The 47,775-nt window shown below is 63.7% G+C and carries 41 protein-coding genes and 2 pseudogenes; 27 read left to right on the top strand and 16 right to left on the bottom strand.

Annotation, left to right across the window (positions count from 1 at the left end):
- From SO139_RS29355 to SO139_RS29315, 9 genes and pseudogenes are all read left to right on the top strand, one after another.
- Window positions 1-242: pseudogene (locus tag SO139_RS29355) on the top strand (NAD(P)/FAD-dependent oxidoreductase); the annotation flags it as partial.
- A 97-nt stretch (window positions 243-339) separates the two neighbouring features.
- The gene (msrB, locus tag SO139_RS29350) at window positions 340-852 is read left to right on the top strand and encodes a peptide-methionine (R)-S-oxide reductase MsrB (protein WP_498541061.1); all 513 of its coding nucleotides are present in this window, start codon (window positions 340-342) and stop codon (window positions 850-852) included.
- A gap of 179 nt (window positions 853-1,031) precedes the next feature.
- Window positions 1,032-2,810, top strand: a complete 1,779-nt coding sequence (locus SO139_RS29345; protein ID WP_449377050.1) for a flagellar hook-basal body complex protein — start codon at window positions 1,032-1,034, stop codon at window positions 2,808-2,810.
- Window positions 2,811-2,848: 38 nt separating this feature from the next.
- Window positions 2,849-4,717: a flagellar hook-associated protein FlgK gene (gene flgK, locus SO139_RS29340; protein ID WP_449377051.1), complete on the top strand. Its 1,869-nt coding sequence runs from the start codon at window positions 2,849-2,851 to the stop codon at window positions 4,715-4,717.
- 20 nt (window positions 4,718-4,737) lie between these two features.
- Window positions 4,738-6,621 carry a flagellin gene (locus SO139_RS29335; protein WP_449377052.1) on the top strand — a complete coding sequence of 628 codons (1,884 nt, stop codon included), beginning with the start codon at window positions 4,738-4,740 and terminating at the stop codon, window positions 6,619-6,621.
- A 71-nt stretch (window positions 6,622-6,692) separates the two neighbouring features.
- Window positions 6,693-7,472 (top strand): hypothetical protein, encoded by a 780-nt coding sequence (locus SO139_RS29330; RefSeq protein ID WP_449377053.1) that lies wholly within the window; start codon window positions 6,693-6,695, stop codon window positions 7,470-7,472.
- A gap of 9 nt (window positions 7,473-7,481) precedes the next feature.
- Window positions 7,482-9,062: a hypothetical protein gene (locus SO139_RS29325; protein WP_449377054.1), complete on the top strand. Its 1,581-nt coding sequence runs from the start codon at window positions 7,482-7,484 to the stop codon at window positions 9,060-9,062.
- Between the two features lies 1 nt (window position 9,063).
- The gene (locus tag SO139_RS29320) at window positions 9,064-10,314 is read left to right on the top strand and encodes an ATP-grasp domain-containing protein (RefSeq protein ID WP_449377055.1); all 1,251 of its coding nucleotides are present in this window, start codon (window positions 9,064-9,066) and stop codon (window positions 10,312-10,314) included.
- Window positions 10,311-11,813, top strand: a complete 1,503-nt coding sequence (locus SO139_RS29315; protein ID WP_498541060.1) for a pyridoxal phosphate-dependent decarboxylase family protein — start codon at window positions 10,311-10,313, stop codon at window positions 11,811-11,813. The genes SO139_RS29320 and SO139_RS29315 overlap by 4 nt, the downstream gene beginning before the upstream one ends.
- 75 nt (window positions 11,814-11,888) lie before the next feature.
- Here the strand turns inward: SO139_RS29315 and flbT are convergent, their stop codons facing one another.
- Window positions 11,889-12,314, bottom strand: a complete 426-nt coding sequence (gene flbT, locus SO139_RS29310; RefSeq protein WP_449377057.1) for a flagellar biosynthesis repressor FlbT — start codon at window positions 12,312-12,314, stop codon at window positions 11,889-11,891.
- Window positions 12,315-12,641: 327 nt separating this feature from the next.
- Here flbT and SO139_RS29305 point away from each other — a divergent pair, with 327 nt between their 5' ends.
- The 4 genes from SO139_RS29305 (at window position 12,642) to SO139_RS29290 (ending at window position 17,140) form a co-directional block, all read left to right on the top strand.
- Window positions 12,642-14,249 carry a DUF1522 domain-containing protein gene (locus SO139_RS29305; protein ID WP_449377058.1) on the top strand — a complete coding sequence of 536 codons (1,608 nt, stop codon included), beginning with the start codon at window positions 12,642-12,644 and terminating at the stop codon, window positions 14,247-14,249.
- A gap of 246 nt (window positions 14,250-14,495) precedes the next feature.
- A complete protein-coding gene (locus SO139_RS29300) occupies window positions 14,496-16,106 on the top strand; it encodes a flagellin N-terminal helical domain-containing protein (RefSeq protein ID WP_449377059.1) in 1,611 nt (536 codons plus the stop codon).
- A 290-nt stretch (window positions 16,107-16,396) separates the two neighbouring features.
- The gene (gene flaF, locus SO139_RS29295; protein WP_449377060.1) at window positions 16,397-16,765 is read left to right on the top strand and encodes a flagellar biosynthesis regulator FlaF; all 369 of its coding nucleotides are present in this window, start codon (window positions 16,397-16,399) and stop codon (window positions 16,763-16,765) included.
- Between the two features lie 9 nt (window positions 16,766-16,774).
- Window positions 16,775-17,140 carry a hypothetical protein gene (locus tag SO139_RS29290; RefSeq protein WP_449377061.1) on the top strand — a complete coding sequence of 122 codons (366 nt, stop codon included), beginning with the start codon at window positions 16,775-16,777 and terminating at the stop codon, window positions 17,138-17,140.
- Here the strand turns inward: SO139_RS29290 and SO139_RS29285 are convergent.
- From SO139_RS29285 to SO139_RS29270, 4 genes are all read right to left on the bottom strand, one after another.
- Window positions 17,137-17,499, bottom strand: coding sequence for a hypothetical protein (locus SO139_RS29285; RefSeq protein WP_449377062.1), 363 nt, complete (start codon window positions 17,497-17,499; stop codon window positions 17,137-17,139). The two genes, SO139_RS29290 and SO139_RS29285, sit on opposite strands and share 4 nt — an antisense overlap.
- 157 nt (window positions 17,500-17,656) lie before the next feature.
- Window positions 17,657-18,172: a hypothetical protein gene (locus SO139_RS29280; protein WP_498541059.1), complete on the bottom strand. Its 516-nt coding sequence runs from the start codon at window positions 18,170-18,172 to the stop codon at window positions 17,657-17,659.
- Between the two features lie 12 nt (window positions 18,173-18,184).
- Window positions 18,185-18,550, bottom strand: coding sequence for a flagellar assembly peptidoglycan hydrolase FlgJ (gene flgJ / locus SO139_RS29275; RefSeq protein ID WP_449377064.1), 366 nt, complete (start codon window positions 18,548-18,550; stop codon window positions 18,185-18,187).
- Window positions 18,550-19,674: a flagellar basal body P-ring protein FlgI gene (locus SO139_RS29270; RefSeq protein ID WP_449377065.1), complete on the bottom strand. Its 1,125-nt coding sequence runs from the start codon at window positions 19,672-19,674 to the stop codon at window positions 18,550-18,552. The genes flgJ and SO139_RS29270 overlap by 1 nt, the downstream gene beginning before the upstream one ends.
- 270 nt (window positions 19,675-19,944) lie before the next feature.
- On the opposite strand from SO139_RS29270, the gene SO139_RS29265 reads away from it, so the two are divergent.
- Window positions 19,945-20,358 (top strand): flagellar assembly protein FliX, encoded by a 414-nt coding sequence (locus SO139_RS29265; protein WP_449377066.1) that lies wholly within the window; start codon window positions 19,945-19,947, stop codon window positions 20,356-20,358.
- A gap of 185 nt (window positions 20,359-20,543) precedes the next feature.
- Here SO139_RS29265 and SO139_RS29260 read toward each other — a convergent pair whose 3' ends face one another.
- Window positions 20,544-20,915, bottom strand: coding sequence for a winged helix-turn-helix transcriptional regulator (locus tag SO139_RS29260; protein WP_027526331.1), 372 nt, complete (start codon window positions 20,913-20,915; stop codon window positions 20,544-20,546).
- A gap of 130 nt (window positions 20,916-21,045) precedes the next feature.
- Between SO139_RS29260 and SO139_RS29255 the strand changes: the two genes are divergently transcribed.
- Together SO139_RS29255 and dksA are read left to right on the top strand one after the other, a co-directional pair.
- Complete coding sequence (locus tag SO139_RS29255; protein ID WP_498541058.1) at window positions 21,046-21,657, top strand: NAD(P)-dependent oxidoreductase; 612 nt, start codon at window positions 21,046-21,048, stop codon at window positions 21,655-21,657.
- Window positions 21,658-21,871: 214 nt separating this feature from the next.
- Window positions 21,872-22,237 (top strand): RNA polymerase-binding protein DksA, encoded by a 366-nt coding sequence (dksA, locus tag SO139_RS29250; RefSeq protein ID WP_085966600.1) that lies wholly within the window; start codon window positions 21,872-21,874, stop codon window positions 22,235-22,237.
- A 280-nt stretch (window positions 22,238-22,517) separates the two neighbouring features.
- Here dksA and SO139_RS29245 read toward each other — a convergent pair whose 3' ends face one another.
- Window positions 22,518-22,919 carry a winged helix-turn-helix transcriptional regulator gene (locus SO139_RS29245; RefSeq protein ID WP_449377068.1) on the bottom strand — a complete coding sequence of 134 codons (402 nt, stop codon included), beginning with the start codon at window positions 22,917-22,919 and terminating at the stop codon, window positions 22,518-22,520.
- 94 nt (window positions 22,920-23,013) lie between these two features.
- On the opposite strand from SO139_RS29245, the gene SO139_RS29240 reads away from it, so the two are divergent.
- Window positions 23,014-24,042 (top strand): SDR family oxidoreductase, encoded by a 1,029-nt coding sequence (locus SO139_RS29240; RefSeq protein ID WP_498541057.1) that lies wholly within the window; start codon window positions 23,014-23,016, stop codon window positions 24,040-24,042.
- 88 nt (window positions 24,043-24,130) lie between these two features.
- Window positions 24,131-24,910: a 2-keto-4-pentenoate hydratase gene (locus SO139_RS29235; protein WP_449377070.1), complete on the top strand. Its 780-nt coding sequence runs from the start codon at window positions 24,131-24,133 to the stop codon at window positions 24,908-24,910.
- 250 nt (window positions 24,911-25,160) lie between these two features.
- Here the strand turns inward: SO139_RS29235 and flgH are convergent, their stop codons facing one another.
- The 4 genes from flgH to flgF are packed head-to-tail and all read right to left on the bottom strand — an operon-like array spanning window position 25,161 to window position 28,613.
- The gene (gene flgH, locus SO139_RS29230) at window positions 25,161-25,928 is read right to left on the bottom strand and encodes a flagellar basal body L-ring protein FlgH (RefSeq protein WP_449377071.1); all 768 of its coding nucleotides are present in this window, start codon (window positions 25,926-25,928) and stop codon (window positions 25,161-25,163) included.
- A 3-nt stretch (window positions 25,929-25,931) separates the two neighbouring features.
- Window positions 25,932-27,032, bottom strand: a complete 1,101-nt coding sequence (gene flgA, locus SO139_RS29225; protein ID WP_449377072.1) for a flagellar basal body P-ring formation chaperone FlgA — start codon at window positions 27,030-27,032, stop codon at window positions 25,932-25,934.
- Window positions 27,033-27,041: 9 nt separating this feature from the next.
- Entirely contained in the window at window positions 27,042-27,830 is a 789-nt protein-coding gene (gene flgG / locus SO139_RS29220; protein WP_449377073.1) for a flagellar basal-body rod protein FlgG, read from the bottom strand.
- A 21-nt stretch (window positions 27,831-27,851) separates the two neighbouring features.
- Complete coding sequence (gene flgF / locus SO139_RS29215) at window positions 27,852-28,613, bottom strand: flagellar basal-body rod protein FlgF (protein ID WP_449377074.1); 762 nt, start codon at window positions 28,611-28,613, stop codon at window positions 27,852-27,854.
- Between the two features lie 387 nt (window positions 28,614-29,000).
- Here flgF and fliL point away from each other — a divergent pair, with 387 nt between their 5' ends.
- Genes fliL through SO139_RS29195 form a run of 4 tightly spaced genes read left to right on the top strand, consistent with a single transcriptional unit; the run spans window position 29,001 to window position 31,962 of the window.
- Complete coding sequence (gene fliL / locus SO139_RS29210) at window positions 29,001-29,501, top strand: flagellar basal body-associated protein FliL (RefSeq protein WP_449377075.1); 501 nt, start codon at window positions 29,001-29,003, stop codon at window positions 29,499-29,501.
- Between the two features lie 29 nt (window positions 29,502-29,530).
- The gene (gene fliM / locus SO139_RS29205; RefSeq protein ID WP_449377076.1) at window positions 29,531-30,733 is read left to right on the top strand and encodes a flagellar motor switch protein FliM; all 1,203 of its coding nucleotides are present in this window, start codon (window positions 29,531-29,533) and stop codon (window positions 30,731-30,733) included.
- Window positions 30,730-31,176: a DUF6468 domain-containing protein gene (locus tag SO139_RS29200; protein ID WP_449377077.1), complete on the top strand. Its 447-nt coding sequence runs from the start codon at window positions 30,730-30,732 to the stop codon at window positions 31,174-31,176. Before fliM ends, SO139_RS29200 begins: the two co-directional genes overlap by 4 nt.
- Window positions 31,177-31,185: 9 nt before the next feature.
- Entirely contained in the window at window positions 31,186-31,962 is a 777-nt protein-coding gene (locus tag SO139_RS29195) for a MotE family protein (protein ID WP_498541056.1), read from the top strand.
- Window positions 31,963-33,608: 1,646 nt separating this feature from the next.
- Here the strand turns inward: SO139_RS29195 and SO139_RS29190 are convergent.
- Both SO139_RS29190 and SO139_RS29185 read right to left on the bottom strand, forming a co-directional pair.
- Window positions 33,609-33,797 carry a hypothetical protein gene (locus SO139_RS29190; protein WP_449377080.1) on the bottom strand — a complete coding sequence of 63 codons (189 nt, stop codon included), beginning with the start codon at window positions 33,795-33,797 and terminating at the stop codon, window positions 33,609-33,611.
- 148 nt (window positions 33,798-33,945) lie between these two features.
- On the bottom strand, window positions 33,946-36,561 hold the full coding sequence (locus tag SO139_RS29185; RefSeq protein WP_498541055.1) for a VCBS domain-containing protein: 2,616 nt from the start codon (window positions 36,559-36,561) through the stop codon (window positions 33,946-33,948).
- Window positions 36,562-36,633: 72 nt separating this feature from the next.
- Here SO139_RS29185 and SO139_RS29180 point away from each other — a divergent pair, with 72 nt between their 5' ends.
- From SO139_RS29180 to SO139_RS29170, 3 genes are all read left to right on the top strand, one after another.
- The gene (locus tag SO139_RS29180; RefSeq protein WP_498541054.1) at window positions 36,634-37,158 is read left to right on the top strand and encodes a hypothetical protein; all 525 of its coding nucleotides are present in this window, start codon (window positions 36,634-36,636) and stop codon (window positions 37,156-37,158) included.
- Between the two features lie 372 nt (window positions 37,159-37,530).
- Window positions 37,531-38,199, top strand: a complete 669-nt coding sequence (locus SO139_RS29175; protein ID WP_449377082.1) for a FecR family protein — start codon at window positions 37,531-37,533, stop codon at window positions 38,197-38,199.
- A gap of 131 nt (window positions 38,200-38,330) precedes the next feature.
- Window positions 38,331-39,116, top strand: a complete 786-nt coding sequence (locus SO139_RS29170) for a tetratricopeptide repeat protein (RefSeq protein WP_474800374.1) — start codon at window positions 38,331-38,333, stop codon at window positions 39,114-39,116.
- A 575-nt stretch (window positions 39,117-39,691) separates the two neighbouring features.
- Here the strand turns inward: SO139_RS29170 and SO139_RS29165 are convergent.
- Complete coding sequence (locus SO139_RS29165; RefSeq protein WP_498541053.1) at window positions 39,692-42,487, bottom strand: UPF0182 family membrane protein; 2,796 nt, start codon at window positions 42,485-42,487, stop codon at window positions 39,692-39,694.
- A 244-nt stretch (window positions 42,488-42,731) separates the two neighbouring features.
- Between SO139_RS29165 and SO139_RS29160 the strand changes: the two genes are divergently transcribed.
- Together SO139_RS29160 and SO139_RS29155 are read left to right on the top strand one after the other, a co-directional pair.
- Window positions 42,732-46,454: a tetratricopeptide repeat protein gene (locus tag SO139_RS29160; RefSeq protein WP_449377085.1), complete on the top strand. Its 3,723-nt coding sequence runs from the start codon at window positions 42,732-42,734 to the stop codon at window positions 46,452-46,454.
- Between the two features lie 81 nt (window positions 46,455-46,535).
- A complete protein-coding gene (locus SO139_RS29155) occupies window positions 46,536-46,772 on the top strand; it encodes a hypothetical protein (RefSeq protein WP_449377086.1) in 237 nt (78 codons plus the stop codon).
- Between the two features lie 19 nt (window positions 46,773-46,791).
- Here SO139_RS29155 and fliP read toward each other — a convergent pair whose 3' ends face one another.
- Window positions 46,792-47,547, bottom strand: coding sequence for a flagellar type III secretion system pore protein FliP (fliP, locus tag SO139_RS29150; protein WP_449377087.1), 756 nt, complete (start codon window positions 47,545-47,547; stop codon window positions 46,792-46,794).
- Window positions 47,544-47,775 (bottom strand): annotated as a pseudogene (locus SO139_RS29145) (flagellar biosynthetic protein FliO); the annotation flags it as partial. The pseudogene SO139_RS29145 and the gene fliP, both read right to left, overlap by 4 nt.

Here is a 47,775-nt window from a genome sequence, read left to right as displayed (position 1 = left end):
TGATCGGGCTCTGGGGCAGGGCGAGCTCGGCCGCGGCCGGCTCGCTCGCCCGTTACCGCGAGCGAGGGCGGGTCAAGGAGCGGGAACGCGAGGCGAAGCTGGCTCGGGCCAACCGGGCCGCCGGCACGGGCCCGCGGCGCCCGCCGCCCGGCGCGGTGCGCCCGGTTCGGCCCTCGCCACGGCCGGAACCGGTGCCGCATGCCGAGGAAGCCGAGCCGCAGGAGCAGGGCGTCTCGCAATAATTTGAGAAAAAACTCCGCCTGACGGTGTAACGTCGCGCGTTCAAGCCCGTATCTCAGCGCGTGGACAGATGAACAGTTCCCTCGCACGGAGAAAGAGATGTTTGACCGCCGCATCCTGTTGACGTTCGTCGCCGGCCTGTTCGGCCTGACGGCGTTCCGCCGGCTGAGAGCGACCCCGGCCAAGGCTGGAGAGAAGGCCGCGGAGAAATTCGAGATCGAGAAGACGGAGGCCGAGTGGCGTGCCCAGCTCACGCCGCAGCAATATGAGATTCTGCGTAACCAGGGCACCGAACGGCCCGGTTCCAGCCCGCTGCTGAAGGAACATCGCAAGGGCGTCTTCGCCTGCGCCGGCTGCGACCTGCCGTTGTTCGCCTCCGACACCAAGTTCGAGAGCGGCACCGGCTGGCCAAGCTTCTACCAGCCGATCGAGGGCAATGTCGGCAAGACCGAGGACCGGACCTTCGGCATGGTTCGCACCGAGGTGCATTGCCGTCGCTGCGGCGGCCATCTCGGCCACGTCTTCGACGATGGCCCAAAGCCGACCGGATTGCGCTACTGCATCGACGGTTTTGGGCTCGTTTTCCACCCCGCGGCAGCGTCCGCGACGTAAGGGTAAGGCCGGCAATTGTTGCCGCCCCGGCAATTGTGCCCCGGTCTCACGGCCGGGGCATGTGTATTTAAGGCATTGATTTTATTCAGATACCCGCATTGGCATAGGCCTTGCGACGTCTCCATTCGATTGCGGCCAAGGGTCGGCCGGCCGCCGAGATCGATTTTGGAGACAAAGTTATGGGTATCTTCGATGCAATGAACACCTCGGTGGGTGGCCTGCAGGCGCAGTCCTACGCGCTTCAGAACATTTCCGGCAACATCGCGAACTCATCCACCACTGGCTACAAGGGCATCGGAACCAGCTTCGAGGATCTCATTCCCGACGCCGAGGTGCCCAGCAAGCAGGTCGCGGGCGGCGTCACCGCGCACGCGCAGGCGACCATCACGACGCAGGGCACGATCTCCTCGTCCAGCGTCGCCACCAACATGGCGATCACCGGCGACGGTTTCTTCTCGGTGCAGAAGGCGAGCGGCGTCGTCGACAACGTGCCGGTGTTCGACGGCGTCAACTACTATACTCGCCGCGGTGACTTCCAGGTCAATGCCAACGGCAATCTCGTCAACGGTGCCGGCTATTACCTGATGGGCGTCGCGGTCGACCCGAAGACCGGCAACGCGCTCGGCAACGTGCCGACGGTGCTGCAATTCCAGAACAACTTCGTCCCGGCGCAGGCAACCACCTCAATCCAATATGCAGCGAACCTGCCAACCCAGCCGAACACCTTGGCGAGCTCGACGGCGACGAGCGGCTCCCTCGTGGCCTATGGTGGCCTCAATCCGTCCGACTTCGTGTCGAGCCCGTTGCCCTATGTCGATGCGACGATCTCCGGCACGGCCGTCAACAACAAGGCTGCTGCTCCCATCACCTCCGCAACGAAGCTGTCGGGCGCCGCGGGTAGCGACTCCTTGACGACGGACTTCGCCGCTGGCGACACTATCGTGGTCGACGGCACCACGATCACCATTACCGCGGCCGGCACTGGCCTGCAGGATTCGACCCACGTCCGCGCGGACGATACCGTCGGTGATCTGCTCTCGGCGATCGGCGGGATCACCGGCGTGGCACCGACGATCAGCGGCGGCGCCATCACGCTTCACACCGGCGCCATGCTGGACCTCACCGTCACGAGCACGCCGTCGGCCGACCTTTCCGCGCTCGGTTTCAGCTCGGTATCGCAGGCCCGCGGCACCGGCAACAGCGTCGTGACTAGCAACGACGTTGCGACCTTCACCAAGGAGTCCATCAGCGGCGGCGCGGTGACCGCGTACAATGCTTCCGGCACGCCGGTGAACCTGCAATTGCGATGGGGCAAGGTCGACAGCGCCTCACTCGGCGCCGGGCACACCGACACTTGGAACCTGTTCTATCAGTCGGACGCCAATGCGACCGGCACGCAGACGGCATGGATCAACACCGGCACCAATTTCACCTTTGCCAGCGACGGCTCGCTCACCTCCCCGAGCGGTTCGGGCATCACCATCCCCAACGTCACCGTCGGCGGCCAGTCGCTGGGCTCGGTCGCCTTCAACATCTCCTCCGGCGGACTGACGCAATATGCCAGCACCAGCGGCGCCGTCACCATCAACACCATCACGCAGAACGGCTACGCCGCCGGCCAGCTCCGCTCAGTCGCCGTCAACAACAACGGCATCGTGGTCGGCACCTTCTCCAACGGCCAGAACCTCGATCTCGCCGCGGTGACGTTGTCGCACTTCAACGGCACCAACTACCTGAAGGCGATGGACGGCGGCGCCTACGCCGTCACCGACCAGTCGGGCCCGGCGATCGATGGCGCTTCCGGCAGCATCAGCGGCTCGTCGCTCGAGGGATCGAACACCGACATCGCCGACGAATTCACCAAGCTGATCGTGACCCAGCAGGCCTATTCGGCCAACACCAAGGTCATCACGACGGCGAACTCGATGGTGCAGGATCTCCTGAACGTGTTGCGCTGATCAGCGCTGACGCAGCGTAACCAGAGGCGGGCAGTAACATGGGTTTGAGTTCATCCCTCGCCAGCGCAATGAGCGGCCTGCGTGCCAACCAGGCCGCGCTTTCGATCGTCTCCTCGAACGTCGCCAATTCGCAGACGCCGGGTTACGTCGCCCAGTCTCCGAATCAGATCGAGGTCACCACCGGCAATTTCGGCTCGACGGTGACGACCACCGGCGTCAGCCGCGACCTCGATGCCTACGTGCAGGGCCAGCTCCGCACCGAGACCGGCGGCGGCGGCTATGCCGACCAGATGGCCAACATCCTGAAGCAGCTTCAGAATGTCTACGGCAACCCCGGCGGCAGCGGCACGCTCGAGACCGCGCTGAACGATTTCACGAGCTCGCTGCAGGCGTTGTCGACGAGCGCAGGCGCGTCGTCGGCGCAGACCGTCGCGGTTGCCGCCGCGCAGTCGCTGGCGCAGCAGCTCAATCTCACGACCAAGGGCATCCAGTCGCTGCGCAGCAATGCCGAGCAGGATCTCGGCACCTCGGCGCAGCAGGCCAACGCGGCGATGCAGCAGATCGCCGACATCAATACCAAGCTGCAAGGCCTGAGCTCGAGCGATCCGTCGGCCGCGACGCTGATGGATCAGCGCGACCAGGCGATCAACACCCTGTCGAAATATGTCGACGTCCGCGTCGTCACCGACGGATCGAACCAGGCCAACGTCTACACCAACACCGGTATCCAGCTCGTCGGCGCGGGGCTGGCCTCGAAGTTCACCTTCTCGTCCGCGGGCGCGCTGACGGCGAACTCGCTCTATGACAGCAATCCGGCCAAATCCGGCGTCGGCGCGTTCAACATCTCGCTGCCGAATGGCTCGTCGATCGACGTCGTCGCCAACAACGTGGTGTCGTCGGGACAGATCGCCGCCGATCTCAAGCTGCGCGACCAGACGCTGGTGCAGGCGCAGACCCAGGTCGACCAGCTCGCTGCGACGATGGCGAGCGCCATGTCCGACAAGACCACGGCCGGCACGGCCGTCGCCGGCCCGCCGTCCGGCTTCACGGTCGACATTTCCAATACGGCGCCTGGCAATTCGGTCAACCTGACCTACACCGACACCGCGACCAACACCCAGCGCCAGATCACGATCGTCAACGTGACCGATCCGGCGGCGCTGCCGTTGCAAAATGCCACCAATGCCAATCCGCTCAAAGTCGGCGTCGACTTCTCCGCGCCGATGGCCACGATCCTGTCCACGCTCAACACCGCGCTCGCCGGCAGCGCACATCTGTCGTTTGCAGGCTCCGGCACGACGCTCCAGATCACGGACGACGGTACCGGTTCGAGCACGGTCAAGTCGGCCTCGGTGACCAAGACGATCTCCGCGCTCCAGTCGGGCAATGCGCAATTGCCGTTATTCACCGACGGCAGCGCGCTATACACCGGCGCGATCACCTCATCGGGATCGCAGATGACCGGACTTGCGGGACGCATCGGCGTGAACGCGGCGGTAGTGACCGACCCGAGCAAGCTCTCGGTCTACAACACCACGCCGGTGACGCCCGCCGGCGATACCACGCGCTCGGACTTCCTCTACACGCAGCTCACCAGCTCGGTGTTCTCGTACTCGCCGACGACGGGGCTGGGCTCGTCGAGCCAACCGTTCAGCGGCACGGTCTCGAGTTATCTGCAGCAGTTCCTGAGCATCCAGAGCAATGCCTCGACCCAGGCGACAGCGTTGCAGCAGGGCCAGAGCGTCGTGGTCTCGACGCTCCAGGCAAAGTTCAACTCGACATCCAGCGTCAACATCGACTCGGAGATGTCGAATTTGATCCAGCTCCAGAATGCGTATGCCGCCAACGCTCACGTGATGTCGGTGGTGCAGAGCATGATGAACACGTTGCTCCAGGCTCAGACGTAACTAGTACAGGGCTCTGAAACATGTCGATCAGCAGCATCAACTATTCCTCGTCGGTCCTCGGCGCGCAGATCCGCAACATCAATCAGCAGCTCACCGACCTGTCGACGCAGCTCTCTACCGGCAAGCTCTCGCAGAATTATTCCGGCATGGGGACCAACGAAGGCTTTGCGATCGCCTCGCGCGCGCAGCTTTCGAACATCGCCGCCTATACCGACACGATCACCAACGTCAACGTCAACATCAACCTCGCCAACACCGCGCTCCAGTCGCTGACGACGATCCGCAACACGGTGCAGACGGGCTCCGCCAGCACCGCCCAGGATCTCAACGTCAACGGACAGACCATTGCGCAGAACACCGCCGCTGCCCAGTTCGCCTCGATGGTCGGCGTCCTCAACACGCAGTCGGGCAACCGCTATCTGTTCTCCGGGACCGCCTTCAACACGCAGTCGGTCGCGGACGCTGGCACCATCATCAACGGCACCACGACACAGGCGGGCCTGAAGACCATCATGGCAGAACGCCAGGCGGCCGACCTCGGCGCCAACGGCATGGGTCGGCTGGTGCAGACGCAGCCGACGCCGAGCTCTGTGCAGGTGTCCGAGGACGTCGCGGGATCGCCGTTCGGGTTGAAGATCGCTGCCGTCTCCTCGACGCTGACAGGCGCGACAGTCACGGGTCCGAGCGGCTCGCCGGTGTCGTTTTCGGTGGACCTCAACGGCACCAATCCGAACAATGGCGACAAGCTTAGCGTCCAGTTCACGCTACCGGACGGCTCGACCGAGCAGATCGACCTGACCGCCTCGACCGCCACGCCGACGCCGGCCGGCAGCTTTGCGATCGATACGACAACCCCGGGCAACACCGCCACGAATCTCAACACCGCGCTGAACACCGCGATCCAGAAGCTCGCCAACACCTCGCTGGTGGCGGCATCCGCCGTGGCCGCCGGCGACAACTTCTTCAACACCGCGAGCTCGGCGATCGGCGCTGCCAAGACCAACCAGGCGGCGCCACCCGCACCGATCAGCGGGACGACGGCATTGTCCGGCACGGCTCCCTCGGACTCGATCTCGCCGGGCTTCACCGCCGGCGACACCATGACCGTCAACGGGACCACGCTCAGCTTTGTTGCATCGGGCGCGACCGGCAACCAGCTCAACGTCACCGACAGCATCCAGACCTTGCTTACCAAGATCGACCAGATCACGGGGACCTCGAAGCCGTCGACCGTCCATGGTGGCGCGATCACGATCAACACCGACGATGCGGCGAGCCTGAGCATATCGGGCTCGACTCCGGGCGCGGTGGCGGCACTGGGCGCGCTGGGTTTCAGCTCGTCGCCGATCACAGCCACGCAGCCGCCGCTGCGCGTCGGCTCCTCGCCCGCGAGCTCGGCCACCACGCTGGTGAACGGCTCCGCCAACACCGTGAAATGGTACCAGGGCAATGACGGGCCCGGTTCGCCGCGCTCGACCGCGGTGGCGCGGGTCGACGATTCCGTCACGGTGCAATACGGCGCGCAGGCCGACGAGGATGCGATCCGCAGTCAGTTGCAGGCGATTGCCGTGTTCGGCACGTTCTCGACTTCGCCGACCGGCCAATATTCCGGGGCGCAGGTCGCGGCCCTGAGCCTGCGCACAACGCAGGCGCTGACGCCGCAACCTGGGCAACAGAAGATCGAGGATATCCAGACCGATATCGCGATGGCCCAGAACACGATGAAGGACGCGACCACGCGTCAGACCCAGGCCAAGGCGCAGCTTCAGACCATCATCGACCAGGCAGAGTCGGCGTCTCCCGACCAGGTTGCGAGCGAGATCCTGGCGCTCCAGAACGCGCTCCAGGCGTCCTACCAGACCACGGCAAACCTGGCGCAGCTCTCACTCGTCAAGTTCCTGTAAGGGAGCGTTAAGGCTCCATTAACCATGCCTGTTTACCTCTTGGTGAGGACTTGGGGCACGCGGGGCCATCGATGTCGGATCGGATGCAGCTTGTGGTGGCAACGCCGTGTTTCGGCGGGCAGGTGTCGAGCATCTATGCGAGCTCGGTCTTCGCGCTCCAGCGCGCCGTGCACGGCATGTCCAATCTCGAGCTCAAGGTGCTCTTGCGCGACGGCGACGCGCTGATCACCCGCGCGCGGGCCAATCTGGTCGCAATGTTCCTCGACGATCCCAAGGCGACGCATTTCCTGTTCGTCGACGCCGACATCGGCTTTGCGCCCGAGCAGGTGTTCCGGCTGATCGAATGCGGGGCCGACGTCGTCGCCGGCTGCTATCCGATCAAGCGGATCAACTGGGACAAGGCCAAGCGGGCGATCCAGGCCGGCAGGGCCGACGTGCCGGCGGCTTCGCTCGACTACGTGCTCGAGATCGAGGATGCCGACCGCATCGTCGTCGTCAACGGATTTACCCGCGTGCGTTACGCGGGGACCGGCTTCCTGATGATCCGCCGTCACGCGCTGGAAGCGATGTGTCGGCATCCGAATTACGCGGGCCTGCAGTTCTTCCGCGAGCATTCGCACGACACGCTGGCTACGAGCCAGAACCGCTTCGCGCTGTTTGAATGCATGATCGATCCTGCGACCGGCACCTATCTCTCTGAGGACTTCGCCTTCTGCAAGCGCTGGACCGATATCGGCGGCGAGATCTGGGCCGATATCCAGAGTTCGCTTGATCACGTGGGACCGTCAGTGTTCCACGGCGACATCACCTCGCAATTCGCGCCGGCATCCGCCGCCGCAGACGCCGCGTGAGCTTTCCGGATGAGCGCCGGCGTACCCCGCCTTCGAACTGAAGACGGCCCGCGATACGGGCTGCGCGACCTCTTCACGCCGCTGGAGACGCTGCTGGCCTCCGGTGGCGACCAGCGCCTGGCGCTCGATCCGCGGGACGGTCTCAACGCCTACGCCTGCGCGCCGCAGCCGACGCCCGAGATCTGGAATTTCGCATCCTCGACCGCGTCCTCGATCTCGCAAGTGGCCTATGACCGCGCCGCGCTCGCGCGCGAGGAGCTCGTGCACAAATCGTTGTTCGACGAGGTGGAGATCGCCTTCGACGCCCGCCTCGAGGACATGCGCGACGAATTGCGCGGCCATCTCCAGCTGTCGCCGCGGGTGGATGTCGTGTTCTCGCCTTCCGGCACGGATGCGCAGCTTCACGCGCTGTTCCTGGCGCGTGCCGTGCTCGGCGCGCCGCCGGTCACCATCGTCGTCGGCTCCGACCAGACGGGAAGCGGAACCGCGCTCACCGCGCGCGGGCGCCATTTCAGCTCGGCGACGGCGAGCGGTGTGTCGGTCCGCAAGGACAGTCCGATCGCAGGTCTTGGCGGCGACAGTATCGCGCTGCCGCTGATGGCTGAGGCGGACGCCGATTCCGCGGTGCTTCGCGCAATCCAGACGGTGGTCGCGCAAGGCGCGCCCGTGCTGCTTCAGATCATGGACTCTTCGAAGCTCGGCTGGCGTGCGCCGAGCGAGGACTGTCTCGACGAGATCGCAAAACGTTGGCCGGGCAGGGTTCAGATCGCGGTGGATGCCTGCCAGATGCGGCTGGGGCGGCGACGGCTGCGCTTCTATCTCGATCGCGGCTACCTGGTGCTGGTCACCGGCTCGAAATTCTTCGGCGGGCCGGCCTTCAGTGGCGCGCTCCTGGTGCCCAAGGGATTTGCGCGCGCGCTCGGTCGCTTGAATGAGATTGCACCGGGCTTCCTTGATTACGCCAGCTTCTTCGATTGGCCGAGGGGCTGGAACGGCCTGCGATCACGTTTCGAGCGCCGGCCGAATTTCGGTCAGTGGCTGCGCTGGGAGGCGGCGCTGGCAGAGATCGCCCGCTACTACGCGCTGCCCGGTGCCTTCCGTGCCAAAGCGCTCGGTGAGTTCAAGGCCGGCATCGACGACATGATAGCCTTGACGCCCTCGCTCGGCGCGATCGCGTCCACCGCGCACCGAAGTGGCGTGGACGACGAGGAGTTCGTGCACGAGACGATTTTTCCCATCATGCTTCTGCGCGATGGCCGGCCGGTATCGATCGCCGACACCAACGCGGTCTATCGTGCGCTTGCGCGCGACCTGAACGACGATGGCGTCGGCAGTGCCGCGGACCGGCAGGTGGTGGCGCAGCGTTGTCTCGTCGGCCAGCCAGTGCGGCTGGAGCGGCCGGACGGCACCCAGGCCGCGCCGCTGCGGCTCTGCATCAGCGCGCAGCTCGTGACCGACGCCTGGTCGGCGGATGCAGCGCAAGCGCAAAAGAATCTTCAGCAGATTCTCGATCGCATCGCCCAGGTGCTGATCAAGATCGAGCTGCTGCTCGGCCGCACGAACAGTGCGGCATCTACATCCGGAGCCTGACATGCAGTCCGAAGTTTCGCATCCGCCCGGCGTGAGCGCGCCGCAAGTTGCCGATCGTATCGGCTTTGCGCGGTTGACGCACCAGGCATTCGTCGGCGTCGATCTGCGACCGCTACGCGATCAGCTCGTGAGCAAGATCGCCGACGGCACCGCGCAGGCCGGCGAGGGGCTCGACCTGTCGTTGATCGCGCAGCTTCTCGGTGACAAGGAGGCGGGTCTTGCGATCCAGGCCGAGGTGCTCGCCTTCCACCAATTGTTCCGCTCGCCTTGCGCCGTTGCAAAGCCCGCGCTGCGCGTGCTCGCGCTTGCTGCGGCGATCGACATGGGTGGCAACACCCCGATCGAATTCCTGCTCGAAAGCTCGGACATCGAGTTGTTGACGCTCTACGTCGTCAAGGGTGTCGGCCTGCCGGAGCCGCTCCCGGATCACGACGTCGCCATCGTCGTCGCATCCGATTCCGAGGAATGTCGCGAGGCGTTGGCTGCGATCGACAATGCCGCCTCGCGCTGGCCGCGGCCGCTTCTCAACCGTCCGGACCGCATCGCCAATCTCGACCGCGACAAGCTGCATCGCCTGCTCGCAGGAACGGCGGGCCTCGACATCCCCACGACGGTCTGCGCGACGCGCGCGCAATTGTCGGAACTGTCGCAGGCGCGGATCCGGTGCGAGGACATCACGAGCGAATTGCACTTCCCGATGATCGTGCGGCCGCGCGGCACGCATGCGGGCGTGGGACTGGCGAAGGTCGATGATGCCGCAGCGCTTGCGGATTATCTGGCCGCGCGGCAGGAGCAGGAGTTCTTCGTCGCGCGCTTCGTCGACTATTCCAGCGCTGACGGATTGTTCCGCAAATATCGCCTCGCCGTCGTCGACGGCAGGCCGTACGCCTGCCACATGGCGATCGCAGATCGCTGGGATATCTGGTACCTCAACGCCTACATGGCCTTCAGCGAAGAGAAGCGCGCGGAGGAAGCCGTCTTCATGCGCGACTTCGACGCAGCCTTCGCGAGCCGTCATCGCGCGGCGCTCGACAAGATGATCGCTCGCGTGGGACTCGACTATTTCACCATCGACTGTGCCGAGAACAGACGCGGCGAGCTTCTGATCTTCGAGGCTGACAACACGGCCGTGGTGCACAACATGGATTCGTCGGACGTGTTTCCGTACAAGCAGCCGCAGATGCGCAAGATCTTTGCCGCATTCACGGCGATGCTGTCGCGACATGCGAAGGCGGACGGGAGCGTTGCATGAACGAGATCATACGGGGCGATATCCAGGGCGCATCTGGAAACACGTCGCTCGATCCGCAGGACTGGAATGCGTTTCGCGCGCTCGCTCACCGTATGCTGGACGAAACGATCGACTCCATTGCCAATGTGCGTGAACGGCCGGTGTGGCAGCCTGCGCCGGATAGCGTTCGCGCGCAACTGAAGGCGGATGTGCCGCGCGCGGCAACCGATCTTGGCGATGTCTATCGCGAGTTCTCCGATGTGATCGCGCCTTACGCGACCGGCAACGTCCATCCCGGTTTCATGGGGTGGGTGCATGGCGGCGGCACCGCGGTCGGCATGCTCGCGGAGATGCTGGCGGCCGGGCTCAACGCCAATCTCGGTGGTCGCGATCACATGCCGATCGAGGTCGAGCGCCAGATCACCGCATGGATGCGCGAGCTGTTCGGCTTTCCCCAAGGTGCCAGCGGCATCTTCGTCACGGGAACGTCGATGGCCAACCTGATGGCGGTGCTGGTGGCGCGCACGAGCGCGCTGGGTTCGCTTGCGCGTCAGCACGGCATCGGCAATGACGGCGCGCTGCTCACAGCCTACACGTCAAAGGCCGCGCATGGCTGCATCGGCAGGGCGATGGACATCGCGGGGCTCGGCATCGATGCGCTACGCCAGATCGATGTCGACGCCGAGCACCGCATCGACGTCGCGGCACTGCGCGCGCAGATCGCCGTCGATCGCGAGGTCGGTTTCAAGCCGTTCCTCGTCGTTGCCTCGGCCGGCACCGTCGATATCGGCGCCATCGATGATCTCGCCGCTCTCGCCCAATTGTGCCGCGAGGAGGGAATCTGGTTCCACGTGGACGGTGCGTTCGGTGCGCTGGCAATTCTTTCACCCGAACTTGTGCCGCGCCTTGCCGGCATCGAGCTTGCCGATTCCATCGCGCTCGATTTCCACAAATGGGGGCAGGTGCCCTATGATGCCGGCTTCCTCATGGTCCGCGACGGTGAGAAGCATCGACAGGCCTTTGCGCAGCCTGCGGCGTACTTGCGGCGCGAGGCGAGGGGGCTGGCTGCGGGGTCGCATTGGCCGTGTGATTTCGGTCCTGATCTGTCGCGAGGTTTTCGTGCGCTCAAGACCTGGTTCACGCTGAAGACTTTCGGTACCGACCGGCTGGGCGCCATGATCGCGCGCACCTGTGCGCTTGCCAAATATCTGGAGGCTCGGATCATCGCCGAGCCTCGGCTCGAATTGTTGGCGCCCGTCAATCTCAACATCGTCTGCTTCCGCTATCGTTCCGACGACGAGGTCAATCGCGAGATCGTTGCCGACATCCAGGTATCGGGCATTGCCGCGCCCTCGAGCACGACGCTGGGCGGCAAGTTTGCGATCCGCGCGGCGATCGTCAATCACCGCACGGATCTAACGGACATCGATGCGCTCATTGCCGCCTTGCTGGATTTCGGCGCGCGACGATCGGGCGACGGCTTGATCGAGATCGACGCACCGCCGCTTGCGGCGCAGTAATCGCTCAAGAGCGCCCGAAACCGCCCCGGACCTGGTCCGGGGCGGTTTCGTTTTGAGATCTGCGAAGCGCCTAGTCTAGGCGGCAGAGCTGACATCGCTCTTCGGATGCGTGGCTTCGAACTGCTCCCGCAGCTTGTCCTCGTAGGCGATCAGCTTGCGGGCATCCTTGAGCGCCCGGTAGAGATCGCCGGTCATGATGTTGTTGTTGATGCCCTCGATGATCGGCCAGGCGCTCGGCACGGCGGTGACGATGTCGCGCACCAGGTTGAAATAGGTGCCGTGCTGGCTCTGCGGATCCGGCGAGATGTACATCAGCTGCACCGCCAGATAGACGAGCCTGGCCGGCGTGTTGGCGGTCTCGGGCGTGAGGATGTCGCGCTCGCGCAGGATCGGCACGTTCTCGCCGTCGATCAAAAGGCGGGCGCGCTGGTCGGTGTTGGTGATCACGCAGTTGCCGACGATGATGCGTTCGTGCGGTCTGAGCTCGACTTTGAGAGCCATGCCTGTTCTCCATCAACGCTTTTGTAAATGAGCGACTGGCGCGCCCAATCAATGACGGCTGTCGGCTCTGATTGGGCCTGATCCTTGCCGAATGTGGTTAACGCGCCGTAAACGCCGACGGACGTTGCCGAAAAGCGAATGATTTCAATTGGCTGACGACGGACAAGGGCCTGACTTGGGCCGTTGCGGGAGGCCGTTTCGGCCCGACGGGGACAAAAGCGGGGGTTTCATTTCACGGATTGTTAGAAGCTTGGACGCACCGTCCGGCGGTCGTTTGATCAATCTCGGTCAAACAGGACGCGTAGCTAATACCAGAAAGGTAACAGTATGTCCGGTATCGTTCTCTCCGCATCGGTTCGTCAGAACCTGCTCTCCCTCCAGTCCACCGCCGACCTCCTCGCCACCACCCAGTCCCGTCTGTCGACTGGCCGGAAGGTGAACTCGGCTCTCGACAATCCGACCAACTTCTTCACCGCCCAGGGCCTCGATAACCGCGCCAGCGACATCGGCAACCTGCTCGACGGTATCGGCAACGGCGTGCAAGTGCTGCAGGCCGCCAACACCGGTATCACCTCGTTGCAGAAGCTGGTCGACAGCGCGAAGTCGATCGCCAACCAGGTTCTGCAGAGCCCGACGGGCTACTCCACGAAGTCGACCGTGACCTCGACCGCGATCACGGGTGCAACCGCCAGCAACCTGCTGGGCACCGCCTACACCAACAACACAGTCGCCGGCACTGCCGTGCTGAACGACAACACCGGCACTGCGGTCAATATCACAGCAGCCACCCAGCTGGTTGGCACCGCGGGTGCGTCATCCGACGACCTTAGCACCGCCATCACCAACGGTTCGGTCCTGACGGTCAACGGCAAGACCATCACGTTCGACAACACCGTGACCACCTCGACCCAGGACGCCGCCGGCAACTTCACCATCGGCATCAAGTCGGGCAGCACCTTGACGGTGGGAACCGTGCTTTCCGCGATCGATACCATCACCGGGACCGGCACGGCTTCGACCGTCGCGAGTGGCAAGGTCACTCTGAGCACCGGCACGACCTCTGATCTCACGATCTCGGGTTCGGGCAACGCGCTCGCCGCGCTCGGTCTCTCCGCCGGCACGACCGCTCGCGTCCCGCCCGCCATCTCGGGCCAGACGCTGACGATCGCCGCCACCGGCGGCGGCACTGCCACCAGCATCACCTTCGGCACCGGTACCGGCCAGGTCTCGACGCTGAACGGGCTCAATTCGGCGCTCGCGGCGAACAACCTGCAGGCCTCGATCGACTCCACGGGCGTGATCTCCATCACGACCACCAACGACGCGGCGTCCTCGACGATCGGCACGGTCGGCGGCTCGGCCATCACCAGCGCCGGTCCGTTCCACAGCGCCACCGTGTCGGCTCCGGTCGCCGATCCGACCTCGCAGGCCCAGCGTGCGAGCCTGGTTGCGCAGTACAACAACGTGCTCGCGCAGATCAACACGACGGCGCAGGATGCGTCCTTCAACGGCGTGAACCTGCTGAACGGCGACACGCTGAAGCTGACGTTCAACGAAACCGGCAAGTCGACGCTGAGCATCACCGGTGTGACCTTCAACACCGCCGGTCTCGGCATCTCGAGCCTCACCTCGGGCACCGACTTCCTGGACAACGCTTCGGCCAACAAGGCGCTGACCGTGCTCAATGCGGCCAGCACCACGCTGCGCTCGGAAGCATCGACGCTGGGTTCGAACCTGTCGGTCGTGCAGATCCGCCAGGACTTCAACAAGAACCTGATCAACGTCCTGCAGACCGGCTCGTCCAACCTGACGCTGGCCGACACCAACGAGGAAGCGGCCAACAGCCAGGCGCTGTCGACCCGCCAGTCGATCGCAGTGTCCGCGCTGTCGCTGGCCAACCAGTCGCAGCAGAGCGTGTTGCAGCTTCTGCGCTGATACGCGGCGAAAATCGCTAGCCAAACCATCGCGGCGGGGCATTTGCCCCGCCGCTTTTTTTCGTCTCGCGATACGACTGCCTGGCAAGGGGCGGGTCGCGGGATTAACCAATCGTTAACCCTGCCGCTTAAGCCGCCATTAACCTTAATTTAAAGGACACCCCCTAAAACTGGACAAAAGCCAGTTCTCCAGATCGGCGAGCCCCGATTCGTACCCGGTTTCGCGTCTCAACAGGAAGATCCGCCAATGTCCAACATCGTTCTTTCGGCATCGGTTCGCCAGAACCTGTTGTCGCTTCAGTCGACGGCAGACCTGCTCGCGACGACGCAGGAGCGCCTTGCGACCGGAAAGAAGGTGAATACCGCGCTCGACAACCCCACCAACTTCTTCACTGCCCAGGGGCTCGACAATCGCGCCAGCGACATCAGCAATCTCCTCGACGGCATCAGCAATGGCGTTCAGGTGCTGCAGGCCGCCAACACCGGCATCACCTCGCTGCAGAAGCTGGTCGACAGCGCCAAGTCGATCGCGAGCCAGGTGCTGCAAAGCCCGACGGGCTATTCGCCCAAATCCAACGTCACGTCAGCCGTGATTACCGGTGCGACCCCCAACAATCTGCTCGGCACGGCCTATACCAACAACACGGTCACCGGCACCGCCGTCAACAACGACAACACGAGCGGCGCGCAGCCGATCACCGCGGCGACCAAGCTGATCGGCACCGCCGGCGCGGGTTCCAACGACCTCGGAACCGCAATCACCAACGGCTCGGTTCTGACCGTCGACAACAAGACCATCACCTTCTCGACCTCGCAGACCACCTCGACCACCGATTCCTTTGGCAACGTCACCATCGGCATCGGCTCCGGCAGCAACTTGACGGTGCAGACCGTGCTGTCCGCGATCGACAGCATCACCGGTGCCGCGACGGCCTCGACCGTCAACGGCAGCGGCCAGCTGGTGCTGAGCACCGGCACGACGCAGGATCTGACGATCTCCGGCTCAGGCAACGTGCTCACGGCGCTCGGCCTCGCCGCCGGCACCACCGCCCGCGTCCCGCCCCCGCTGAGCGGCGAGACGCTGACGATCGGTGCAACCGGCGGCGGCACCGCGACGAGCATCACCTTCGGCACCGGCACCGGGCAGATCTCGACGCTCAATCAGCTCAATGCGGCGCTGGCGGCGAACAACCTGCAGGCAACGATCGACACGACGGGGCACCTCAACATCGTGACATCCAACGATGCGGCTTCCTCGACGATCGGCACGATCGGCGGCACGGCTGCGGCGAGCGGTCAGCCCTTCTACGGCCTGACCGCGCCAGCCCCTGTCGCCGACCCGGATTCTCAGGCCACCCGTGCGAATCTCGTCGCGCAGTACAACAACGTGCTGGCACAGATCAATACGACTGCGCAGGACTCCTCCTACAATGGTGTGAACCTGCTGAATGGCGACACGCTGAAGCTCGTGTTCAACGAAACTGGAAGATCCACCCTGACCATTCAGGGCGTAACGTTCAACTATGCCGGCCTCAGCCTTGCGCCACTGACCCAGAGTGTTGATTTCCTCGACACCAATTCGGCGAACGCCGTCCTTACGTCGCTCAATTCGGCCAGTACGACGCTTCGTGCAGAAGCATCGACGCTCGGTTCGAACCTGTCGATCGTGCAGATTCGCCAGGATTTCAGCAAGAACCTGATCAACGTGCTGCAGACCGGTTCCTCCAGCCTGACCCTCGCCGATACGAACGAGGAGGCGGCGAATAGCCAGGCGCTGTCGACGCGGCAGTCGATTGCGGTCTCCGCTTTGTCGCTGGCCAACCAGTCGCAGCAGAGCGTACTGCAACTGCTCAGGTAGTCCCGGAGCTGACGGGCTTGGTTTGAGATTTCGCGGCGAGGCTGGTGCCTCGCCGTTCTATTTGAATGAGATCGCTAAGACTCGATTAGCTGAGATCGATGTATGATAAGTGCTGTCATTTACAGCGCATGCGCTCGCATTTAGCTTTGACGTGAAGGAAGAACCCGCGACCCGTACTTGTCCGGAGTGCTTCCACACTCTCACGTAAGCAAATCTTAAGCGGTGCTGCCTAGGGTTGGGAAACAAATCCTTAAGCCTTTAAACGGGCGGGGAAGCCTCCAGGGTGATCAATGTCGAGTTCTGCTGCTTCGGCCTACGCGCGTGTCGCCACGACCACTGCATCTCCTCGCGACGTCGAGGCGCAGACACTGCTGAAGGCCGCGAACAAGCTGCAGGACGCGATCAATAACGCCGATCCGCTCAGCGAGCAGACGATGCAGGCGCTGATGTTCAACCGCAAGCTCTGGACCATCTTCCTCAGCGAAGCGATGCGCGACAACAATCCGCAGCCGCTCGAGGTCCGGCAGAAGATCGCCAATATCAGCGTGTTCGTGCTGAGCCAGACCGCTGCGCTGCAGGCCAGCCCGCAGTTCGATCACTTCCGTCCGCTGATCGAGATCAACCGTAACATCGCTGCCGGTCTGTCTGGCCGGCCGTAGGAGGTCCTGGTGGCCGACGTGATGAGCATCCTGTCGAGCTCGTACAAAGCGGCCGGCATGTCGGTTCCGAGCAAGACCAAGTATGTGCCGGTCGACGCGACACTCTATCAGGGCACCTGGTCTGGCACATATTCCGACGGCAAGAAGTTCTCGCTCACCATTTCAGAGGTCAGCGGCTTCCGCGCCCAGGTCAAGTATCAGAGCGGCGGCACGACGCAGTATCAGCAGGTCCTGATCAAGGACTCTTCGTTTCGCTTTGGCAATACGAAGTTCACGCTGAGCGGAACCGGCACGGCGCAGATCAAGAACGTCGTCACCGATCCCGTGACCAACTCGACCTATCTGGATACGGCCCAGGCCACGCTGAGCACCTAGGCGCTGCGGTCGGTCGAGACCGGACGCGAGAGCTCGGACTTGCTCAGATCGAGGGCGTGGAAATAGGCGCGACGGCGCAGCATCGCGTCGTCTGGAAATTGCGTTACCACCGCGTCGGTCTTTTCATTGACGACCTGAAAGACGAACGAGGCCGCGGCCTGGTTGAACACGACCTGGCGCGAGACGTTCTCATTGCCCTGCAAATCATTGCGCGCGGCCGCGCTCGCATCGCTTGCGGCCACCGTCTGGCTTGCCGGCAAATCAGTTTGCACGGCATCGTTCGCCGCCGCGCTCGACGTCGATATAGGCAACGTAGCGGCCGGTATCCCCACCGGCCTGATACTGAAATCTGTACTCACGGCAGCCTCCTGGCCTTGCCCCCGAGTCAAATCCCACCCCGTCCAATCGCGCAACTATGGGGAACTACTATTAAAGGTCCGGTTACGGAACATGGCTAACGGCGCGCCTGATTCGCGGCGCGGATTTTCATCAAATCGGCCCTATCGGGACGCGTTCTCAGAGCGAGCGGCTGACCGAGAGCGGCGTGATGTGGCGCGGACCCGGTGCCGCGCGCCGGCCGGCGGCGGTGTAGGTGTTCGGCACGTTACGCTTCTGGATCTCGGCGTTGACGCCGCGGATCACGCTTTCGGACACTGCGTGCGCGGTTGCGAGCACGGTGAGGTTGACCTGAAGCATGGCGCGGAAGGCATCGTGATGGCGATGCAACGTCGAGAGCAGCTCGGGCGCGGATTTCGCAAGCTGGGTCTGGTTCGCCTTGAGCTGGCTGACGGCGCCGACGTAGCGGCGGGACAATTCCTGCTTCTTCGATTCAAATGCCAGCGCTTCGCGCAGGCGGCCGGCACGCACCAGCTCGGTCTCCCGCTCGATCAGCCCGAGCAGCGCGCTCATCGCGTCCATCAGGTCCTCGGCGAGCTTGCGGGCCTCGGCGCTGCCCGGTGCGCTCGCGCTGCCGGGTGCAGCGGCAGCGCGAGGGGCGGGCACCGGCTGACGTGACGCGTTGAAGTGGTTCATGTCGTTTGGACCTTATGCCGTGCGGACGGTTTTCGCCTGCTGCAGGATGAGGGTGCGGTAGACTTCGCTGGCCACGCCGACGCCGCCGGCATTGGCGAAATTCTTCGCGTACTGCTCGGTCAGCATCGAGCGCCACACGCCGGTGCCGACCGTGTCGCCGAACGGGCCTTCACCCTTCAGGCCCGACGTCATCTGCGAGAACATCGCGTTGAGGAACATGCCCTCGAAGTCGGTCGCGGTCTTCTGGGCCTTGGCCTGCTGCTGTGGCGAGACCTTTTGCAGGGCGCTCGCGAGCTCGAAGTCGGGCCGGCCGTTGCGGCTCTGCACCGAGAAGGCAGAGGAGGCGATGGTGGGCGTGCTGATCGCGCCGGTCTGCATCACATCACCTCGATGTCGGCTTCGATCGCGCCGGCGGCCTTGATCGCCTGGAGGATGCTGATGAGGTCGCGCGGGCCGATGCCGAGGCCGTTGAGGCCGTCGACGAGCTGCTGGAGCGAGACGCCGTCCTTGACGACCGCGAACTTCTTGCCGTCCTCGGTGACGCTGACGCCGGTGCGTGGGGTGACCACGGTGCGGCCGCGCGACAGCGGATTGGGCTGGCTGACCTGCGGGCTCTCGGAGATCGTGACGGTAAGGTTTCCTTGCGCCACCGCAACGGTCGCGACACGGACGTCGCGGCCCATCACGATGATGCCGCTTCGTTCGTCGATGATGATCTTGGCGGCGAGATCAGGATCGACCTGAAGCTGCTCGATCTCGGTGAGGAAGGCGACGACGTTGCCCTTGAACTCCGTCGGGATCGAGAGCTGCACGGTGGAGGGATCGATCGGCTCGGCGCTCTTGACGCCGAGATAGTCGTTGATGGCGGCCGCGATGCGCTTTGCCGTGGTGAAGTCGGCGTTGCGCAGTGCCAGCCGGACGTTCGGCAGGCGGTTCAGCGCGAACTCGATCTCGCGCTCGATGATGGCGCCGTTGGCGATGCGCCCGACCGTCGGCACGCCGCGGACGATTTTTGCAGCTTCGCCCTCAGCCTGGAAGCCGGAGATCGCGAGCGAGCCCTGGGCGACCGCATAGACGTTGCCGTCTGCACCGAGCAGGGGGGTGACGAGCAGTGTGCCGCCCTGCAAGTTCTTGGCATCGCCGAGCGCGGACACGGTGACGTCCATGCGCGTGCCCTGCGTCGCGAAGGCCGGCAGATTGCCGGTCACCATGACGGCGGCGACGTTGCCGGTGCGGATGGTGGCGCCGCGGATGTTGACGCCCATGCGTTCCAGCATCGCCTGCAGCGACTGCTTGGTGAAGGGGATGTTGTTGAGCGTATCGCCGGTGCCGTTGAGGCCGACGACGAGGCCATAGCCGATGAGCTGGTTCTGCCGGACGCCTTCGATATTGGCGAGGTCCTTGATGCGCGAGGTCGCGCTTGCAGGCGCGGCCGTGAGGGCCAGCGCTGACAGCGCGGCACATGCCACCCCCAATAACCTTGCCCAACGCACGCCTGGCATCCTCTGCTCCCCGAGGCTCCTTTGGATCTCGGACCTGTTCGACACTCCCATGACGAGCTGGTCCGAACCTCTCTATGCGAGCGCTGTGCCAGCGTGGTGCGATGAAGCTAGTTGATTGAATAGGTTGATTAAATTGAACTGCATCGGCGCCAGCCGATGTTCGCCTTACGGAGCGAAACTGCCGCCTGTCGGCAGATTTTGCCGGGCTGTTTACGCCTCATTAACCATAATGCGGCGAAGCTGCGGTCAACGATCACGCGGATTCCTGCGATGCGCATCTACGGACCGAACGGCACCACGCTTGGAGCGCCCGCCAGCCAGGCCAGGCGGACGAGCTCCGGCAGCTTTGTGCTGCCCGACACCTCCTCGACGCAGGAGACCAAGTCCGCGTCCGCGCCGAAGGCCGCCGCCAACATCGATGCGCTGCTTGCGCTGCAGGGCATCGAGGAGGACCCGGTCGAGCGGCGCAAGCGCTCGGTCGCCCGCGGCAAGACCGCACTCGACGTGCTCGACGATCTCAAGATGGGACTGCTGTCGGGCAACCTCGACGCCTCGACGGTGATGCGCCTGCGCGATGCGGCAGCGAACCTCAAATCGTCATCCGGCGATCCCGGCCTGGATGCCGTGCTCTCCGAGATCGAGCTGCGCGTCGAGGTCGAGCTCGCAAAGGCCGGGCAGGGCTGAGCCGCGGTTCTCAGCCGCTGTGAAGACTCTCTCCTCGCGTCGTCGCCCGGCTTGACCGGGCGACCCAGTACGCCGTGGCCCTTGTTACGTATCTCGCTGCCTCTAAAATACTGGATGCCCCGCTTTCCTTCGCGGGGCATGACAGCAGAGTTTTGCGGCGGCTGCTTACGCACCTTGAACGGTAGTTAGGCCGCCTCCTGCTTCTGCTGCGCGTCGTAGCGGCGCTGTGCAGCGAGGACGTCCTTCAGGTTCTGCTCGGCCCAGTCGCGCAGGGGATCGACGGCGGCCGCTAACGTCAGCCCGAGCTGCGTGATCGAATACTCGACCGTCACCGGAACGGTTGCGATGGCGCGGCGCTTGATCAATCCGTCGCGTTCGAGTGATTTGAGAACCTGGCTCAACATCTTCTGCGAAATGCCTTCAATCGTCCGGCGCAACTGATTGAAACGCATCGCATCCTCACGCAGCAGCAACAGGATCAGCACCGCCCATTTGTCGCCGACGCGATCGAGGATCTGGCGTGTCGGGCAATTGGCTGCGTAGACATCGGGCTTCATTGTCTTCGTTCCTCGCGATCTGTTCCGGTTACTCCTGCGTAAGCAGGTAAGCCGAAAGTGCTCTCTTAACACCAGCATTCTTTGCGATATCTAGTCACCACTAGTTACCACAGAAGCAAAGGAGCCTTCCATGAAAATCGCAGTCACTGGGGCCTCGGGCCGGGCCGGTTCGGAGATCACCAAGGAGCTGTCCCGCCGCGGCTACGCCGTCACCGCCATTGCCCGGAACCCGGAGAAGATCGCTCAACTGCCGAACGTCACCCCGACCAAGGGCGATGTCCTCGACCAAGCCGGGCTCGCCAAGCTCTGGGCCGGGCATGACGTCGCCATCAGTTCCGTTCACTTTCTCGCCAGCGACCCGCACAAGCTGATCGGCGCCGCCAAGGACTCGAAGGTTGGCCGCTACCTCGTGGTTGGCGGTGCCGGCAGCCTCGAAGTCGCCCCCGGCGTGAAACTGGTCACAACCCCCGGTTTTCCCGCCCAATACAAGGCCGAAGCGGAGAAAGGTTCCGCGTTCCTCGACCTGCTGCGGCAGGACAAGGAGCTGAACTGGACCTTCATCTCGCCCTCGGCCCTGTTCGTGGAGGGTGAGCGGACCGGCAAGTTCCGGCTTGGGACCGACCAGCTTCTCGCAGATGCGAGCCGGAAGAGCTGGATCACATTCGCCGATTACGCCATTGCGCTGGCCGACGAGATCGATCGGCCTTCGCACCTGCGGAAGCGTTTCACGGTCGGTTATTGAGTGGATAACCGCCCCCAGGCGCTTGCCGATAAAGCTGCCGGTGCAAGGACTTGGGGGCGGTAACGCCAAGATCAGGGAAATATTGTCTGTCACAGGAGGCCGCTATATAAGCCCGGCTCAACGGACCCTGTCCGTTGCGAGTCGTTGCTTAAAAAAGAATAGGCCGCCCTTGGAAAAGTTGAAAAATTACCGACCGACCGAAAAAGAGCCTTTCATGAACGACCGGCAGAAGGAGTACTTCCGTTTGAAGCTCCTCGCCTGGAAGGATGAGATCCTCAAAGAGTCCAAGCTCACCCTGCAAGCCCTGCAGGAGGAGAACGTGAACCACCCCGATCTCGCTGATCGGGCTTCGTCCGAAACCGACCGTGCCATCGAACTCCGCGCCCGCGACCGCCAGCGCAAGTTGATCGCCAAGATCGACGCCGCGCTCCAGCGCATCGAGGACAACACCTACGGCTATTGCGAAGAGACCGGCGAGCCGATCTCGTTGAAGCGGTTGGAAGCCCGCCCGATCGCAACGCTGTCGGTGGAAGCGCAGGAGCGCCACGAGAAGCGCGAGAAGGTCTATCGCGACGAATAGGAGTTGAGCCGCAATCCGCGGTTCCTCATGAACGATGCATCTGGCGCGTAGCGTCGCGCCGTGCTTGAGTTTTTGCGCCGATCAGGGCGCGCACCGAAGCCCGCGGTGACAATCGCGAAAAATGAATCGCGATCAAGGGGCTAGACGCAACTCCTTCCGGCTCACGTGAGCTCGCATGCGAAAGAGCCTTCACTTCGGGTGAGGATGTTTTTGCGAGTCGGAGCAACGGGATCGACTCGACTGCTAAAGATGCGACCGGCGGCACGAAACATCGCCGTCATCACGCATCCTGCGCGAGCGCGGGGCGCGCGCCGCCATAGAGCCTGGACCAGCTCAACAACTCCTTGAAGGCAGGCAGCAGGCCATAGGCCGCATCGGTCAGCTCATACTCCACCCGCAACGGCTTTTCGGCAAAGGCGGTCCGCGAGACGAGGCCGTCTCGCTCGAGCTCGCGCAGCTGCGTGGTCAGCATGTGCTGGGTGATGCCGGCGACCGACCGCCGCAAGGCGCCGAAGCGCATGCTCCCGTTCATCAGCGCGAACAGGATCTCGAGCTTCCATTTGCCGCCGACCGCATGGATCGCGCGCTTGAAGTCGCCGAGCAGGATGGGATCGGGGGCGCAGTCGCAATCGCCGTCGCAAAGCGAGGTGGTCGGGTTTTCCATACCGGTCTCGAATTTCATTCTACTTGTGCGTTCCGCAGATAGTGACCAGATGCGGCCGGCAGCAGGGTCCGGTCGGACAAATTTGCCGGCCCGCGAGCGAAGGGTTTGCGACATGAGCACTGTTCTGGTCACGGGTGGATCGGGTTTCGTCGGCATCCATGCCGTCCTGCAATTGCTGGCCGCAGGCCACGAGGTGCGGACCACGGTCCGCCGACCGGACCGGCAGGCTGATGTGCTGGCGATGCTGCGCGAGGGCGGTGTCGATCCGGCCGAGCGGCTCACCTTCTTCACCGCCGACCTGACCAGCGACGAGGGCTGGCGTGAGGCGGTTGTAGGCTGCGACTACGTCCTGCACGTGGCCTCGCCGCTTTCGACCACGGTCCCCAGGGACGAGAACGAGATGATCATCCCGGCCCGCGACGGGACGCTGCGGGTGCTGCATGCCGCGCGCGAGGCGGGCGTCAAGCGCGTGGTCATCACCTCGTCGCTGGGCGCGATCGGCTACGGCCATCCGCCGCGCACCACGCCATTCGACGAGAGCGACTGGACCAATCTCGACGGCGACGACGTCCAGCCCTACGTCAAATCCAAGACGTTGGCCGAGCGGGCGGCCTGGGATTTCGTCGCCCACGAGGGAGGCGGACTGGAGCTCGCCGTCGTCAATCCCACCGGCATTTTCGGTCCGGTGCTGGGGCCGGATTTCTCCGGCTCGATCGAGATCGTCAAATTGCTGCTCAACGGCGCCATGCCGGCGGTGCCGCGGATCTATTTTGGTCTGGTCGACGTACGTGACGTGGTCGACCTGCATCTGCGGGCAATGAGCGCGCCCGAGGCCAAGGGCGAGCGTTTCATCGCGGTCGCTGGCGAGACGCTGTCGCTCCTGGACATCGCCAATGTGCTGAGGCGGGAGCTGGGGCCGGCGGCGCGCCGGGTTCCACGTTTCCAGGCGCCGGACTGGCTGGTGCGCCTCGCGGCGACCGGCGTTCCCATGCTGCGCTACACCTTGCCGATGCTTGGCAAGGTGCGGCGGTCGACCAGCGCCAAGGCGGCGCGGCTGCTCGGTTGGCAGGCGCGCTCCAACGACGAGGCGATCCTGAGCTCGGCCGAGAGCCTGATCCGGCTTGGCCTCGTCAAGGCGTGACCGGCCGGGCGCAGCCGCAGCGCTTGTCAGGCGGGGGCGGGGATGCTGAAGTGCTGCCTCGAGTTGCGTAGCGTGGGAGTCGGCGCCGATGGACAGAATTCTCGCAGCCGCGAAGGAGATCGCGCTAGCGCGCCGCAACCACGCTCCGCTCGCGCCGCTCGAGGTTCCACCCAGGGATGAGGCGGAGGGTTACAAGATCCAGGGCGCGCTGCACGACCTGCTGCTGCCCCATGTCGGCGCGCTGGTCGGCTACAAGATCGGCTGCACCAGCCAGGTCATGCAGGACTACATGCAGATCGACCATCCCTGCGCCGGTGGCGTGTTCGAAAAGGTCGTATATGACAGCCGCGCAAAACTGGCCGCTTCCGACTATGTGCGCGTCGGCGTCGAATGCGAGATCGCCGTGCGGCTCAAGCGCGACCTTGCCCCTAGCGAGGCGCCGTTCACCGCCGAATGGGTGGGAGAGGCGGTCGATGCCTACGCTCCCGCAATCGAGATCGTCGACGACCGCTACGTGAAGTGGGAGACCATGGGCGCGCCGACGCTGATCGCGGATGATTTCTTCGCCGCCGGCTGCGTGCTTGGCGCCACACTCGACCGTGCCAATGTACCCGATCTGCGGGCAGTCGCTGGCCGCGCCCTCGTCAACGGCGAGGAGGCGGGCAAGGGCATCGGCGCCGACGTGCTCGGCCATCCCCACAACGCACTCGCCTGGCTCGCCAATCATCTCGCCGCCGAAGGCAAGGGCCTGCACGCCGGCCAGCTCGTGCTCACCGGCAGCCTCGTGAAAACGCTGTGGCTGAAGGCGGGCGACAAGGTGCGGATGGAGCTGGACGGACTGGGCGTGGTGGAGGCGAAGTTCACGTGAGGGCTATAGCCTCCTCTTCCGCAGTCATTCCCCGCGAAGGCGGGGAATCCAGTACGCCACGGCCCATCGATTGAATCTCTGCTGTCTCGGAGTACTGGATCGCCCGATCAAGTCGGGCGATGACAGTTGAGCACGGGGCGCGTCGCCCAAAAACTCATGCGGCCTCCGGCAGGGGAGCTACCGGAGGCCGCGTAGAACATCGCGTTGTGCCTAGGTTCACAACGAGATGTGGGAGCTCTTGAAGAAACTCTTAGAAGGGCAGCAGCACGTCCATCACTTGCTGGCCGTAGCGCGGCTGTTGCACGTCCATGATCTGGCCGCGGCCGCCATAGGCGATACGGGCCTGGGCGATCTTGGTGGAATCGATGGTGTTGTCGCTCTGGATGTCTTCGGGGCGGACGATGCCGGCGACCACGAGCTCGCGGATCTCGTAGTTGACGCGGATCTCCTGCTTGCCTTCGACCACGAGGTTGCCGTTCGGCAGCACCTGGGTGACGACGGCGGCGACGTTGGTCTGCAACGCTTCCTGGCGCTGCACCGAGCCCTTGCCATCGCTGGAGGCGGTGGAGTCGGCGGTGAGGATGCGGCCGGGCAGCACCTTCTGCGCCTGCACGCCGAGCGTCTTCGAGCCGATGAAGTCCGTGATGCCGGAGTCCTCGGAGTTGGTGCGGCTGCGCTGGGTCTCGTTGGAGAGGTTGGCCTTGTCGGTGATGTTCACGGTCACCGTCAGGAGGTCGCCGACCTGATGGGCGCGCTGGTCCTTGAAGAAGGCGCGGCTGCCGTTGCGCCACAGCGAGTTCGGATTGTAGGAGGCGACTTCCGGTTTCGGCATCGGCATCTGCACCGGCTTGTAGCCGGGCTGCGTCGTCGGATTGTCGATCGCGGACAGTTTCGGCTGCTCGCCGATCTGCGACAGACGGTCGATCGAGGAGCACCCGCTCGCAAAGGCGAAGGTTGCGAGCAGCGCGCCGGAGAGGGCGATACGACGAAGACGGGCCGCGGAACTGAACTTGGACATGACTTACTCTGACTTGGCTTGTGCTTGCGCGATCTGGGTTGGCGAAACCGGGGCCTGGATCAGGCTTTGGGCGAGGGCGGCCGCTGAGGGCGTCTCCTCGCGCTTGAGCGATGAGGTCTGCTCGACCGCGGGCGCGGCAGGCGCGGACTGGCTCGCGCCCTGCACCGTGACCTGGCCGCGGCCGGTGACGATGCCCTGGAGCGTGCGCTTGGACTGCATATTGAGGACGGATACGGTATCGCCCTCAGAGCCGCTGTCGACCGCCTTGCCGCGGGTGGTGAGGTAGAGGCCCGGCACCTGGTAGATGATGGTGACGTTCTGGTCGCGCTGCACGAGGTCGGGCTTTGCGATGTCGGCGACGCGGATCGGGGTGCCCGCCCGCATCGGATGACGGAGCTGCATGCCGACCGCGCGCTCGCGCGAGGCGGCTTCCCCCTGGACGTCCGCCCGCGGGCGGCGCTCCAGCACGACGTCGGACGACTTCAGCATCTCGGTGCGGTCGATGTCGCGGCTCAGCACCGCAACCTCCACGGTCTCGATCGCGGTGCCGGTGAGGCGCAGCTTGGTCGGCGCGAGGCTGTTCTCGTTGTTGATCTCGAAGGTCAGGTCGAAGCGGCCGCTGCGCGCGTCGTAGCGTGTGGCGGTCGCCTGGAGCGCGCCGGTGTTGGAGGCGTCCAGCCGCACGTCGGAGATGCCGCGATCGAATGTGACCGTGATGTTGGCGGCGTCGCCAAGGCCGAAGCGGCGCTCGAGCGCGGAGGCGACCGCGAGCTCGAGGTCCTTGTTGGCAAGCGTGCGCGCGAGCCGTGTGACCGTGACCTCCTTGAGGTCGCCGGTCATCACGCCGATCACCTGCTTGGCACGCAACACGCTCAGGACGTTGGCGACCGGCAGCGCGCCGGTGGTGCCGAGATCAGGCGAACGATAGACCGGGATCTGTGCGGCGGAGCCCGCATTGTCGATGAGATCGCCGACCCGCACCACGTCGGAGGTGACGGTGATGCTGGCGCGCAGCGTCGGCGGCGCGATGCCGTCGTCGGCGGCCCATGCCGGCGCTGACAGCGCGAGCAGGGCGGCGAGGGTGGTGATGGTCTTGCGCATCATCGTCATTCCCTAGCGGAACAGCGCCGTGGTGGATTGCATCATCTGGTCGGCGGCGCTGATCACCTTGGCGTTCATCTCGTAGGCGCGCTGGGCGGCGATCAGGTCGCTCATCTCCGAGACGACGTCGACATTGGCCTGTTCGAGGCTGCCCTGCGTGATCGTGCCGTAGCCTTCCGAGCTCGCGGTGCCGTCCTGCGGCGCACCGGAGGAAGGCGTCTCGGTGAACTGGTTGTTGCCGACCGGCTGGAGGCCCGCCTTGTTGATGAAGCGCGTCAGCGCGAGCTGGCCGATGATGGACGAGGTCGACGAGCCCGGCAGCGTCACCGAGACCTGGCCCTGCACGTTGACGGTGAGGCCCGAAGCGTTGTTCGGGATCGTGATGGTCGGCTGCACCGGATTGCCCTGCGCGGTGACGATGCGGCCCTGGTTGTCCATCTGGAAGGTGCCGTCGCGGGTGTACTGGTAGGTCCCGTCAGGCATCAGAATCTTGAAGAAGCCTTCGCCCGAGACCGCCAGATCGAGGTCGTTGCCGGTCTGCGACAGCGTGCCTTGCGTCATGCTGCGCGGCGTGCCGACCGTCTTGACGCCGCCGCCGATATCGACGCCGACCGGCAGGATGGTGCCCTGGTCGGACGACTGCGCGCCGACGCGGCGGATGTGCTCGTAGATCAGATCCTGGAACGCCGCGGTCTGCTTCTTGAAGCCGGTGGTGCGCAGGTTCGCGATGTTGTTGGAGATGACCTGCACGTTGAGTTCCTGTGCCGCCATTCCGGTCGCAGCGGTGTGAAGCGCTTGCATGTCAATCGTCTCCTGATGGCGTTACGCTGGAACGTCGGCGAGCTTCTCGATCGCCGATTTGTGCATGTCACTTTGCTGCTGCAGCAGGTTGGCGACCTGGGTGTACATCCGCATCACCTCGACCATCCGGCTCATCTCGCCGACCGCGTTCACGTTCGACTTCTCGATGTAGCCCTGGCGCACGGTGGACTTGGTGTCGGCCTGCTGGTTCGCGGAACCCTGGGCGTAGAGATTGGCGCCCTGTTTGGCGAGCCTCTGCGGATCGTCGAAGGCGACCATGCGGATCTTGCCGCGGATGGAGTCGACGCGGGCGGTGCCCTCGAGCACCGTCACCGTGCCGTCGGGCGCGACGTTGATGTCGTGGTCGGTCGGCTGGAAGGTGATCGGGCCGGCATTGCCGAGCACGAGATTGCCGTCCGAGGTGACGAGCTGGCCCTGGTTGTTGAGCGAGAACTTGCCGTCGCGGGTGTAGCGCTCGCCGCCGGCGGTCTGCACCGCGAAATAGGAATTGCCGTCGACCGCGAGGTCGAGCGGGTTCTTGGTTTCCTCCATCGGGCCCTGGCCGACATCGCGGAAGGTGCCGCGGTCCTGCACATAGGAGACCCGGCGGTCGGAGCCGACGAAATTGTCCTCACGCGCGCCGGAGTTGAGGAATTCCTCAAACAGCGTGCGATCGGCCTTGAAGCCGTTGGTGTTGGCATTGGCGACGTTGTTGGCGATGACATCCATCTGCCGCTCCAACGTCATCTGCCGCGATAAACCGACCAGAAGCGCGTTCTGCATCGGATGGTTCTCCCCTGTGGAGGTCCTGCTTCGCCGCTCTCCCAAGCGTCTTGGCCGACCCGTCGATGAGACCTTCGGGCTCTCCCAAACCGTCCGGTCTCGGCCTTTCCTCAGCGAAAGCCGTGCCAACGCAGAAAATCACGCATTCGCAGGCGCTTAGGTGTTCTGGAGGGGCGAGCGAGGGGCGGCAGAAAGGTTCTGTTGACCATGTTTGCCCGGCAGATTTTTCCTAGCGCAGGGGCAATCGAAAGGTTCTGTTAACCATGATTACCGTACCGTTTGCAGCTATGAGGAGCGCGTTGCGCGCTGGGGCAGTTGTATCGCGTCACTGGCCGACCAGAAGGCTTCGCTTTCTCAGATCCTTGATAGTGAGCGAGCGCGGCGACCATGGCAGAGAACGAAGCGGAAGGCGGCGCAGCCACTGACGGCACCGAGGCGGCCCCGCCGAAGAACAAGCTCAAGTTCATCATCATCGCGGTCGCAGCGCTCGCCATTCTCGGCGGCGGCGCGGCAACCTGGTTCTTCCTCTTCCGTCATGGCGACGACGAGCACCATGCCGAGGCCGCGCCGCCACCGAAACCGCCGGCCTTCGTCGACGTGCCCGACATGATGGTCAACCTCGCCGGCGCGCCAGGAGAGCGCGTGCAATATCTGCGGCTGAAGATCGTGCTCGAATTGAAGGAAGAGAAGCAGATCGAGGCGATCAAGCCGACGATGCCGCGCGTCACCGACATCTTCCAGACCTATGTCCGGGAGCTGCGCCCCTCCGACCTCAATGGCTCCGCCGGCATCTTCCGCCTCAAGGAGGAGCTGACCAAGCGCGTCAACGCGGCGGTCGCGCCGATCCAGGTCAGCGCGGTGCTGTTCAAGGAAGTCGTGGTCCAGTGACGGTGCAGGGAAGGTAACGGGCTAGCGTCATGGCCGGCAACGAGCAAATGGACCAGGATGCGATTGCCGCCCAATGGGAGGCCTCGCTCGATTCCGAGGATCCCGCGGAGGCCGCGAAGGCTGCTGCCGAGAATGAACTATCCGAGACCATGGCCCTGCAATGGGCGGCCATGGTCGAGGACGGCAGCCGCGATCTCGGCAACGGCAAGAATTCAGGCGAGAGGGTGCTTTCGCAGGAGGAGATCGACAATCTCCTCGGCTTCACCGTCGGCGACGTCACGCTCGACGACCATTCCGGCATTCGCGCGATCATCGATTCAGCGATGGTCTCCTACGAGCGTCTGCCGATGCTCGAAATCGTCTTCGACCGCCTGGTGCGATTGCTGACGACTTCCTTGCGCAATTTCACCTCCGACAACGTCGAAGTCTCGCTCGACCGCATCACCTCGGTGCGTTTCGGCGACTACATGAACTCGATCCCGCTGCCGGCCGTCCTCTCGGTGTTCAAGGCCGAGGAGTGGGAAAACTTCGGCATGGCGGTGGTCGACTCCAGCCTGATCTATTCGATGATCGATGTGCTGCTCGGCGGTCGGCGCGGCGCGAGCCAGCTCCGCATCGAAGGCCGGCCCTACACCACGATCGAGACCGAGCTGGTCAAGCGGCTGGTCGAGGTGGTGCTGGCCGACGCCGAACAGGCATTCCGGCCGCTGTCGCCGGTGACCTTCACGATCGACCGGCTCGAGACCAATCCGCGTTTCGCCGCGATCAGCCGTCCTGCAAACGCCGCGATCCTGGTGCGACTGCGCATCGACATGGAAGATCGTGGCGGCAACATCGAACTACTGCTGCCTTACGCGACCATCGAGCCGATCCGGGGCGTCCTGCTCCAGATGTTCATGGGCGAAAAGTTCGGCCGCGACACGATCTGGGAAGGTCATTTCGCCACCGAGATCGTCCAGGCCGAGATCGCGGTCGATGCCGTGCTCTATGAGGCCGACATTCCGCTCAAGCAGCTCATGCGGCTCAAGGTCGGCGACACGCTGCCGCTGGACATGCGCGCGGATGCCAACGTGACCGTGCGCTGCGGCAGCGTCACACTGACCGAAGGACGGATGGGACGCGTCGGCGATCGCGTCGCGATCCGCGTGACGAAACCTCTGCGCAAGCCAGGTACGACACTTGCGATGTTCGAGAAGGTCGACGAGCAGAACAAGATGATGGAGGCACCATGAACCACTCCTTAGGCATGGCGATCGAGATGCTGGTCGCGATCCTCCTGATGCTGACGATCGGCTACTGCATCCTGCTCAACAAGCGGCTGACGCGGCTGAAGGCGGACGAGCATTCGCTGAAAGCCGTCATCGCCGAGCTGATCACCGCGACCGAGATCGCCGAGCGCGCGATCGGGGGGCTGAAGCTCGCTGTCCGCGACGTCAACGAAAATCTCGGCAGCCAGCTCGCCGCCGCAACGCAGATGTCCGACCAGCTCTATCGCCAGCTCGGCGAGGCCGACAACGTGGTGCGGCGCCTCTCCAAGATCGCCATCGCCGCGCGCCCCGTGACGAATCCGGAAGCTGCCGCAGCCCCCGTCGTCAAGCCCTCGGCGGCGAAGGCGGTGGCGGCGGCTGCCGAAGCATTCTCCGAGCGCAGAAGGTCCAACGGGATTGCCGCATAAAGTCGATGCATGAAATCCTTTCGTAACATCCGCGTCATTCCCGTCGTTCTGGTCGCAGTCGCCGCCCTCGCCATGCTGAAGGTCGCGGGCCTCGTGATCAACGGCGGCTACGTGTTCGACTACCAGCCGAACACGACCAGAAAATCCTGGGCGCAGGAAAACCTCAACTTCCCGACCGGCCGCGAAGACCCCGACATCACCGGCTCGACGCACGGCGCGCCGAAGGAGGCTTCCAAGGAAGATGCGCCGAAACCGGCCGCGCCCGAGACCAAGCCCGAAGGCCAGGTGATCAAGCCGGAAGAATCCCGCGAGCAGACTTCGCCCGCCGAGCGCGCGATTCTGGAGCGCTTGCAGAACCGTCGCCAGGAGCTCGAAGCACGCCAGCGCGAGATCGACATTCGCGAGAGCCTGCTCAAGGCGGCCGAGAAGCGCATCGAGTCCAAGGTCGAGGAGATGAAGGCGGTGGAATCCCGCATCTCCACCACCGCAGCCGAGCAGAAGGCGGCGGAAGCTCAGCGTCTCAAGGGCCTCGTCACCATGTACGAGGGCATGAAGCCCAAGGACGCCGCGCGGGTGTTCGATCGCCTGGAGATGGGCGTGCTGATCGAGATCGCGACGCAGATCGCGCCGCGCAAGATGTCGGACATCATGGGATTGATGCAGCCCGAGGCCGCCGAGCGGCTGACGGTCGAGATGGCCCGCCGCGCCGGTGGCGGCGGAGACCGCTCTGCCGATGCCGCCGATCTGCCCAAGATTGAGGGCCGCCCGACGCAAAAGCCGAATTGAAACGGAGGATTTCCCGCTCCACCGCGATGGGGCTGGGGGCTGAAGTATCGCGGTGGAGCGGAGCCGGCAAACCTCAATACGCAAGCGAAGCCCCGGCGAGGACAATCTGCGTGTGTGATTCGGGCGTGTTGGCGGCCAATTCGAGGCGTTGTTGGTGCGCGCACAACACTTCGCTCGGCGCACCACTCCCCTCCGTGATGCGTTTTCCGCAATGCAGCATCGGTTACTGCGAGAACGGATTGCGAGAATGGATTAAGACGCCATTAGCTTATGCGGATCATGCTTCTCAGCATGAGAGTTGCAATGGCCGCACTTGTTGCTCTCCTCGCGCTTCATTACGTGGACGAGCAACTATTCGGCGCCCGGTACACCCGAGGCGTAACGGCGATGCTGTCTCAGATCATGAGGTCGTTCGGCTAGGGCGCGTTCAGACTGTTTGTCTAGTTCGCGACGCGCTGGTCTACCCTGCGATCTCCGATCCCGGCAGTCGTCGCGTCGAACCACTTCCCGGCGGGAAGCGGCGTGCCGCATCGTTGCCTGATCAGATCGGCCTTCGTGACACGCGTCACCAGATTCAGAGTGCTATGGCAACAGGAGCACTCGTAAACCTTCAGAGCATACCCTTTGGCGACTGGAACGAGAGCTATGAGTGCTCTTGCCCTGCTGCATATGATGCAATTGGCTTCCCCGCGCATCGATCGAGCCCCCGCCTGATCAATCGAAATCGGATCGTCACGACGCTATCTCGTTCTGATTCGCTCATCGGTTGCAACATCTCAATGGTTGAGCGGGTGCGCCCGGCAAACCTCACCGCGCAGACCGTCCTCACGCATGAAGCGAGTGACGAAGAGCCTGCCTCGCGTTGCAGATGCAGTCAGACGGCGCTTCTCGTTCTGAACGTGCGATGAGTTGACGCGCGCAAAATGTGAGCTGGACGACAGTCGCGCAGCGCACACTGGAACTAGGGTGGGGCCATTCGCTAATCAGTGGCGTGGAGGGAGCGATGAACTACTGCTCATCCATAGCAGACCGCGCAATCGAGGCCATCAATCGTCTGCTGATCGTGGCGATGACGTCCGCCTGGACATCGACCTTGAGTCATCAGCATGCATTGCCGCCCGCTGAGGAAGATGACAGTGACGATGACGCTTGTTCGCGGCAGCACAGCGCCTCGCCGTCGGATTGGAACGGCAGGCAACACTGAAAGAGCCTTGCGGCACAGCCGCAGTTCGCGATCAACACGCGACGTTGTGAGGCGTTGATGACTCCGATGCGGTGGCGTGTTTGGTCGGGTCAGCGATTTCCGATCCGAGCGCGCCAACGTGCTTCAAAAGTGTCGTAGTCCACGGCCCATGCTTGCGAGTCCAGCGGATTGCTCGGGCTTGCCGCGACCGAGCCCGTCACGTTCGCGGCCAAAGCTGGTTGTGCCGAATTCCGCTTTGGCCACTCCAGCTCCGATTTAGAAAGCATAGGCTTGCCCTCGTACCAGCATTTCCGTTCATCGATGATGCGATAGGACCACCAGCGACCCTGCGTCGACGAGGGTATCGAGCTGCTGCATTGTTGCTTCGCCATTGCATCGGGTGTCCCGGCTGGCAAAAGCCAGGTCGCGAAGGCGGCAAGGGCGACCGATCGGAGCCGGTTCGTCATTGGTCTGCAAAGGAACCGCTTCGCTGCTGTAAACGGCTTACAGCAACGACGAGCTCGGGACGTTCCAGAACTTCGATCAGTCTATCGAGAACACGCTCGGTGCTCTGAGGTCGCGGTTGAAGGTATTCTTCGAGGATCGATTGCGCTTCGCTGATCGCATGAAGTGCCAATTGTTGATCGGTCATCACTTCTTACCCATCCACAGATCCGCCGGTAACAGAGGCAGAAAAGATCAAGTCACTTTTGGGGAATATTCACGTTTTCCTCAGATCTTTGATCAACTTTTGTTTCAATCGGAACCTCAAGCCATAGAAGCCCACCGGTCGAAAATCTTCATACCATCAACTCGTGGTGATAGGCGGGCTGAGCGCTCGCTTCATGAACAGAGACCGAATTCAAAGGGGCGGCGGCGTCGTGCGCAGGCGCAAGCGATTCAACTGCTTGGGCTCCCAGAAGTCCCGGGCGTGCTATGTTTGTATCGACCAACGACGGGGTAGGGGGCAGTTCCGCGAACGCAAGAGCGCCCGAGCCTTTGGCCTCGGTAAGCTCGTTCCTGAAATGAAATACGTCTTCAGCGCCGAGCGCTGTGAGAGGATGTGAGCCGAGGAGCGCGGGTGTGGCAGCGGACCATTCAGAATGATCGGCGGCGGACTGAATGGGCGCGATGCCTTGCTCGCTCCTTGCGCTGAAGGCCAGATTGGCAGCGAACGAAAAAACAAAATGGTCGCTGCTGGCGAGATGGTTGGCACCGAACCCGCTGATGCCTTCAGGCTTCGCTTCAGCCTGGCTGATGTCGTCCCCGCTCTTGCCGGTCGTCGTCGGGCTGCTGGAACTGCCGGCGGCCACGTCGATTTGGCCGGTATCGTTCGTTGAGTCCGGACTGGCTGCCGGTGGCTGGCTGGCGTCGCTTCCGCCCCCTGTGCCGTCTTGTTTCGATGTCCCATCGCTTGGTGGCGGATCCGTTTGCGTTGCGGCAGCCGGGCTGTCGAGGTCCCGGAAGCCTGCGCCGTGGATGGTAATCGTCACAACCTGCGGCGTGCCGTCGATCGTGGTTATCGTGAAGGTATCGGTCAGCGTGTCGCAGGCCCTGAGAGCCCGGACCGCGCAGTTGTCTTCGTCGAGTGCGTAGGTCCAAACGCCCGCAGCCGTCATCGTGAAGGTGCCATAGCCGTGCGTGCTGCACTTGGGCGCGCAAACCGCCGTGAACAGGTTGGGCGGATTGTCGACATCAGTGTCGGTGAGCGTGCCGGTGGCCGTCGGTGCCTCCGGCGTCTTGCAGATCGGCTCGGTCACCGAGCCCGTCGTGGTGCCGTGGATGATGGCAGGGTCGTTGGCGCCCTGGATGGTGATCGTCACCACCTGCGGCGTGCCGTCGATCGTGGTCACCGTGAAGGTGTCGGTGAGCTTGTCGCAGACATTGAGCGCCTGCACCGCACTGTTGCTGTTGTCGAGCGTGTAGGTCCAGACGCCCGCTGCCGTCATTGTGAAGGTGCCGTAGCCGCCAGCGCTGACCTTGGGTGAGCACACCGCGGTGAACGTGTTGGGCGGATTGTCGACATCGGTGTCGGTCAGCGTGCCGGTCGCCGTCGGCATACCCGGCTTGCAGCCAGCCGCCTCGATCACGCACCCGGCTGTCTTGCCGGAGATGATGGCGGGATCGTTGGCGCCATGGATGGTGATCGTCACCACTTGTGGTGTGCCGTCGATCGTGGTCACGGTGAATTTGTCGGTCAATGTGTCGCCGACATTGAGCGCCTGAACTGCGCAGTTGCTGTTGTCGAGCGTGTAGGTCCAGACGCCGGCCGCCGTCATCGTGAAGGTGCCGTAGCTGCCCGCTTCGGGACAACCGACCGGCACGAAAGTGTTGGGCGTATTGTCGACGTCGGTGTCGGTCAGCGTACCGGTCGCGGTCGGAATTCCCGGCTTGCAGCCGGCCGCCTCGGTCACTGAGCCGGTCGTGTCGCCCGAGACGATCGCGGCATCATTGGCGCCGTGGATGGTGATCGTCACGACCTGCGGCGTACCATCGATCGTGTTCACGATGAACGTGTCGGTCAAGGTGTCGCCGACATTGAGCGCCTGCACCTTGCTGTTGGTATTGTCGACCGTGTAGGTCCAAACGCCCGACGCGGTCACGCTGAACGTGCCGTAGCCCGCCGTGCTGGTCTTGGAATTCACGACCGTGAAGGTGTTTGGGGTATTGTCGACGTCTTTATCGGTCAGTGTGCCGGTCGCGGATGCGCCGGGCGCCGCGTTGGCAACGCCGCCCGCTTCGGTTGACGAGCCGGTCGTGACGCCGGAAATGATGGCGGCGTCATTGACGCCATCGATGCTGATTGTGAAGTTCTGAGCAGTGGTAAGGTTGCCGTCCGACACCGTAATGACGAAATCGTCAGTCGTCGGCGTCGTCAGCGCGTTGATTGCGTCGCTGTTCGGCACGAAGGTATAAGCGCCGCTGGCGCTGTTCACATAAAGCGTGCCATAGGTGCTGGCTTTCGACACATCATACGTCACTCCACCCACGACCGTGTCGCCGGCGGTGCCGCCGCTGATACCGAAAACCAGTGGCGCGCCACTGGTGCTGCTGGCGCTGAACGTGCCGCTGGTCGCAGTGAAGGTGTCAAACACCACCGTATCGAGTTCGACCAGTCCTGACTGAATATTGAACGTCGGCGGCGAATGAACAACGATAGGATTATCGGGAACGACGACGGTGCTAGGCAGCACGATCGGAAGCGAATGTAGCTGCGCAGGAGCGTCGGACTCTATGAAATTGATCGGCTCCAGCGGCAGCGTCTCCGGGAAGGGAGTCGTGCCGGATCCCTTTGGCCCGACCTCCTTCGAGAGATTGGCCCACACGTCATGCTCCGCCGCCTGGAGTTCCTCCATGCGAGCCGGGGTATTGACGACCTGGTTGACGCTGACTGAAGACCCGACCTTGTTGAGCACGACCGTCTCGCCGGGATCCTCGACGATGATGTGTCGCGGAACCGCCTCCTTGGTCACGAGCTCGAATGCGCCGTGCTCGACGTCCTTGTACGTGATGCTGTCATTGTCCAGGAACGTGATATTCGCGTCTGCGGCCTCGGCACCCTTCAACATCGAGAACATCAATGTTCCGAGCGCCAGCATTCCGAACCCGCCCGTATGGATCCGGCCGCGAATGCTCCCAACGGGAGTATCGAGCGTCAGGGCACCGCTCTTTGCCGACCGCCCGGCAACGAAAGCAAAGGTGCCTTTGGATATCGTGAACACGGCCGAGCACGAGGTGCGGTCGAGATCGCAGACGAATTCGCTCAGCTCCATGCGCGCGCCGCTGGAGAGGTTGAAAAAGGTGTCGTCAATGAAGCGGATGCCGATCTGCCCGTCGGCGGCCGTCTCGATCACATCACCGGGGCGGAGTGGATCGCCAACCATGACTTGGGTGGCGATGCCGCTCGCACGCCTCAAGATGCCGCAACCGATCGCCGTGTGAACGGTGCCGATTATCTTCGGAGACGCGACCACGGAGGTCACGTCTCCGGCCTCTACGCCGGACGCAACTAACATAGCCTTCGACCTCGTCAGCCGAGAACTCAGGCTCAGCGCGCCTTTTTTCTTTCGTTCTGGTCTGCCCTCGCCACGAGATCAACCAATCATGGCGCCGGCAGCCCAGGGCTTGCCCGCCGAAATCCTGATCGAGATCACCCAAGTCGATTCAAGAAAGAGACGCGTTCAGCGCGTGGTCGAACCCGGCCCCTTCCATCGAAGCGATTTGCTTTTCCAAATGAGAGTTAGTGTAATTTTTCTGCGGTATTCCGGATCTGTGGAACAAAATTAAGCCGGCGGGATGGATTTAACAACCATTAAATTATATTATATACCGCTCGACTAGGTTTGTTCGGAAAAACCGCATGGGCTGGGGCGGAGATCTTCTCAATGAAGGGGGAGGTCATGCGTGTATATTCGATACTCGGATTGGTGACCGCTTTCATTCTGACGCTCGCCGGCCTTTTGCCCGATGCTGCGCGCGCGCAAGTCGATTCCGCCAAGCCCGTTCTTCAGAACTTTTCCTCGAAGCCAATTGGCAAGATCGTAACCGCCACGGGCTCCGTCACGATCGAACACGCGAATGCGGTCGTTGTTCAGGCCAACGTGCCCCCCCAACCCAATCAGACGAAAGTCGGCGATCTCGTCTATCTGGGGGACGTGCTGCGGACAGGGGATGACGGTCGAGTTGGCATCAACTTTACCGATGGCAGCTCGTTCAATCTGTCGAGCAACGCGCACATGACCTTGGACGAATACGTCTACGACCCAAACGGAAAGTCCAATTCGACTTTCTTCAGCCTCGCAAAAGGCACGTTCACCTTCGTTGCCGGCAAGGTCGCGAAAACTGGTGACATGAAGATCGACACCCCGGTCGCCACAATGGGCATCAGAGGCACCACGCCCCATGTCGAGATCTCCGACAACGGGTCGGTGAAATTCTCTACCCTCATCGAAGAGGGCAAGAGCAAGATGACAAAGAAATCCGCCGGTTCCACTGGGCCATCTGAACAGAAAGCCGACCGCAAGCTCAACTTGAACATCTGCCGACGGTGCTAGAAGCCTTTCACCAGGGACAGAAATTTCCCTAATTCGTGATCGGGGATACTGATATGAAGCCGAGTGCGACCGGAGCCATCACCGGCGTCGTGGCGTCTGGTCTCATCTTGCTATTGCTGGAGCTGCCGGCGGTGGCGCAGGCGCCGAAGCAGGAGGGGAGCTATCTCAAGACGATTGAGCTGTGCAACAGCGTCGCGCGCGCATCGCTCGAAGCACGAATTGATGGTTGCACCGCGTTCATCGATGCGCACCGAAACGCGACGAAGGCCTTGGCCATCGCCTATAACAATCGTGGCAACGCTTATGCCGAAACGGGACGCTATGATCGCGCCATCCACGATTTCGATCAATCGATCGAGCTCAACCCGGGCTACACCAAGGCCTTCAACAACCGCGGTGTGGCCCATCTGATGAAAGGCGAATACGACCTCGCGATCGAGTCTCTGGATGAGGCCATCAAGCTCAATCCTGGCTACGGCGAGGCCTTCGCGAACCGTGCAGAGGCTAACCTTCGAAAGAACGCGTACGATCGCGCGGCGCGAGACTACGACGAGGCCATCCGTTTGCGGCCAGATCTGGCGGGCGCGTGGAGCGGACGCTGTTGGGCCCGGACCATGCTGGGCACTCTGCAGGCTGCGCTCGAAGACTGTAACAAGGCGCTTCAATCGGGATCGGGCAATGCGGCCACATACGATTCGCGTGCTCTGGTCTTCCTGAAGATGGGCCAGCTCGCTGCAGCCATGGATGACTATAACTCAGCGCTGCGGCTCGAGCCGAAGCTGGCGAGCGCGCTTTATGGGCGCGGCCTCGCCCGGCTCAGGCAAAGCGACAAGGCAGGCGGTGATGCCGATATCGTGGCGGCAGAGACAATTCAGCCCGGGATCGCCGACGACTTCGCGCGCTACGGCGTGCAGTAGAAGCGGCATTCGCAAACTGGACTGCGACCGTCGAGGTATCAAAATCCGGTATTCAAGCGGGTTCGATGGTGCTTAGATTTCACCTGCGTCATGACGTGACGGGCGCTGGCTTACGGACTCCGCTCGTTGCTTTGGAATAAGTTTGCCCTTAAGGCCCGCCTCCAACTCTTAAAGCCTTCCGTTCTTCCCCATACTCGGGGGCGGGTCTTTGTTTTTCAGAAGACTGTGGGCCGCACCGCTGGCCAAGAAGTCCGTTGCCATGCCACGCTGCGCAGTCGAATACGACGGCAACGTAGCGGTACTCTCCTCGTGATGTTCTGTCTCGCACACGCCGCGCTGTGGGCGCGTGAAGCAAGTGCCCAGTGTTCAGCGCGCGACGTCCTGCAAAGTCAAAATCATCGGCCAGGACGGCAAGGCGGACGCGCAAATATCCGTGCGATCCCGCTTGCTGTTCGTGCGACCGACAGGAGCCGAGAACGCAGCATTCCTTCCGCCCTAAAAATAAGAATATCGTCTGCTGAGACCAGGGCTCCCCTGGCGGCCGAGGAATGACGGGCGTCACTGGGCCAGACCCCTCACGGACCGCCGGGTTGCCGGCGGATCTCTTCCAGCAGGCGGCGCATCGCCTCGACCTCCTTGCCGAAGCCTGCCCAATCACCGGTTTTCAACCGCTCCATTGCCTGATCGTAGTGGGTGAGCGCCTCCTGCGCGCGTGCCGCCGCGGCTCCTTCGCTGGGCAACTCCGCGGTCCCACCCGGTGCCGTCGTTGTGGGCCCGCTGTTCGCGAAGAGCGCCCACAAGGCTTCCTCGAGCGTTTCCTTCATGACGACGTGCTCGCCATAGGCGGCAATCACCCGTTTCAGTTCCGGCAAATGACCCTGCTCGGCTCGCAGATATAGCGGCGACACGTAAAGGATCGAGTTCTCGATGGGGATCACGAGCAGGTTTCCCCGGATCACTCGCGAGCCCATCTGGTTCCACAGCGAGATCTGCTGGGAGATCTCCGTGTTCTGATGAATGCGTGCCTCGATCTGAAACGGTCCGTAGACCAGCTTCTCCTTGGGAAATTCGTACACGATCAGCTTGCCATAGCCGGGCTCGTCGCAGCGTGCGGCGAGCCATGCGATCATGTTGTCGCGGCGGCTCGGTACCATCGGGATCATCAGAAAGAACTCGGCTTGCGCTTCGCCAGGCAGTCGCATGATGATGTAGTAGGGCGCCATCGCGGTCGTGCCGTCCAGTGAAGAGACGCCATCGCCGGCCGGCTGGCGCGGGAATTGCCAGAGGTCCTCGCGGTTGTAGAAAACATCGGCAGATTCCATGTGATAGGTTTGGAAAAGCCGGGCCTGGATCAGGAAGAGGTCCTCGGGATAGCGAATGTGCCTTTGCAGATCGGGCGGCATCGCCGTGAACGGCTTGAAGAGAGCCGGGAAGATTCGACGATAGGTCGCGGCTATCGCGTCTGCCTGGTCCATCAGATAGAAGTCGACGGTACCGTTATAGGCATCGATGATCACCTTCACCGAATTTCTGATGTAGTTGAGATTGTTGGAGCCGGACGCGCGCTGCGCATAGGGAAAATATTCGCTGGTCGTGTAGGCGTCCTGAATCCAGAACATCCGGCCCTCGCTGACGACAAGGTAGGGATCGCGATCCAGAATCAGGAACGGCGCAATCGTGCTCACCCGCTCCTGGATGTTGCGCCGGATCATGATCCGGCTGCCGTCGCCGACGTAATCTGAAAGAAACAGGTTCACGTCGTTGAAATAGTGGGCGAAGATCAGTCGCCGCACCATGCTCGACAGCGGGACGCCGCCGGCACCGTCATAGGACGCGTAGACGTTGTCCTTTCCCTTGGGGTAATCGAACTCCGGCACGGTTGCCTTGACGATGACGTAGTCCTCGGTCTGCTGCCCGTAGTAGATGCGCGGCTCGCGAATCTCGGGACCTCCCTGCGCAACTGGAGGAACATCGTGCAGGTAGAGGAGCGGAAGCCCTTCGCTGCTCTTCTGGGTGACCGGACTGAGCACCGCACCATTGCCGTGGGTGAACAGGATGTGGCGGTTGACCCAGGTCTGCGCGTTGGGCGGCAGCAGCTCGGAATTCAGCTCGCGCGCCGAGAGGATCACGCTCTGGTAGGTGCCGCCGAGCCAGTAGCGGTCGACATCGAGGTTGCGCAGCTTGTAGTAGGTGCGGATCTCCTGAAGTTGCGCGTAAGTGTCGGCCAAGGGTTGCCAATCCCACAGCCTTATATTCTCGATCGTGGCCTTGTTGGCTTCGAGCGTGCCGAAGGTCAGGGTCTGCTCCGCAGGGAATGGCTTGGGCGAGATCCGATTGAGATTGTAGGCCTCCCGGGTCAGCGCGATGTTGCGTGCGATGTAGGGACGCTCCCAGTCCAGCTCGTTGGGCCTGACGTAGAAGCGCTGAAAAACTGCGGGGATGATCCCGGAGAGCAGGAAAGCGGCGCCGAACAGCAGCGCAATTGCGGCGGTGGGGAGGCGGTAGGTGCGGACCCACAGGTTCGCCCATGCGGCCAAGGCAGCGACGATCGACAGCGCGATCAGGATCCACAGGACCGGCAATTCGACGTTGACGTCGGTATAGCCTGCGCCGACCACCACGCCGTTGTCGCCGAACAGCAGGTGGTAGCGGTCGAGGCCGTAGGACCACGCCTTCATGCCGAAGAAAAGCCCAAGCAGTGCCGAACCGTGGGAGATCGCCGCCGGCGACATTCGTTGGGCCCGGTCCTCGATGTCGCCATGCACCCAATAGACGAATCCGGCGAACAGTGCGCTCATGATGAGCGTCAGCATTGCCCAGTTCTTGATGGCTACGAACGCGGGCAGGGAGAACAGGTAGAAACCGATATCCTTGCCGTACAGGGGATCGTTGCTACCGTAGGGCACCTGATAGATGAAGCGGAGCAGCGTGCCCCAGTTGCCGACCTCGCCCCAGGCGACAAGCAAGGCAAAGAGGCCGCTGCTGGCGGCGATCACGCCGCGCCACGGCAGCCGCTCGCGCAGGAATTCAAGCGGATCAGGCTGAGCCGCGGCGGCCGCAAGTGTTGGAACAAAGGCCGCAGGCAATCGGGTTCGCCGCCCGCCAAGACCAAGCGCAATCCGCGCGTTCAGCCACAAGATGGTGGCAGTCGCGGCGAAAACGACAATGAAGCCAGCGGTTTTGGCGCCGATCGTGATCCAGAATATCTGCGTGTAGCCGACCGAGGCGAACCACATCCAGTCGACCAGGACGTCGCTCACGAGAGCGAGCAGGATCAGACCCATGACGATGGCGATGGCCGCGATAGTGAACCCTGCCGCAGCACTGCGCCGCGGCGCCTTCTGGCCGGGTCCGGCGATCCCGATCGTCATGTTCGCACTATAGCAGAATGGCGGCCGGGGCGGCGCTCTCCGGACGTGAGACCGATGGCGCGAATTACCCCTACGCTGGAAGGCCCGGGCTGGCTGCTTCGGGAACGGTGGTGCGGCGCAGCGAGCGCAAGTCAAATCAATCCGACAGCATTAACAAGTCCTTAATTGGCGAAACCTTAAAGTCGGGGGCACAGGCCGGCCCCCATCGCCGGCGTGAATCGTCGGACTGGATGAAATGCCGCCAATGGCGCGACAGGCTGCCGCTGGATTTTGGTCGCGAGCCCGGGCCTTGGTGTTGACCTCGGCGCCGGCTGCGCGCCGTCGTGTCCGCGCGCTGTCCGCACTGGCCGCCTGCTTGTTGGTGGGCCTGGCTTCGCCCGCGCGCGCCCAGCCGGTGCGGGGTGAGGCGACCTTCTCCGCCGGCGGGGGCTTTGCGCGCCTTGTCATCAAGCTCGGCGAGGATGTTTCCTCCGAGGTGACGACCGCGGGCTCGATCCTCATCATCCGCTTCGAGCGACCGGTCGATATACCGGTCGATCGCATTCCGGAAGGCGCTCCCGACTACGTCAACTCCGCGCGGCGCGATCCCGACGGCGCAGCGATCCGGCTGTCGCTGGCGCGCCGCGTCACCGTCAACACCATGAACGCCGGCGAGCGGACCTTCGTCGACCTTCTGCCCGAGGGCTGGAAGGGCGCGCCGCCGAGCCTGCCGATGGACGTGGTGAAGGAACTTTCCGATCGTGCGCGCGCCGCCGAGCGCGCGCTGCGTGCCCAGCGTGTGGCCGCCGAGACCAAGAAGCGCCCGCCGATCCGCGTCCGCGCCTCGGTTCAGCCGACCTTCGTGCGCTTCGTCTTCGAGATGCCCGACGGCGTCGCCGTCTCCTCGGTGCTCAACGAGCAGAAGCTGACGCTCGCCTTCAACGCCAATCTCAACTTCGATCTTGCAGACGCGGTCGTGGCGGCCCCCCCGAACGTGGCCTCGATCAAGCAGAAGGCCGACATCGACCAGACCAATATCGAGATCGCGCTGATCGGCGAGGCCGACGTGCACTCTTTCCGCGACGACAAGAACTATGTCGCCGACGTCGCCTTCCAGCCGGACAAGAACAAGTCCGCGACGACGGCCGAGCAGGTTCTGGCGCCGGCAAAGCCGGCCGCGCCCCCTGGATCGCACGCGGCGGCCGAGAAGGAGATGCCGCGCGAGATCAAGCCTCCGACCTCCGAGACCATCGCGCGCGAGGCCAAGATCGACGTGAAGCCGGAGACCGCGGGCGCGCCGCCGGCTGCCGAGGTGCCGAAGCTTGCACCGGCCGCGTCCGAGCCCGTCGCAGCTGAAATTGCGCATCCGGCCGAGGCACCGAAACCTGCGCCTCCGGCCGCCGAAGCCGCAGCGCCGGCTGCTGCGCCAAAACCCGTGGCCCCGGTGGCCGCCGAAGCGCCGAAGGAGCCGGTCAAGGAGGCGCCGAAGGACGTGGCGAAAGCCGCACCGGTCGGGGCGCCGGCTCCGGCCGTCTCGCAAGAGACCGCGCCAAGCGTCGATGCCCGCCGCGACAGCGACGGCCTGCGCGTGACGTTCCCGCTCTCCGTCGCAACGCCCGCCGCCGCCTTCCGCCGCGGCGACACCGTCTGGCTGGTATTCGATACGCAGAAAGCCATCGACGTCGAGCCGATCCGGGCCAAGGGTGGTGCGATGATCGGCGAGGTCAGCCGCACGCCGCTCGACAAGGGCCAGGCGATCCGCATCCGCCTCAACCGGCCGCTGGTCTATTCGCTGTCGAGCGAGGAGAACGGCAAGGAGACCAACTGGCTCCTGACGCTCGCCGACAAGATCCAGGCGACCCCGCTGCCGTTGATGATGATGCGCAACATCACGGACCCCGCGCTCGCCAATATCGCGATCCCCTTCGCCAATCCGGGCATGCTGCACAAGCTGACCGATCCCGACGCCGGCGACACGCTCTACGTCGTCACCACGCCGCGGCCGGTTCGCGGCTTCATCAAGCGGCAGGACCTGGTCGACCTCTCGCTGCTCGAATCCGCGCACGGCATCGCCATTCGTCCGAACTCCGACGAGGTCGGCGTCGAGGTCGGCTCCGACAAGGTGATCCTCGGCAAGAAGGGCGGGCTGACGCTCTCGCCGGTCGACGTCTCCGCCGAGCGCGCGCCGACCGCGGTGCGGCCGGTCTTCAACATCGAGGAATGGCGCAAGGGCCAGTCCGAGCTGTTCATGAACAGGCAGAGCGCGCTGGTCAACGCGATCGCGGCGGCCGAGCCGGCGCAACGCTCGATCCCACGGCTTGATCTTGCGCATTTCTACATGTCGCGCGGCATGTATCACGAGGCCAAGGCGATGACCGACGTCATGCTGGCCGATCCCCTCAACAAGGAGGAATCCTCGGCGCTGATCATGCACGCGATCGCGAGCATCCTGATCGGCCGTCCCGGGCAGGGGCTGAAGGATCTCGCCAATCCCGTGATCGGCAATAGCCACGATTCGCAGCTCTGGAAGGCGCTCGCCTATGCACGCCAGGGCAAGTGGGCCGATGCACGCGAGAAGTTCAAGAACGTCGAGTTCGCCATAGCCTCGCTGCCGCTCGACGTTCAGCGCATCGTGACGATGGATGCGATGCGGGCTTCGCTCGAGGTGAAGGACTATGCCGGCGCCTCCAAGCGGCGCAGCGAGCTCGAGGTCGTCGGCGTGCCGCCGGAGATGGCGCCGTCCTTCGCGGTGCTGCGCGGCCGGCTCGCCGAAGCGCTCGGTCACGACAAGGACGCGCTCGACGACTACAAGTTCGCGGTCGACTCGGACGACCGGCCGGCCGCCGCCGAGGCCAAGCAGCTCGAGGTCGCGCTGCGGCAGAAGCGCGACGAGATCACCAAGGACGACGCGCTGCGTGAGCTCGAGACGCTGGCGATGACCTGGCGCGGCGATGCCATCGAGGTGAGGACGCTCCAGTTGCTGGCCCGGATGTATGCCGACATGGGCCGCTACCGGGATGCGCTCGCCGCGGCGCGCACCGCGACCAAGCTGCAGCCGAATGCGGAAGCTTCGCGGCAGGCCCAAGATCTCGCGCAGGAGCTGTTCGCGCAGATATTCCTGAGCTCGAAAGGCGACGATCTTCCACCGATCGAGGCGCTCGGGATGTTCTACGAGTTCCGCGAGTTGACGCCGATCGGCCGGCGCGGGGACGAGCTGATCCGCAAGTTGGCCGATCGCCTGGCGTCCATCGACCTGCTCGACCAGGCCGCCGAACTCCTGCAATACCAGGTCGACCATCGCCTCGAAGGCGCTGCGCGCGCGCAGGTTGCGGCCCGCCTTGCCATGGTCTATCTCGCCAACCGCAAGCCCGACATGGCGATCTCGGCGCTGCGCGCGAGCCGCATCAGTGACCTCTCCGGCGAATTGCGCCAGCAGCGTCTCTTGCTCGAGGCGCGCGCGCAGAGCGACGTCGGCCGCCACGACCTCGCGCTCGACATCGTCTCCAACGTCGCCGGTCGCGAGGCCATCCGCCTGCGCTCCGACATCTTCTGGGCGGCGCGGCGCTGGCGCGAATCCGCCGAGCAGATCGAGCTCTACTACGGCGAGCGTTTTCGCGACTTCAAGCCGCTCAACGCGGTCGAGAAGAGTGACGTGATCCGCGCCGCCGTCGGTTACGCGCTCGCCGACGATGCGATCGGGCTGTCGCGCTTCCGCGAGAAATACGCGCCCTTGATGAGCGAGAGCTCGGACCGACTTGCCTTCGATATCGCGAGCAAGCCGGCGGCTGCCTCCAGCGCCGAATTCGCTGAGATCGCAAAGCTCGCTGCCAGCGTCGACACGCTCGACGGCTTCCTGCGCGAGATGAAGCAGCGCTTCCCCGACGCCACCGCTCGCGCGCCCATGCCGCCGCAGGCCAAGGACGAGACCGATCACACCGGCTCGCTGCCCTCGATCCCGCCCGTGAGGCAGATCAAGATGGCCCGCTAGACCGTTTGCCAAGGCCTCTCGACAGCCGTCCGCCAACGCGGCAATTTGCCGTCGTGCGCCGATGCCGGGAGAAGCGTGGACATGAGCAAGCCCGTCAAGACCGAAGCCGAATTGATCGCCATGGCGAAAGCCGAATTGAAGGTCCATGCCGATTGTTCGGAGGGCATGAAGATCATCGTTCTCCGCGATGGCAACAGCTGGGAGTTCCGCGACGAATCCGACCAGTCCACCATCGACAAGCCCGGCTACCCCGAATGCGTCGCCATGCTGGTGCAGATCGGCGATCACCTCAGCAAGCAGTATGACGTCAAGGGGTAGGCGACCTCGGTGTGAGGCGTCACCCCCCGTAACTCTGCACCAGGCTTCCTGCGACCAGCGACCAGCCGTCCACCAGCACGAAGAAGATCAGCTTGAACGGCAGTGACACCACCGCTGGCGGCAGCATCATCATGCCCATCGACATCAGGACGGAGGCGACGACGAGGTCGATGATCAGGAAGGGCAGGAACAGGAGGAAGCCGATCTCGAAGGCGCGCTTCAGTTCCGAGATCATGAACGAGGGAATGAGGATGCGGAGTGCGAGCTCGTCCGGGGTTGCCGGCGGCGGCTCGCCGGAGAGGTCCATGAAGAGTTTGAGGTCCTTCTCGCGCACGTTCTTCTGCATGAAGCCGCGCAGGGGAACTGAGGCGCGCTGGAGCGCGTCCTCGACGCCGATCTGGTTGGCGACCAGCGGCTTGATGCCGTCGTCGTAGGATTTCTGCAGGACCGGTCCCATCACGAAGAAGGTGAGGAACATCGCGAGCGCGATGATCACCGAGTTCGGCGGCGCCGTCGCGGTGCCCATGGCGGTGCGAAGCAGCGACAGCACGACCACGATGCGGGTGAACGACGTCATCATGATCAGGATCGACGGTGCGATCGACAATACCGTGAGCAGCGCGATGAGCTGAATTGCGCGCTCGGTGACGCCCCCGCCGCCCTGGCCGCCGAGATTGATGCTGATGTCCTGCGCATGCGCAGGCGCCGCCAGGAGAGCGGCGCCGATCAGGACAGGAAGGAAAAAAACTCTACGCGGGAAAGCCGAACGTCTCACGAAGGCGGCTTCGGACGGCCGAGCAGGGAGGCCATCTCGTCTTCGAGATTTTCAAAGCTCGTCTTCGCGGGCGCCGCCGGGGCAGGTGTCTCGTTGCGCGACGGGCGCGCCGCGGGTGCGGGCGGCTCGGGCGCAACGGGAGGCGCGACCGTCTCGCCGGTGGGCCGGCGCAGTGCTGCCTCGAGCCGCTGCGCCATCTCGGCGAGATTCTGCTCGGCGCTCGAGGGG

Source organism: Bradyrhizobium sp. UFLA05-89 (genome assembly GCF_059803475.1).
Note: the sequence above shows the minus strand (reverse complement) of the source record. Positions and strands in the feature narration are given on the sequence as shown.

Bases quoted from the DNA above. Each gene is read 5' to 3' on its own strand.
- msrB (WP_498541061.1), top strand. From the start codon at position 340: ATGTTTGACCGCCGCATCCTGTTGACGTTCGTCGCCGGCCTGTTCGGC.
- SO139_RS29345 (WP_449377050.1), top strand. From the start codon at position 1,032: ATGGGTATCTTCGATGCAATGAACACCTCGGTGGGTGGCCTGCAGGCG.
- flgK (WP_449377051.1), top strand. From the start codon at position 2,849: ATGGGTTTGAGTTCATCCCTCGCCAGCGCAATGAGCGGCCTGCGTGCC.
- SO139_RS29335 (WP_449377052.1), top strand. From the start codon at position 4,738: ATGTCGATCAGCAGCATCAACTATTCCTCGTCGGTCCTCGGCGCGCAG.
- SO139_RS29330 (WP_449377053.1), top strand. From the start codon at position 6,693: ATGTCGGATCGGATGCAGCTTGTGGTGGCAACGCCGTGTTTCGGCGGG.
- SO139_RS29325 (WP_449377054.1), top strand. From the start codon at position 7,482: ATGAGCGCCGGCGTACCCCGCCTTCGAACTGAAGACGGCCCGCGATAC.
- SO139_RS29320 (WP_449377055.1), top strand. From the start codon at position 9,064: ATGCAGTCCGAAGTTTCGCATCCGCCCGGCGTGAGCGCGCCGCAAGTT.
- SO139_RS29315 (WP_498541060.1), top strand. From the start codon at position 10,311: ATGAACGAGATCATACGGGGCGATATCCAGGGCGCATCTGGAAACACG.
- flbT (WP_449377057.1), bottom strand. From the start codon at position 12,314: ATGGCTCTCAAAGTCGAGCTCAGACCGCACGAACGCATCATCGTCGGC.
- SO139_RS29305 (WP_449377058.1), top strand. From the start codon at position 12,642: ATGTCCGGTATCGTTCTCTCCGCATCGGTTCGTCAGAACCTGCTCTCC.
- SO139_RS29300 (WP_449377059.1), top strand. From the start codon at position 14,496: ATGTCCAACATCGTTCTTTCGGCATCGGTTCGCCAGAACCTGTTGTCG.
- flaF (WP_449377060.1), top strand. From the start codon at position 16,397: ATGTCGAGTTCTGCTGCTTCGGCCTACGCGCGTGTCGCCACGACCACT.
- SO139_RS29280 (WP_498541059.1), bottom strand. From the start codon at position 18,172: ATGAACCACTTCAACGCGTCACGTCAGCCGGTGCCCGCCCCTCGCGCT.
- flgJ (WP_449377064.1), bottom strand. From the start codon at position 18,550: ATGCAGACCGGCGCGATCAGCACGCCCACCATCGCCTCCTCTGCCTTC.
- SO139_RS29270 (WP_449377065.1), bottom strand. From the start codon at position 19,674: ATGCCAGGCGTGCGTTGGGCAAGGTTATTGGGGGTGGCATGTGCCGCG.
- SO139_RS29265 (WP_449377066.1), top strand. From the start codon at position 19,945: ATGCGCATCTACGGACCGAACGGCACCACGCTTGGAGCGCCCGCCAGC.
- SO139_RS29260 (WP_027526331.1), bottom strand. From the start codon at position 20,915: ATGAAGCCCGATGTCTACGCAGCCAATTGCCCGACACGCCAGATCCTC.
- SO139_RS29255 (WP_498541058.1), top strand. From the start codon at position 21,046: ATGAAAATCGCAGTCACTGGGGCCTCGGGCCGGGCCGGTTCGGAGATC.
- dksA (WP_085966600.1), top strand. From the start codon at position 21,872: ATGAACGACCGGCAGAAGGAGTACTTCCGTTTGAAGCTCCTCGCCTGG.
- SO139_RS29245 (WP_449377068.1), bottom strand. From the start codon at position 22,919: ATGAAATTCGAGACCGGTATGGAAAACCCGACCACCTCGCTTTGCGAC.
- SO139_RS29240 (WP_498541057.1), top strand. From the start codon at position 23,014: ATGAGCACTGTTCTGGTCACGGGTGGATCGGGTTTCGTCGGCATCCAT.
- SO139_RS29235 (WP_449377070.1), top strand. From the start codon at position 24,131: ATGGACAGAATTCTCGCAGCCGCGAAGGAGATCGCGCTAGCGCGCCGC.
- flgH (WP_449377071.1), bottom strand. From the start codon at position 25,928: ATGTCCAAGTTCAGTTCCGCGGCCCGTCTTCGTCGTATCGCCCTCTCC.
- flgA (WP_449377072.1), bottom strand. From the start codon at position 27,032: ATGATGCGCAAGACCATCACCACCCTCGCCGCCCTGCTCGCGCTGTCA.
- flgG (WP_449377073.1), bottom strand. From the start codon at position 27,830: ATGCAAGCGCTTCACACCGCTGCGACCGGAATGGCGGCACAGGAACTC.
- flgF (WP_449377074.1), bottom strand. From the start codon at position 28,613: ATGCAGAACGCGCTTCTGGTCGGTTTATCGCGGCAGATGACGTTGGAG.
- fliL (WP_449377075.1), top strand. From the start codon at position 29,001: ATGGCAGAGAACGAAGCGGAAGGCGGCGCAGCCACTGACGGCACCGAG.
- fliM (WP_449377076.1), top strand. From the start codon at position 29,531: ATGGCCGGCAACGAGCAAATGGACCAGGATGCGATTGCCGCCCAATGG.
- SO139_RS29200 (WP_449377077.1), top strand. From the start codon at position 30,730: ATGAACCACTCCTTAGGCATGGCGATCGAGATGCTGGTCGCGATCCTC.
- SO139_RS29195 (WP_498541056.1), top strand. From the start codon at position 31,186: ATGAAATCCTTTCGTAACATCCGCGTCATTCCCGTCGTTCTGGTCGCA.
- SO139_RS29190 (WP_449377080.1), bottom strand. From the start codon at position 33,797: ATGACCGATCAACAATTGGCACTTCATGCGATCAGCGAAGCGCAATCG.
- SO139_RS29175 (WP_449377082.1), top strand. From the start codon at position 37,531: ATGAAGGGGGAGGTCATGCGTGTATATTCGATACTCGGATTGGTGACC.
- SO139_RS29165 (WP_498541053.1), bottom strand. From the start codon at position 42,487: ATGACGATCGGGATCGCCGGACCCGGCCAGAAGGCGCCGCGGCGCAGT.
- SO139_RS29160 (WP_449377085.1), top strand. From the start codon at position 42,732: ATGGCGCGACAGGCTGCCGCTGGATTTTGGTCGCGAGCCCGGGCCTTG.
- SO139_RS29155 (WP_449377086.1), top strand. From the start codon at position 46,536: ATGAGCAAGCCCGTCAAGACCGAAGCCGAATTGATCGCCATGGCGAAA.